This is a genomic window from Vibrio sp. 1069, assembly GCF_033340555.1.
Map to the genome: position 1 here is coordinate 1 of NZ_JAWOWP010000022.1, position 54,088 is coordinate 54,088.

A 54,088-nucleotide genomic window follows, 5' to 3' on the forward strand; every position below is an offset into this window, starting at 1 on the left:
GTAATGTTTGAATTGACTGTGCTGAATCTTTCGATTCAATGGTCACTTCGTTTCATTGAAACCTAATTTGATACCGAGGTATCGAATTGGATTATCATCAACGAGTGCCCACACAGATTGATAGGTTCTTGTTTTTAAAGAGCTTTTCTAACATTTTCAGCAACTTAGTTGCTCGCCGTTAGGGGTGCGTATCTTACTTCACACCGTGAGAGAGTCAAGCATTTTTTTCAAATTTCTTTTCTCTCAATTCCGACTCGCTGTGTGACTTTCGTCTCACTCCGTGTCGGTGGATGCGCAGTATAGGGAGTTGAGAAATTAGTACAAGCGTTTTTTGCAAAAAAACTTTCAACAGGTCATTAGTTAGCCAAAAGCGTGATATTTGCATATTTCTTCGTCACATTTGAGACATATCACAGCAATTGGTTGGAAAAACACCAACCATATACGTAAGATTCATGTGTCTATTCTGTTAATGGACAATCGATCTCTTTATCACTATGTGTAGTAATTAAAATGACGTCTAAAAAAAATCTGATTTTATGTGTTGGGCTGGCCGTCGTTGGGGGAATCGTCTTCTCTCAAGTCACCATCCCACCAGCCTTGAGTTTTCTCATTGGTGTTATCGCTACTGCTTTTTTATTTTCATTTTCTAGCCAGACACCTTCTATTCAATCAACGGACTCGGATCCATCGACTAAAACTCTGTATGTCGGCAACCTTCCTTATAAGGCCAATGAGAGTCACGTTCGCGATTTGTTTGCTGAATATGGACAGGTCTATGCAGTACGCTTAATGAAAGATAAGCGCACTGGAAAAAGAAGAGGGTTTGGTTTTGTCGTGATGGCTGCGGCAGATGCCAAGCCAGCTATCGCTAAACTTAATGAAAAGGAATATATGGAAAGAACGCTAAAAGTTAGAATTGCGAACGATCCTAAACACCCGGATGGTGGTAAACCAGAACAGGATTAAAACCTAGCTTCTTTAAACAAATGTTCAGTGCATCTTCCTGCCAAGGAGTTGCACTGGCATAAATCGACTTACTTCCCTCTTCCGTATCCTCAATTTCATCACTTAATAGTAATGCTTTTACTCGACGTGCAATGGCTGCACCCGAATCAATTAAAGTAACGTCCCCACCCAAAGCTTGATGAATTTCCTCTTTGATTAAAGGGAAGTGAGTACAACCGAGCACCGCAACGTCTACTTTATCGCGAAGCGGAAGCAGGATTTTTGTCAGTTCGTCTAGAGAAACGCTGTTGCCTCGCAACTTCTCTTCGGCCATATCCACCAAGCGAGTTGATCCCAACAGCTCAACTGGTTTGCCTTGCGCAAAGTCTCGTATTAACTCGTGAGTATATTGGCGTGTTACTGTCGCCGGAGTGGCGATCAGCCCTACCCCTTTTGATGCTAAAAGCGATGCGGGTTTAATCGCAGGGACAACACCAACAACGGGAATCGATAAATTTTCGCGTAAGGAAGGAAGCACTATGGTGCTCGCCGTGTTGCAAGCAATGACGACAATGTCGACTTGGTGTTCTTCGACTAAAGAAGAGACAAGTTGGTTAACTCGTGAAACGAGTACAGCCTGATCGAGTTCACCATAAGGGTAAGCCTGATTATCGAATAAGTATAAGTAGTCTAGCTGGGGCAATAGGCGATGTATCTCTTGGAATACAGAAAGACCACCAACACCAGAGTCAAAAACTAGGACTTTTTTCTTACTTGCTACTCGCACGAGTCTTACCTAAAGAACAGAAACGTTGCGATCATACTGCGTAGATTTGTTTTGGCAATGCTTTAGCATGGTATCTTTGATGGCTGAATCTATCTCCAGATTCTACATCTCGCTTCGTCAACTCGATATGTCCTTGAAAAGATGGCGAAGACGTGACCAATGTGTGAAATTCACCATTTTCCCCACAGGGATCAATTTGACTTGGTAATGACTCTATTAGGGCTTTGTCATACCAGCGACCACACCATTCTGGAGGGAGAACTCTTCCGTCGATGGTGATTAACATAGTTTGAATACCACGCTCTATGATTTCCATCGCTAGTTTTTCGCTGCTCTCCCCTAATAGAGGAAAGACGCATTCCCAGCCAACAGGTTCAATATAGCTGCGTCGGTAATCGGCAATGCCATTACAAAACATATCACCAAATGCGACAGCTTCTATGTTCAGACCACTACTTTGTAATGCATTAACGATGGTCGATTGATAAATGTCGTTACTTGGAAAGATTTCAGGTAGCTCGATAGTAATGAGCGGAAGCGCAAGTAAGTCTGCTTGCATTTGTACGACTTCAAGCGGAGTTGCTTGGAAAGGGACTTCTTTCCCTACGTAAGTCGTGTACAAACCGACAACTTGATAATTTGGATTCTCGTTAAGGCGCTCAAGCGTTAATGTCGAATCTTTACCACTGGACCAACTGATCACCACTCGCTTGGGTTTCTTCATTCGATTTTCCACCACAAAATATTAAAAACCGCCCGAAGGCGGTTTGTGCTCATTCACGATTAGAATTCGTAGCCAACGTTGATATAGTACGCTCGCTCTGCAGCGGGGTAACCTTTTGCCATCTCATACTCTTCATCAAGTAGATTATCGATACGAGCGCTAATAGAGGTCGACTCATTCGGATAGTAAGTCACTGCCGTATCAACCAACGAGTAAGAAGAAAGCGTGATATCTTGTGAAGGCCAAGTGCTGTAATCCACATCTGGACGCTTACCGACGTACTGATAGCTAACCGACCAGTCCACTTTATCGAAGCTCACTAAAGCATTCCACTTATACATTTCTTTAGCGCGGCGCTGCAACTGATGCCCTTTATCGTCTTCAGCATCTTTGTAATCTGCACTCAACTGGTGCTGCACAATCCCTGTATCAAACTCAGCAACAAGCTCCACACCTTGGATATGTGTTTCACCATCGACATTCAAATATTTGTACGTGGTTGGATGGTAATCGATAAGATTCGTGATTTTATAGTCATAACCCGTGACGGACCAAAAAACGCCTTGGACATCACCGCTGAATGCTAGCTCCCAAGCATCTGACTCTTCCGGCTTCAGATCTTTCTCACCGTATGTCGGGTCATACTGCTGATATAGGTTTGGAGCCTTAAACGCAGTACCAAAAGAGGCTTTAACCCCAAACTCTGGTACAAACTGGTAACCAGCCGCTAAACTGTAAGTGAACTCACTACCGTATTCTTCATTATCATCAAGGCGAGCACTGCCCTCGAGCATTGCTTTATCAATACTAGTGGTTGCCATACCAAACAGAGCGCCATTGGTACGATCAAACGTTTTATTCGCACTCTTGTCTTTATAAGACTCGTTGCGCCAATCAATACCACCAGCCAACGTCGTATTGTTGTTTAGCAAGTAACTGTTGGTCCACTGGACATTTTGCTGCTCAAGTTCATCTTCAGTACCTGAGTGTTTGCCTTTTGCTTGCTCATAGTTCCAAGACTTCTGTTTCTGTGCTGTTACTTGTAGTTCTGACATCACATTATCAGACTGATACTTACCGCCCAGAGTGACAGAAAGATCGTCTTTTTCTGCTTCGTAGTAACCGCGACTACCGTAGCTGCTGTCATATTGATAAACATTTTCGTAAGCACGTAGGTTACCAAATGCAGACCACTGGTCATTGAAGTTATGCACGTAACCTAGCAGACCATTCTTTGTATCAAAGCCATGGCGATCACCGTCATTAACTCCCGGTACAGGACGAACGTTATAACCATCATCACTTTCACTACCAAGCGCGATATTTAGCTGGCCGCTCTCTGTGACTTTAATACCAGATGCCATACTCAATTCTTGATAATCTAAACTACCTAAACCCGCACTTAACTTCGTTCCTTCTTCGTCAGCACGCGCAATGGTGATGATATTGATCACGCCACCAATCGCTTCTGAGCCGTAAAGTGACGCACGCGCACCACGCACGTACTCAATACGTTGAACGTAAGTAAGTGGGATTTGGTTAAAGTCCACAGCGCCCTTCGCTGCTCGTGCAAAACGTACGCCATCAACCAGTACTAAAACTTGGTCGGAACTGGTTCCACGAACAAATAAAGACGCTAACTGACCACGACCACCATTTTGTGAAACTTGAATTCCGGTAAGGCGACGCAATACATCTGGTAGGGTTTTCGCTTGAATGCGATCGATGTCTTGTCGAGTAACTACTTCGACATCTGCCAACGTACGGCTTTCGGCTTGCTCAAAACGGTTTGCCGTAACAACGATGGTTTCGTCAGTGGAGGTTTCCTGGGCCTGTAGATAAGAGACAGGTGAAAGCAGCGATGCCAAAGTGATCGCCAGTGCGGATTTTCTCATTGTATTGTCCTAAATCGCGTAATTCCTTCCGAGCCCTGTCGTCATGACAGTCCAGTGCTGTGGCTCAGTTGTTGGCAGGTATTCGGACTCAAGAGCACGGGTGTACCGCCTACTTGCTCGACTTCCCACATAAACTAATGCAGTGTCTGATGAGCGTTCGTTCTCTTTTACCGCTGCGCGTCAGTTCTGGATTTACACCAGATTCCCATTTCAGCCATCTAGATTGCTAGATAGCACCAACTTGAGGCAAATATTATTCAGCTATTGATTATTTGTCCAGCCAATATTGCCCTTAGAAGTTGTAACGTTTTGATTGATTTTGCTTTCTACTCTGCCTGTACGCACTATCTTTAAATCAATTCCAGTACAAAACTGGACATCCTATTGAGATTGAATAAAATCTGCGCTCTTAAATTGAATGCACCATAAAAGGTAAGATCATGGCTACTCTTGATGTAAACCCACAACGCTACCAAGAACAACTGGCAGAAAAAGTCGAACGTCTCACGGATATGTTCGCGCCATACAACATGCCAGAACTGGAAGTGTTTGAATCACCAGAGCAGCACTACCGCATGCGTGCTGAGTTCCGTGTTTGGCATGAAGGCGAAGATCTTTACTACATCATGTTCAACCAAGAAACTCGTGAGAAATACCGTGTTGACCAATTTCCTGCTGCAAGCCGTCTGATCAACGACCTGATGCCGCTATTGGTTGAAGCGATGAAAGACAACGACTCACTACGTCGTAAACTGTTCCAGGTGGATTTCCTATCGACACTAAGTGGTGAGATTCTGGTTTCACTCCTTTACCATCGCCAACTTGATGAAGAGTGGATTGAAAACGCGAAAGCCCTTAAACAGCGTTTAAATGATGAAGGCTTCAATCTAAACATCATTGGTCGTGCTCGTAAGATGAAGATTGTCCTAGACCGCGACTACGTGATCGAGAAGCTCGATGTAAATGGTCAAAGCTACATCTACCAACAAGTAGAGAACAGCTTCACTCAGCCGAACGGCAAAGTCGCAGAGAAGATGTTGGAATGGGCTGTCGACTGTACCCAAGAAAGCACTGGTGACCTACTAGAACTTTACTGTGGTAACGGTAACTTCTCGCTGGCGTTGGCACAGAATTTCGACCGCGTACTGGCAACTGAGCTAGCGAAGCCATCTGTGGTATCTGCACAGTACAACATCGCTGCCAATAAGATTGATAACGTACAAATCTTACGTCTATCAGCAGAGGAATTTACTCAAGCGATCGAAGGTAAGCGTGAATTCCGTCGTCTACAAGATGCAGGTGTGGATCTGAAGAGCTACAACTGCAACACGATTTTTGTCGATCCACCACGTGCTGGGATGGATGTCGATACTTGTAAAATGGTGCAAGGTTACGAGCGCATCATGTACATCTCTTGTAACCCTGAAACTCTAAAAGAGAACTTGGACATTCTATGCGAAACACACAACGTGACGCGTTTTGCTCTGTTTGACCAATTCCCTTATACCCACCATATGGAAGCGGGCGTGCTATTGGAACGCAAAATGTAACCCACGGCGTCAAATACAAAAAAAGCGAGCTCAATGGCTCGCTTTTTTTATTTGATTCGTTTGCTTATTCCGCAGAAGTCTTCTTACTGACAAAACCTAGCTTCTTACCAATCCATGCGAGTAAGATCATTGAAACCATGATCGCAAAGAAGTTTGAGCCTGCTTCTGGGTATTGCGCTTTAATAAACGCAGAGTGACCAAACGCACCTACGAAGAAGCACGCCAAGCCAACTAATGGGATATCTTCTGATACCGGATTATTTAGGTACTCTTGGTAAAGAGCTTGTACAGCCAGTACGAGTGCAATCAATGGGAAGATTGAAAAAGACACTTCACTCATGGTCAACCATGACAACAAAGCATCACCACACATACCTGCAACCAGTGCCAAAATCAGCGTTTTCTTTTCAGATTTATTTCCATTCGACATTATTCTATCCCGCCTTTTAATCGGTTACGTTCACGTTCTTTGCGATACCAATAGGCCCCTTTGGCTATCATTCGCAATTGCATGATCAATCGCTCGGCGAGTTCATCGCGCTCACGTCGATCTAAATCTAAAGCTTCAGCCCCCGAACTGAAAACCAAAGTCACAGACGCTTCTGCTTGAGTATACGCCTCTTCTCTGGTCACGCCGGTGCTCATTAAATACTCGGTTAATTCTGCCGCAAAATGCTGGATTTCTCGAGCAACAGCGGTACGAAATTCAGCAGAAGTGCCGGAGCGCTCACGCAACAACAAACGAAAAACGTTCGGACTACTTTCAATGAATTCCATAAAGGTTTCGACCGAGGTACGAATTACGCTACCTTCTTTCACAATACGTTGACGCGCCTGACGCATCAGTTGACGTAGTAGCAAACCGCCTTCATCGACCATGGTTAAGCCTAGCTCATCCATATCTTTGAAGTGACGGTAAAAAGAAGTCGGTGCAATCCCTGCCTCTCGGGCGACTTCTCGCAAGCTAAGGCTGGAAAAGCTGCGATCCGCACTTAACTGACTAAATGCCGCATCGATCAATGATCGACGTGTCTTCTCTTTTTGCTGTGCGCGGATTCCCATCGATTTCATTCTTAACTTGCTCTTTTTCTGTAGGGTACAAGAGCCTCAATATAACGCAATTTGCTCCTACGGAGAAAGATATGTTGCTTCGCTCGCTCTGAGCGCCGAGAACGTTACTATTGGCATGCATCTAATTGCAATGTTCTCGATGCAATTTATAGACATACAACATACCAAATCACCCTTTTGGTCGATTCTGCGTGATCACTTCCACTCTCTAACAGGCATTACGTGTACCAATAGAGTAAATGAGTTAAAATCGCGCTAAAGCAATGTTAAGCAAATATAACAAGGAAGGCATCATGGCGCATGTTAATCACTATGACGTGATCGTAATCGGTAGTGGCCCTGGCGGAGAAGGGGCTGCAATGGGATTAACCAAAGCGGGACTGAATGTTGCCATTGTCGAGAAAGAAAGCAGTGTCGGCGGCGGTTGTACTCACTGGGGTACCATTCCATCAAAAGCACTGCGTCATGCCGTTAGCCGCATCATCGAATTTAATAGCAACCCGCTATTTTGTCGAAACAACACCAGCGTTCATGCAACATTTTCTGACATTTTAGGTCATGCTAAATCGGTCATTGATAAGCAAACTCGACTTCGTCAGGGCTTTTATGACCGTAACTCATGCACACTTTTGTTCGGAACCGCGCGATTTATCGATAACTACTCAATTGCAGTGATGCAAAGCGACGGTACAGAAGAAATCTATTCTGCGGATAAGTTTGTCATCGCGACGGGTTCTCGCCCGTATCAGCCTAACGACGTAGATTTCTTGCATGAGCGCATCTACGACAGTGATTCCATTTTGAGCCTGAAACACGACCCTCGCCATATCATCATTTACGGTGCGGGCGTTATCGGTTGTGAATACGCTTCTATCTTCCGCGGCCTTGGAGTGAAAACCGACCTTATCAATACCCGCGACCGCTTGTTGGAGTTTTTGGATAACGAAGTGTCAGATGCGCTGTCTTACCACTTCTGGAACAGCGGTGTAGTAATTCGTAATGATGAGACCTATGAAAAAATCGAAGGCACAGAAGATGGCGTGATTATTCACCTACAATCTGGCAAGAAGATGAAGGCGGACTGCTTGTTGTATGCGAATGGTCGAACAGGTAACACCGATAAGTTGAATTTGGGTGCTGTGGGTCTGGAAGCGGACTCTCGCGGACAACTAAAAGTAAACCGTAACTACCAAACCGATATTGAGCACATTTACGCTGTAGGCGATGTCATCGGTTACCCTAGCCTTGCAAGCGCCGCTTATGACCAAGGGCGATTTGTCGCACAAGCCATTACGAAAGGTCAGGCAGAAAACTATCTGATTGATGATATTCCAACGGGTATCTACACCATCCCAGAGATTAGCTCTGTGGGTAAAACCGAGCAAGAGCTAACAGCTGCGAAAGTACCGTATGAAGTAGGACGCTCTTCGTTCAAGCATCTAGCTCGTGCACAGATCGCAGGGAAAGACATCGGTAGCTTGAAGATATTGTTCCATCGTGAAACCAAAGAAATTTTAGGGATTCACTGTTTTGGCGAACGTGCCGCGGAAATTATCCACATCGGTCAAGCCATTATGGAGCAAAAAGGCTCAGCGAATACCATCGAGTATTTCGTCAATACCACCTTCAACTATCCAACAATGGCCGAAGCGTATCGTGTCGCTGCGTTGAATGGTTTGAACCGCTTGTTCTAATCTATGCTTCTTGATAGCAGACAGAAAAACAGCAGGCTTGGACCTGCTGTTTTTATATCAACATTGTGCGAGGAAGGTATCCTTGTGCCATTGGTAGAGAAAGATAACCCCTAAACCAATACCCCGCATCAACATAAAGCTCGTCATTGCAAACCACAGCGCGTGATTTTCCCACTCGGCGAACAAGTAAAAGACAACAAAGAAACTGCTGGTCGCGACAAACATACTATTGCGCATGTCTTTGCCTTTGGTTGCACCGACAAAAATGCCATCCAATAGAAAGCACCACATCGACGCAAGTGGCATCACCACCAGCCAAGGTAGATACACCGCTGCTTGCTGTTGGACCGTCTCAATTGAAGTGATCATGGCGATCAACTCCGATCCCGCCAAACCAAAGAGCGCGGTCAGTCCTAAGCAAATAACCAAACTCCAAAAGAAAGTGCCGACAAGCGATGCACTCAATTGTTGCCTATCTTTGGCACCAATCGCCTTCCCGACCATGGCCTCCATCGCATAAGCAAAGCCATCCATGCCATACGAGATAATCATCAGGAAGCTCATCAGAACCGCATTTGCAGCGACAACCTCATCACCCAAGCTCGCGCCTTGGAACGTCATAAAGCTAAAAGCCGCTTGCAGACACAAAGAGCGTAAGAAAATATCGCGATTCAATTTCACGAATCGCCCTAAACCGTGTTGAGTGCTGGCTAGCAACTTTTGAGGTGATGGTAATTGCCTCTCTCGCCAGGTTTTCCAGACACACATGAGACCAAAACCCATGCCAGAGTAGTCAGCAATCACCGATGCCAGCGCAGCGCCTTCTACTTTCCACCCCAAACCAATCACAAACAACAAATCGAGGGCAATATTAGTCACGTTGGTGATGATCACCATCCACATTGGTGCTTTGGAATTTTGCGTTCCGAGCAGCCACCCCAACAACACAAAGTTCATTAGCGCAGCGGGGGCACTCCACACACGGATAGAGAAATATTGCATACCGTAGTGTTTTACCTCTGCGCTGGCGTCACTCCAACCAAAGATCAAATCAGCTATCGGGGTATGGGCAATAAGGAAGACTAACGCAAACAGCAGCGCCATAAGTGAGCCTTGCATAAACACCAAGGCAAGTTGCTTTCGGTCTTCACCGCCATAGGACTGCGCCGCCAACCCAGTAGTCGACATACGCAAAAAACCAAGCAGCCAAAACGTCACGCTGATCATGGTGCTGCCCAACGCAACACCACCCAAATACCAAGCGTGGTCTAGATGACCAATCACCGCAGCATCGACCAAACCGAGCAATGGAACAGTAATATTCGACAGCACCATAGGTATAGCTAAAGCTAAGACTTGGCGATGAACTTTTGGGTTAGATAAAGGAGAGAAGATTGAATTTGTCACAGGCACCTCATCAGTAAGATCGACGAGTGTACCTGAGCGCTTAACGACTAGCCAATTACCACTTGATATGAACGAGTACTGGCGTGAGGCGATGCTTCAACATTGGAATCTTATTAAGCCAACGCTGCCAAGCTTTCCAACGAGAACAGAATCTATCGAATGGCGAGAAAGCTTTCACCCACTGTGCCCATGGTAACCATTGCAATATCTGTGCTGCAGGCGCTTCAAAGCCATGAGCATAACGATCAGAGCCAAGCTTTTGTCCCCACTTGGTTTCCGTTAAATCTCCTGCCAGCACCATACACAGTTCAGCAGAAACAAAATGTCGACCTAAGGTTTGAATAAATTTCGCGACTTGACGCTCTGTGCAATCGAGCAGTGCCATTTCACATAAAATGAGTACCGGTGCTTGCTCTGGAATGACTAACGTCTCTAGCCACGACATTTCATCCACACTGCCACAGCGATGTTCATAACGTTCATTTTTGTGGAACAAACGCTGACGCCATACCAAATTTTCCGTCACATCCAGCTCTATCCAATGGCAGCGTCCATTATCCAAACGATAAAAGCGGGTATCCAACCCCGCTCCGACATTGATTATCCAAGCATCGGGATACTGCTGTAAGAAGTGACTAACCTGCTGGTCACAAAGCTGAGTCAGCGTCACGTGCAGCAATTGCTTCTGCGCAATATCACCACTCAAACAATCCGGCGCCATCTTACAGCTCAAACACGCTTTAGCAGCTATCGGATCGTACACCAAGCCATTGTCGACCATGCTTTCACGGCTACGCAATAACAGTGGCTTTAATAAATGGTTAGGAACTTGATGTTTAGACTGAGACATGGGCATTTCCTGCGCCAGAGAGAAAACATAGACATTAATAAAGATGATAATGAATATCAATTACATTATCAAGCTTATAAATTGGTCAAAACAAACAAGGTCAAGATGATGAGCAAGCTTTTGGAGGAAGTAGAAAAAGAGAAAAGACAAAACAGCCCAGATGAACTGGGCTGCTTAAACACACTTACATCCAATCGGTATTGCGAATAATACCAACGGCTAAGCCTTCAATCGTAAGGTGCTGAGACGTTAAGTCCACTTGGATTGGGGCAAACTCTTCATTCTCAGCATGCAGTAATATGGTTGAACCTTTGCGCTCCAAACGCTTCACAGTCACATCATCATCAACACGCGCAACGACAACTTGACCGTCTCTCACATCTTGGGTTTTATGCACCGCGAGCAAATCGCCATCCATAATCCCGATGTCTTTCATACTCTCGCCATTTACACGAAGTAAGAAATCCGCTTGCGGTTTGAACATCGCAGGATCGACTTGGTAGTGCGCCTCTACGTGCTCTTGAGCCAGAATTGGCTCACCCGCTGCAACTTGACCAATCAATGGCAAACCCTGCTCATCATTGGCTGCGTCTTCAAGCAGGATACGAATCCCACGAGAAGCGCCTGGAATAATTTCAATTGCTTGCTTACGAGCAAGCGCTTTTAGGTGTTCCTCTGCGGCATTCGCAGAGCGGAAGCCAAGCTCACGCGCAATCTCTGCACGAGTTGGTGGCATTCCGGTGTCATCGATTTTACTTTTAATCAAATCGAAGACTTGTTGTTGGCGTGGCGTTAACGGCTTCATGTCTCACCTGTCTTTTTATACAGTTAACTGTGAGTATATCCAGTAAATGCTCAAATGAAAACCCAATTGGTTGTTTTTTAATTTATTTGTGGAGAGCTTTCAGCTTACCGATTAAGTTCATTCTTTATTCGTTTAAAACACCGACTTTTCAGTTAATCAAGTCAAAGCAATAACTTAGGGGTTCGACTAATTTACAGCCAATAAAATTAAAAGGTTTGACCAGTTTCTGGTATCCTTGCAGCGCTTAAATTTTATCGCCTAGGCTTATTTCTATTGCCGTACTCATCTCTTTTTATAGAGAAGACATGCAAAGCGGAAACTGAAATAAGGTTAGGCCTGTTTGAATACCTATTGAGGCTGTGAACTTTATGTCTTCTGGACAATCATTTTCACGTTCATTACTAAAACTACCTTTATCGGTACTGGTAAAGGGCACCACAATCCCGTCGAACCCGATTGAAGATCTGAACATCGACCTAACTAAACCGATTGTATATGCCCTGCCGTTCCGCTCGAACGTGGATTTGCTGACACTGCAAAAACAAGCCATGAGCCTTGGTCTACCCGACCCGCTCAGCCCGCTGGAAATCAATGGCAAAACGCTGAACCGTTTCGTCTTTATCGCTGCGCGTCCAACTGTGATGAACAACGATAATGATGTCCCAACCGATTCTGTTTCTCTGTTCACTGACTTACTGGAACTGCACAAGCTGGATAGTGAGTTGGATGTTCAAATGATCCCTGCAACCGTGCTTTGGGGTCGTAAGCCAGGTAAAGAAGAGAACCAAAAGCCTTACCTTCAACCGATGAATGGTCCGCAAAAAGCCAAAGCAGTAATGGCGGCGGGACGCGACTGCTTAGTTCGCTTTAGTCCCGTGGTATCTCTGCGTTATATGGCAGACTCTCACGGTACCGACAGCGCAATTGCGCACAAACTGGCTCGCGTGGCGCGTATCCACTTCTCACGCCAGAAACTGGCTGCTTCAGGCCCAAACCTGCCACAACGCCAAGTGTTGTTTGCTCGTTTACTAAAATCTCCAGCTATTGAACTGGCGATTGCTGACGAAGCCAAGAGCAAAAACATCTCGATTGATAAGGCACGTAAAGAAGCCCACGACATCATGGATGAAATCGCTGCCGACTTCTCCTATAGTCTGGTGAAAAACGGCGACCGCATCCTGAGTTGGTTATGGACAAGACTATACCAAGGTTTGCACATCAATAACGCCTCGACTGTGCGTCGTTTAGCGCAAGACGGCCACGAAATTGTGTACGTTCCGTGTCACCGTAGTCACATGGACTACCTGCTGTTGTCTTATGTTTTATACCATGAAGGCATGGTGCCTCCGCACATTGCGGCAGGCATTAACTTGAACTTCTTCCCGGCCGGTCCGCTTTTCCGTCGTGGTGGGGCGTTCTTTATTCGTCGTAGTTTTAAAGGCAACAAACTGTACTCAACCATTTTCCGTGAGTATCTAGCTGAGCTGTTTGCCAAAGGCTATTCAGTCGAGTACTTCAGTGAGGGTGGTCGTTCACGTACAGGTCGCTTACTGCAAGCGAAAACGGGTATGCTGGCTATGACTATCCAAGCAATGCTACGTGGTTTAAACCGCCCAGTAACGCTAGTGCCGGTCTACATCGGCTACGAGCACGTAATGGAAGTGGGCACTTACGCGAAAGAGCTGCGTGGCAAACGCAAAGAGAAAGAAAACGCAGGGCTTGTACTGCGTACTCTGCGTAAACTGCGTAACTTTGGTTTGGGCTATGTGAACTTCGGTGAGCCAATTCAGCTCAACCAATACTTGAACGAGCATGCTCCTGAGTGGACGAAAGACATCGACAGCATGGGTGGTAACAAACCACAATGGATGAATCCTGTGGTGAACGACCTCGCTAATAAGATGATGACGCACATCAATGATGCGGCGGCAGCAAACGCGTTGACCTTGTGTGCAACCGCACTGCTTGCTTCTCGTCAACGTGCACTTTCTCGTGACTCGCTGATCAATCAGATCGAGTGTTACTTAAAGCTACTCAAAAATAATCCGTACTCAAGCACCTCCACTATCCCTACCGAAAGTGCTGAGGAGTTGGTCGATCATGCAATTTCGCTTGATAAGTTCGTGATTGAAACCGATAGCATGGGTGACATCATTTCGCTGGACCGTAGCCAATCGATCCTGATGACTTACTATCGCAACAACATCATTCACTTGTTCGCTCTGCCGTCATTAATTGCCCAAATGCTCATTCGTCAGCGCAACCTTTCGGTAGCCAAGATTCAAGCGAATGTCGCGCAAATCTACCCATTCTTGAAGAAAGAGTTGTTCTTAAGTTACCAAGAAGACGAGTTAGATGAATTGGTCGTTAAAACACTGCATGAATTTGCCGAGCAGAAAATGATTAGTCTTGATGGTGATAAGCTGGAAATCAATCAATCGAACAACCAGCCTTTGGTTCTGCTAGGTCGTACGATAACTGAAACGCTGCAACGCTACTCTATCGCGATGAACTTGCTTGTTGCTTACCCTGAACTGGGTAAATCGGACCTAGAGCAGAAGAGCCAAGATATTGCTCAGCGCCTAGGGCGTTTACACGGTATTAATGCGCCAGAATTCTTCGATAAAGGTGTGTTTACCGCCATGTTCAATACGCTCAAACAGCAAAAATACCTTGATAACGATGGTAACTGTGACACGAAGAAAACGCAGCAATTTGCACGACTACTGTTCACTCTGCTTTATCCAGAAGTGAAACTGACGATCGAAGAGAGTATTCACCAACTTCGGTCGTAACCGTTTTACCTTCTTCCAATAAGAAAAAAGGCATCCAATCGGATGCCTTTTTCTATTTCTTCGCTTACCAAAATGCGACCAGTAAACCTATCGCTATCACCATGCCAACATAATTGTTGTTAAGGAAAGCCTTAAAGCACAACTCACGCTCACGGTGACGAATTAAGTGCTGCTGATAAACAAACAATGACGCTGCAATCAAAAGGGTCCAGTAGTAACTTTGTCCCAATTGGTAGAACTGCCCTAACCAAACCAACATCGCGAGTGTAATCAGTTGCAACACGCCAATAATAAGCTTGTCATGACGACCAAACAGAATTGCCGTCGATTTAATGCCAATCTTTAGATCATCATCTCGGTCTACCATCGCATATTGAGTGTCGTACGCAATGGTCCACAAAGCGTTAATGAGGAACAAAAACCAAACAATCAATGGTAATTCCCCAGTTTGTGCAGCCCACGCCATTGGAATCGCCCAGCTAAAAGCCAAGCCTAAAAATAGCTGTGGAATATGAGTGTAACGCTTCATAAATGGATAGATGAACGCCAACACAATGCCAGCGAAGGATAGCTGAATCGTCAGCGGGTTCATGGTCAGCACTAACAAAAACGAGCTGATACCCAAAACCAAAAATAATCCAATCGCTTCTTTTGCTGTCACTTTCCCTGATGGCAGTGGACGTTGCTTAGTACGCTTTACATGGCCGTCGACTTTGCGATCTGCAAAATCATTAATCACGCACCCCGCACTACGCATTAGGAATACCCCCAATACAAACACGATGAATACATCCCAACTTGGCATCCCTTGGGCTGAGATAATTAGCGCCCAAATCGTTGGCCACATCAGTAACAGTGAACCAATCGGGCGATCCATGCGCATCAGTTGCCAATATGCTTTGGCTTTTTCTGCGGACATTTACACTGTCTCCTTAGCGTAAACTGGTGAATTAGATAAGAATAACTCGGCGACTAGCATCGGTTTGTGATTCATCCACAACCTTGAGCGTCGCGCTAACAAACGTCCTTCTGGTACGGCTACCCATCCCATTTGTAAAGAGTCTCGCTCAACGTTATCTGCGCTGAACACTGTTAATCCTAATGGGATATCCCCTTGTTGAGCCAAATCATACTGCTGATCAACTAAGGTTGAACGAGGAATCAATGTCCGCCCAATAACCCAGTTATTATTGTCACCGCACAAAATGACCTCTCTCAGTAAGCAATCTTGTTCGGACAATAACTGGCTTTCGTCCTGTTTTAATGTCGCTGCAGTGACGATCTGATTTTGTAGCAATTCTACCGTTAACGCTTGGCAGTGCTGTTTTAAACGACGTGACAAAGACCCTTGCTCTTCAAGCCAATGCTTGGCAAATTCATTTGGAAATTCGAATTCTTCGGGGTTTTGCCACTCTACTTCCAATAAAGAAGCAAGATAGAGTGATGTTGGCTGATTCATACTAGTATTCAATTGGAGGCTTTATGCGTACAATAAAGCAACAACTTACCGTCCATAGTAATGTATGTAACCGTAAGTTCCGTTATTTGTTATAGACGGCCCATTGTATCAAGACTGAAGCGATTCGAATATCGCGATCCAGAGAAAGAAAAGTTAGAAATATGTACAAACGTTATATAGCCCAAATTATTTTTGCGTTAACCATACTATTCGCCGCACCAAGTTGGGCTGAAACGGAAGAAGCTGGACCTAAGTTGGCATACTTTACCCTAGAGCCTGATCTCACTACTAACTTTTACACCAAAGGCAAAAAGTTAGGTTATGTGCAAGTGCGCATCGACATCATGGTAATGAGTCAACAAGATTTATCAGTTGTTGAGCATCACCAACCTTTGATTCGCGATGCAGTGATTGAATTACTGGGTAAGCAAACAGAAGATACGATTAAGTCCCTGTCTGGCCGAGAAGATCTGCGCAAAACCTTAGTGACGACCCTCAACGAAACACTTTTGCCTGAAACAGGTAAAACCATCATTGCCGATTTGTTGTTTACAAAATACCTTTATCAATAAACCCAAATCCGTTTTGAACATAAAAAAAGACCGCCCTTGAGCGGTCTTTTCATTTCATCTGCTTTAGGCTTGCTGTTGGTATTTCATCTTGCCTGAATCAAACAGCGCAATCGCCATCCCCGACAGTAGCCCAACTAAGTGAGCGGTGTTTGCAATCGCCATAAATGGCTGCACAAAACCAAGAACTAACCATACCAACATAAAGACGATAATTGGCTTGGGTAGCGTAAGGCCTAAATGTGGCAAGCGGTAACCCAATATCCACAAATAACCAAGCAGTGCATAGACCACGCCAGACAAGCCGCCGAAGTTAGCCCCTTCAACATAGAACTGGCCAGCCCCTGAAAGCGCTGCCGACACCACAAAGAGTTGCAATAGCTTACCGGAACCGAGACGACGTTCGATGTCGCCACCCAACTGCCACCACCATAGTAAGTTAAACACGATGTGAGTTACTGAAAAGTGCAGTAACGCATGACTTAGCCATCGCCACACTTGCCATTGTTGCCCCTCAAAAGCCGGGAAGTGCAACAACTTAAACACGCCATTGCCAAAGCCAAACATTTGTAACAAGTAGGTGATGATACAGACTGTCATGATCAGCAAAGTCATGGGGCCAGCTTTCGCTTTGACCATGCTCATGATACTCGGGCTGGAATAATGAAATGTGCTCTTACGAGTATCGGCAACGTCCCACGAGGCGGCGCTGTATTTTGAATCAGACGGGTTAGCAAGGAACAGCTTAAGTTCGGCTTCCGCTTCTATTTCATGCTGGCTATCAGTCAGCCACAGCGCAAATTGCCCATCCCCTTCTGGCATCATTTCGATGTCAATTTGGCGAGAGGCCATATAATCAATAAAGGCTTGCGCCATACGTGGATTATTTAACGTTACCAATCTCTTCATTAACTTCTCACTATCGGTAGTTCTGCTCGATGCCAGGCTTCAAAGCCACCATCTACACTGTACACCTGTTCAAAGCCTTGGTTAACCAAATATTGCGCCGCACCTTGGCTACTAATACCGTGGTAACACATCACTAGAATAGGTTGTTCGAACTCCACTTCATCCATAAACGCAACGATCGTATCGTTAGTTAAGTGATACGCGGACTCGGCATGTGCAACGGCAAACGATTGAGGGTCACGGATATCTACAAGCTTCGCATCACCCTGCTCGAGCAGCGCTTGCGCACCTTGTACATCGATATGCTTAAACTGATCCATTTACTTTCTCATTGTCTTATTAATATACCCAAGCAACCTCGAACCTAACGTACTAATCAGCACCCGTGGTACAGCATAAAATCCATATTTGAAGCTGCTTGGGTATACTGCCGCTATTGTAACCTATCCAACGGCAAACTTAGACACATGGATAATCAGGGTTTTCAAAAGTGTACACATTCCAACCATTTGTGGATAAAGCTGTGAATTGCGTTGATAAAGTGTATTTGGATCTTTTGATCCACAATATGTAGTGATGATCCTGATCTAACTGTGTGTATATCTATAACTATCCCCAGATGGAAAAGTGCTTGAATCCCTTATTTTGTCCGGGTTTCGAACAGTTGATAAATAATTACTTCACAGAGTTATACACAGGTAGCACATAAAATCCGGATCGCAAACGCTATCGATTTTCGATCGACAATAAAAAAGCCGAGATCACATGATCTCGGCTTTCTATGAAAATCTTACTTTCAATTAGCAGTGGAAATTAAAATTCACCCACAGCCAATTTTAGTTTCTTCATTGCATTTTTTTCTAGCTGGCGAATACGCTCGGCAGAAACACCGAACTCATCAGCTAAGTCTTGCAATGTTGCTTTCTCATCATCTAACCAACGAGAACGCACGATGCGCTGACTACGCTCATCCAAACTCGCTAATGCATGACCCAAGCGATTGTTGGTATGCATTTCCCAGTTGGCGGCTTCAATGTTGTCGGCCACATCAGACGATTTGTCTTCTAGGTATAGCATCGGCGCTGTGTAAGCGTTTGAGCTGTCGTCTTCATCAGTTGGCATATCAAAGGTTGAATCCACCGCCGCTAAGCGTGATTCCATCTCGCGAACTTCAGAAGGCTCAACACCTAACTCGCGCGCAACGGTTTCCACTTCACCGTTGTTAAACCAACCCAAGCGCTTTTTCGACTTACGCAGGTTGAAGAACAATTTACGTTGCGCTTTAGTGGTCGCAATTTTCACGATACGCCAGTTACGTAGCACGTATTCGTGGATCTCTGCTTTGATCCAGTGGACAGCAAAAGAAACCAAGCGAACCCCTACTTCTGGGTTAAAACGCTTAACGGCTTTCATTAGACCGATGTTACCCTCTTGCACAAGATCCGCCATTGGCAAACCGTAGCCAGAGTAACCACGAGCAACGTGAACAACGAATCGTAGGTGCGAAAGAATTAGACCTTTTGCAGCCTCAATCTCACCTTTATAGTGTAATCGTTCTGCCAGCTCACGCTCTTCGTCTGCAGTCAGCATTGGGTAGCTGTTTACTGAGCGAATATAGCTATCAAGGCTATCTTGCGTGACTAGAGCCATCGGATACGCTTCTTTTGTCATTCAATTCCTCATCAATCTCTGATCTGGAGCATTACATTGCAATTTAGCTTCGATATCTTGAACTCAAAATGAACAAGTTTCAAGAAGGGGAAGCAATTATCCATAAACATTTGGTCTAAGCAAGGGTTCAAAATTAGCTAGTGCTAATGAAATCCAAGTAATAAGACCGCCATCACTTAAACTGGTTCAATTTCTTTTAAATGTCGTTGCGCAGAAAAGCGCGCCGCAATACATCCCAAAAGACTCCCAATGATGATTAGTAACAAAGATTCATCCCAACTTAGACCAATCAGGCGGAACTGGCTATCGTACAACGCAGCAAGGTCTTCCACCGCACTATTCATGACAATGGTCACTAAAGCCGTTACCAACCACGCAATAGTGGCACCTAACACGCCAAACCACATACCTGTGTACAAGTAAGGGCGCAGAATGAAACTGTCCGTCGCACCGATCAGTTTCATGGTTTGAATCTCTTCTTTATTCGCCAGCACATTAAATCGCAATGTATTGCCAACGATTAAAAATACCGCACCGAGCATCAGCACTGTCAGGGTAATGACAATAATACTCGCGAGAGTTTTGATGGCATCAAGACGCGCTAGCCAGTCTTCGTCAAGTCTCACGTCGGTCACATCTTGTTGCTCTCGAACGTCTTTGGCTAATGACTGAATATCACTTTTTAGCTCCGAATCTGGCGTAATCACCAACACACCAGGTAGCGCATAGCCACTTAAGAGGCTGATAGCTTGGTCGAACCCTGCATATTGGCTTAAATCAGATAGACCTTGTTGCGGTGAAATATACTCTACCTCTTTTACCAAAGGCCAAGTTTCAATTTGATCTTTGAGAACCATCACTCGCGCATCCGGCATACCTTCAACTAAGTAAGCACTAACTTGTGAAGGAGAAGCGACATCTTCCGCTGCCCCCGCAACGTTTTTCCCCAATAGATACAAACAAGCTGGCATGGCAAGTGCCATGGAGATGACCGCTAGAGTCAGAATGTTGCCTAGTGGTCGTTGCCATAAGGCGCTAAAAGAGGATTTAGCTTGTTTTGCGTGGACAGAGAAAAAACCATCGGTATTCGCACGCTTGGCACTGCGGCCTTTCCCCTTCTTTTGGGAGTGCTTGTTACCTGCCATAGTCTTCTACCTCACTTAGGAAGCCTTGGTTCAATTCAAAATGACGATACTGTGGGCGAGTGTTTACTAACCCCACATCGTGCGTGGCAAGTAGGATAGTCACGCCCGCACGGTTAAATTCTTCGAATAGACGCAACACACGGTTGGATAATTCTGGGTCAAGGTTACCCGTAGGCTCATCAGCCACCAGCAACGTTGGTCGATTAACCACAGCACGGGCAATACCGACGCGCTGTTGCTCACCACCAGAAAGTTGACTAGGTAGACAACGAGCTTTATCGAGTAAGCCCGTTTTATCTAACGCCGCAGAAACACGGCGTTTGATTTCGTTTTCAGAAATCGATTCGATACGCATTGGCAGAGCGACATTGTCGTACACACTGCGATCCATCAATAGGCGATGATCTTGAAAAACAATCCCAATATTGCGGCGCAAAAAAGGGATGTCTTTGCCTGGAATACGCGTGATGTCGTGGCCATTAAAATGGATTTTGCCATCGGTTGGTCGCTCTATCGCGCAGATCAATTTCAGCAAGGTACTTTTACCAGCCCCGGAATGTCCACCTAAAAACGCCATTTCACCGCGCCTCAGGTGAAAATCGACTTTTTGCAGTGCTTGTCGACCACCTCGGTAAGCTTTGCTTACTTGCTGAAATTTGATCACCGTTGATTTCCTCTAACTCTTTTTATTCTTCACGACTAAACAGTGCGTCAATAAACTCTTGAGTTTCAAATGGACGCAAGTCTTCGATACCTTCACCCACACCAATGTAACGAATTGGAATACCGAACTGATCAGCAATAGCGAAAATTACGCCGCCCTTGGCTGTACCATCCAGCTTAGTCAAAGTAATCCCGGTTAGAGGGGCAACATCACTGAAAAGTTTCGCTTGGCTAATGGCATTTTGTCCTGTACCTGCGTCAAGCGTTAGCATGATCTCATGTGGTGCAGAGTCATCAATTTTCTTCATCACACGTACAATCTTACGCAGCTCTTCCATTAGGTTCGCTTTGTTCTGTAGACGACCTGCTGTATCAGCAATCACCACATCCACACCACGTGCTTTTGCCGCTTCAATCGCATCATAGATAACAGAGGCACTGTCTGCGCCAGTATGTTGAGCAATCACAGGAACATTATTACGTTCACCCCATACTTGTAGCTGCTCAACCGCTGCGGCACGGAAAGTATCTCCCGCTGCAAGCATCACTTTTTTGCCTTGAGTTTGGAACTGCTTCGCTAGCTTACCGATGGTCGTGGTTTTACCCACGCCATTTACACCCACCATCAAGATGACGTAAGGCGTTTTGTTGCTATCGATTTCTAGTGGCTGTTCGACTTTAGAAAGAATCTCAGCCATTTCTTCTTTCAACAAACCATAAAGGGCTTCGCCGTCTTTCAGATCGCCACGTGTGGCTTTTTCTGTCAGGTTGTTGATAATTTTTGTTGTGGTATTCATGCCCACATCAGCAATAAGCAGTTGCTCTTCTAGCTCTTCAAATAAGTCTTCATCGATTTTCTTACCGCTGAACAGACCGAAGAAGCCAGCACCAATATTTGCTTTTGTTCGGCTTAGGCTGCGTTTAAGACGAGCAAAAAAGCTTTCTGTTGGCTTTTCTTGTTCTTGAACACGAGGCGCGGCCGATACGACTTCTGGCTCCTCTGCTTCTGCTTCTGCTTCTGCTTCTGCTGGGGCAGCCTCTGATTGTTTCTCTTCTTCTTCAAGTTCTGGCGTTGCTTCCGCTTGCTCAGCAACCGCTTCGGTTTGCTGCTCTTCAGAAGGCGCTTCCACTGCTTCTTCTTTTACTGTTTCTTCAGTTTTTGGTTTTGGGCTTTGTTCTTCGTCACCAAAACCTAGCCACGAAAGTAATCCGCGCTTCTTTTTTTCCGTCATCTGGGGCTATCCTAGATTGTTCTTTTATCTATTAATGACTCTTTTTTGACAAGATTATTATCTGTCTAAAAAAGGCTAATGACAAAGTTCTGAAAACTTTCCGATTAGGTAATTCTAATCTTATTAGTGTTACACTCTGTCATCTTGAATATTCTGGGCTGTATCCAAGCTCCAAGCTCATTGCTTGGGCGATTAGATATAGTATCACTTTATTAGCGGTCAAAAAATCTATGGTAAGACGTCGCCAGCAAAACTCATCACAAAAAAAGCCAACAACGGGCTTTGTTCGCATTATTAGTGGCTTATGGAGAGGCAGAAAACTTCCTGTACACGATGCTGAAGGCTTACGCCCCACGACCGATCGCGTCAAAGAAACGCTGTTTAACTGGTTAGCTCAAGATGTACCACAGGCAAAATGTCTCGACTTGTTTGCTGGCTCTGGCGGCTTGGGATTTGAGTCAGCTTCGCGCCAAGCAGAGCAAGTGACCATGGTTGAGCTAAACCCACAAGCTTTCCAACAGTTACAAAAGAATGTTGCCTCTCTTAACGCGAACAACATCCAAGTGGTAAATACCGACGCACTGAGTTTTTTGAAGCAACCGGGTTCTGCTCACCATGTGGTGTTTATTGACCCACCGTTTCGCAAAGGTCTATTGGATGAGACCGTGGCTCTGCTAGAACAAAATGGCTGGCTCGCGGAAGATGCGATGATTTATATTGAAACAGAAAAAGAACTCAATATTGCCGACTTACCAGAAAACTGGCAATTACATCGAGAAAAAACAGCAGGCCAAGTGAGCTATCGTCTGTACGAACGTACCTCCGCATAACGCCTCGATTTAAAAGGATACTTAAATGAAAGCACTAATTATGCTGGCCAAAGCGGCTATCGCCTTTGTTTGGTTAGTATTAATCCTAAATATTTTTATGCCCTTCCCCGGCAATGCCGCGATTGCGCTTTACATCATGACCGCTTTTTTGTTCATCATGCACGGTTTACAAATGGCCATCTTCATTGGTGCATTTGGCGACAAAATAAAAATGAGCAGTTGGGAAAAATATTCAATCCTGATTTTTGGTATTTTTGCCCTACTCGATATTCGTCGTAAACACATGATGTAATCGCTCAGATACGAAAAAGCCGCTCTTGTGAGCGGCTTTTTTCTGCGTTTCGTTCGTCACCCAATGTAACTTTTTACACCATCTAAGAACATTTGAGTGGAGATCATCACCAGTAACAAGCCCATTAAGCGTTCTACCGCCTTCAAGCCACGTTCACCCAACAAGCGATTAAAGAAGCCATAAAACATCAGTATAAAAAATGTTGCGCCCCACGCAATTACGACTGATGCTGACATTTCCAACATTTTCTCTGGATGTTGCGAAGACAGTAAAAGCAAGGCTGCAATCACTGAAGGGCCCGCGATCATAGGAATGGCCATCGGAACAATAAAGGGCTCCTCGCCTGCTGCCAGTCCAGTGATGCTGCCAGCACTCGGGAAAATCATCTTAATCGCAATAATGAAGAGAATAATGCCACCTGAAATGCTGAGCGTTTCTGGCTGGACATGCAAAAAACTTAAGATGCTTTGTCCTGCAAACAGAAACAGCATCAAGATCAGTAAGGCAAACAGTAGTTCACGAATCAATACCTTACGACGACGCTTGGGATCGATATGTTTGAGAATAGACAACACAATCGGCAAGTTACCGAGGGGGTCCATGATTAGAAACAGCATGGTCGCTGCAGAAAGAATGTCCATATTCTGGCCTCACCTAAAAAATGGCGGCCAGTGTATAGCAAACTGACAACATGAGTATATGACTGAGGGCGAAAACACCATAGTCACCCTCGATCTTAGCCGCCGTTTAGTGATTGCAAACTCGCGCCATATTGACCACAAACTTACCTTCAAGCTCACGAATTTTGTCGCGCTTGAGCAAAAATGCTAGTAATGCATCTAAGTCTAGATCATTCAGTTTACAGGTGTGAAAGCGAACGCTAGCACCAAAGTGCTGTGTGAGGGCTTCGCGATCCATTGGTGTTTCTCTAAGTAGGTTTAGCAGCTCGTGAGCATGGATTTCACTCATTATTGACTCCAGTTATTAAGAACAATGCGTTCAGTTTACTGAAATCCTCAAGAGCTGCTTTGACTTAAATTAGTAAATGATTGAGGCAACAATGAGGGCATGAGCAAAAAAGTAACTGCCACTCACCCACAAATAGGCGTGTTTCATCGGTTTTCGATAACCGTGTATCGCGTATGCCAGCGCCGAATAGATCAGAACTAAGGTTCCGCTAAAACCGATAGCATTGGCGTAACTCGGCACTTGTAACCAAACTTCACCGGCTGCCCAAGCAAGTTGAACCAGCATCATCCCCATGATCACAACGGGGAATACCAGAGAGTCGAGTTGAGGTAGCAACAAAAAGAACGCCACGATACTCGCTGCAAGCAGCAGGGCCAACAGCCACCAGACAATCTCACCATTAAGCTGCACCCAAAATGACTTGCTGTAGCATACCTGGGCAACCAGATAAGCCGTAAAATAGATTAGCTTACGAGTTTTAAACGAGTGCAGCGTATCTGCCACCATAGACACAATAAGCCCACCCGCAATCCAGTAGGTATATGTTGCGGATGCACCTTGAGTTAACACCAACACAAGAAGAAGTAGCAGAGTAAAGATTTTAAACACGAGGGATTGTGTCGGGTTAGCTTGCTTTGCTCCCAACACGGAATACACACCTGATAGCCCTATCGCCAGCCAACTCCACATGCAGTATACACCTTTTACTTAAACTCGCCGCTAGTCTAGGTAGACCAGTTTTGATGTAAAGACACAATCTACGAAAGTTGGATCTCGCTAGCGATTCGAAACATTTTGTAACCCTCAGCCTACGTAATAATAAAGCCGATGAGCCTGAATGATGCCACTAAACATTGGGGCCAAGCTTTGCTCATCAGCCGAACCCATCAAATCACACGACACAATAACCAACGCTTTCTAAAACTATTTAACTGAAAAACAGATAAGTGCTCCAGGTAAGCCGCCATTTCACAAACTGACGATTAAACCACCAGGATGTATGTAATGCAGGCAACAAGAATAAATAACAGACACAAAATAGAAAATAGTCTTAGTAGCGCTCTAAGAGAGGAGAAACCACTGATGACTAGGGGTAAAAACTAAGAAAACCGACCTTAATTCAGTAAAAAAAACATCAGACAAGAAAAGTAAGTCAATGATAAATAAAACCATAATTTCAATAACAGATAAAAGTGCGGACTTCATAAACCATAAAATCACTAAACACTTTTGAAGCCCATATTTTCTCATAAGGTAAGAAAATCTCACTCCATGCTTTCGATTTGACGATGTAACCTCATAGCACATTTTTTAATTTTCTCAATTTTTGAGAAATACAGACAAAATAAAGACCCAACATACCACTCGAAACAAAAAACAATTACAAAGCCAACATCACAAACCATTTAACATTATAAAATCATACACTTAAAACAAAAAAGGATAGAAATAAAACAATGTGAACACTTTAAACACAGCACAAAAAACATAGTTTCATTAGTCAGAATCATGTAAAACCAGACAAGTTAAGTGTGGTTTTTGAAAAGATTAACGAGCATATGTTGATCAAACCCCAAAAACAGTGCTATATTAAATTCATCGAGTTCATCAAAGATTAAGGGGTAGTGTTATGATTTCATCTTCTCAAAAACAAGGGCTGGTTATGATTGCAGTGGTTGTGGGTTTAATGACACTGCCAATGATGTACTAACCCAATGATTTAAAATAAAAAAGGACGCAAATGCGTCCTTTTTTATTTATCTGTATAGCTCTACTGAATGTGCTTAGACAAAATATCCCAGTGCATATAGTAGAAACCAAGAGCGGCCAGCGTAATCAACGTCATTAGCAAAATTGCTGTACGCCAAATAAAGCGAGAGCTTCTTGGTGTCAGCTCTTTTTCACAAGCATCACATGCCGCCATAAAGCCTTTACGATCATCCAGCTTGTAATCGTCTTCGTGCACCACTTTGTTACGCACGGTTGCGATGAATCGAAGCTTTGCTATCACGTCATGCGGTAAACGTTCTTCACAACTATTAATAAGTTGGTGCAACCCTTTCCCTTCTGCATGGTACTGAGTACGCAAAAGTTTTTCGATCGTTCGGGTACGCATGACTACTTTTTCAATATCTGACATCGTAACCCTCCTTACCAGACCCTTCCTATGTTCATTATTTTTATTCTTCTATAAATTTAGAGCTTTTTCGAGCCGTTAAGTGCAATTTTACTTTCAATTTGTGCCCTTGAGCTCATATAGCCTAACAAGTGAAAGCCGCTTCGTTCAGCTTTAGTGACTTCGCTTGCAGATGAAGCGACGATTTCATCGTGCATCATTAAGATAAATCGTGAAGTGCGCCGAATAATCTCCATATCCCTTTCATTAGATTATGAATAAGCTATCTCAACTCATCGTTTCGTCAGCGAGTTCTGTAGAATGGGACCCGATAAAACATTGGAGGTTAATATGCCAATCTCACTTATTGTCGCCCTATTCGCCCTTATTGCCTTGGGCGCGTGGGTGTTTTTCCGTTTTTATAGTAAGCACTATGTGGGCGAAGACGCTCCAGAGCAAAGCGCGCAGGTAACGGTTTTAGATAAACAAGCGATAGACATACCAAACGCACCACCAGGTCAAGACGATCAAGAGTATTGGATTTGCGTTCAACGTGGTTCTATCGGTCCAAAGCGTGAATTCCAAATTGGAGTGCATTACTACCATGCACTCAACCCTGGAGATAAGGGAACACTGACCTATCGCGGCAACAAGTTCCTTCACTTCGCTATCAAACGTTAAGGCAGTAACCAACGAGTCTTGGCAGAACGAGAAAAGAGATAGCTCATCGCCAAGGCTCCAGCTCCACTTAGAACGATCCAGACTGGAATCACCCACGCAGGATGTCCTGTGTACCAACCGAACTCTTTCATCGGCCATAAGAAAATAGGGTGAAGTAAGTAAATCCCTAAGCTGTGCTGACTGATCACACTAACCACTTTTTGTACTTTTGGTGATAAGCCTTCACCAAAGTAACGCCCGATCATAAAAATCATCGAAGCCGCTAGAATCACATTCAGTGTTTTATAAGAGAGCCAGCGCCCAACCGTATACTTCTCCGCCTCTAAGCTATTTGTCACAACCATCGTAAAGGTCACTGCCAACGCCACGAGTCCTAGCCCAACAAATAAGGTCACCATAGAGCGATTCAAAGGTACCTTTTGAAATAAAACATACCCCAGTGGAAGGTAACCCATATAAAGCCACATCTGATTACTCCAAGGGCCATCAATCTTGAACAAGAACAGAGTGCTGGTGAAAAGCCAAAATGCGAGATAGGTATACAAGACGTTGTCATCCACGTTGCGTACCATCCATTGAAACAGCGGAATCACAAAATACAGTGGTATAAAGTAATAGAAAAAGCCGAGATGGTAATACGTTGCGTGGAATGGGCTATTGCTTAATACCTCTTTTACGGTTTCAAAATCAAAGCCTTGAGAAGTCCAACCTGAAAGGTATGCATAAAACATCGACCAAATAAGAAATGGAACTAAAACTTTGCCCAAACGCCTTTTGATATAATACTTACCGTCAAATGGTCGAGTGTCACTGAGCATTAGCGCTCCGGTGATCAAAATAAAAACTGGCACTGCCCAGCGGGTTACGCTATTCACGCCTACCGCTGTCAGCCATTGGTCAAATGGAATCACTCCTAACTCATTTCGATACGGTGCCAAAACGTGAATGGCGATCACTGCTACCGCTGCGAAGCAGCGCAATAAATCAAAAAACAGAACCCTTTCTCTCATACCTTTCCCTACTTTGAGTCGCTTATCGTTTATAGCATAGGGTAAATCTCAACCAGTGAAATAGTTAACAATCTGTTTTTGCTTATTTTTAACTCAACAATGACCTACAACGGGGATTTCATCACCACTCTAATCACTTAACGAGAACCAAAAACCAAGCATCAGTATTCACTCTCGATGCCAAACCGACACAATCTGATTACAGCAAACGGCGCATAAGAAACAAAAATGGCTCCGATTTGGAGCCATTTATACCATCTACAGATAGCGATACTGGGGATAGTTACGCAGTAGCAACATCAGCTTTTGGCAACTTAATTGAAATCAGCGTCGTCAGTGCCAAGAAAGCAAAAGAAACCCATAAGCACGCTGCAAGACCAGCCTCTTGGTAGATCCAACCCGATAATACCGTGCCAATCAAGCGTCCCATCGCATTGGCCATGTAGTAAAAACCAACATCCAACGAGACGCCATCGCCTTTAGCGTAGCTCACTATCAAGTACGAGTGCAGCGAAGAGTTAATGGCAAACACAGCGCCAAAAATCATCAAACCTACCACAATCACCAATTCAGGCTGCCAACCGATTTGCACACCATAAGCAATACCAGCCGTAATTAACGCTAGGACTCCTGCCCACACCAATGCTGCACTACCATCAGGCACACGACCTTGCGCTTTGCCAGTAATACGCGGCGCAAAGCCTTGCACAAACCCATAAGCAATGACCCACGTAGCGAGAAAGCTACCAACCCACAAGTGATCCCAGCCAAACACGCTACCAAGATAAATAGGCAGAGCAACGACAAACCACACATCACGAGCACCAAACAAGAACATGCGTGCTGCGGATAAAATGTTTATCGATTCAGACTTGGAGAATATTTGGCGAAACTTAGGTTTACTCTTTGCTTTACCCATGTCCGCTTCTAGCCAGATCATGCTGCAAACAAACACTAATGTAAGTACACCCGCCATAATAAACATCGAGTTTTGAAAACCCACCCAAGACAGCAGCAAGCCACCAACAAAAAAGCCCGCTCCTTTGAGTGCATTCTTCGAGCCAGTCAAAATCGCTACCCATTTGTAGAGCGCACCTTGCTGTTCGTCTGGTACTAGCGTTTTAATCGCGCTCTTAGCACTCATTTTGTTCAGATCTTTGGCAATCCCCGACAGAGCTTGCGCTGCCATCACCCAAGGAATGGTCAGCCATGCATTTGGTACTGCGAGCATCAGCAACGCAAACACTTGCATCGCTAAACCAATGTTCATGGTTTTATTTAGGCCTAACCTTGCGCCCAACCAACCACCAACCAGGTTTGTCACCACACCAAAAAATTCATAGAAAAGAAACAGTGAGGCAATAGCTAACGTGGAATAACCTAAGTCATGAAAATAGAGCACCACCAGCATACGCAGTGCGCCATCGGTCACCGTAAAGTTCCAATAGTTAAACGTCACTAACATGTACTGACGAATACTTTTGCTTAATTGAGAAATCATATTGACCTCATATGTACAGCGATAGAAGCATTTAGATCATCATGTTCTAAATACTTCCTAACCTGTACAGCAACATTGACCAATACAATGTTGCTGTGATTTTCAAAAAATGCCCCAACATCAATAAAAAGCAAAATACACCTTAAAAACAATGCATTAGTTAATATTAATGGCTTTTTTTGTAAACAGTCGTATCCTGAAGAAGCTCGAATTTAGCTTTTGGATCATAATGAACCAAAAGCTATTTAAGCTGATCAAGCGTCTTGAGCCACGCGTTCGATGTACTCAACTTGCACAGGTTTTGTAAATGCACCAGGGCGCAATGCCTGCACTTCTCGCACGATATCTTCTAACTGCCATTCCTTTTCTAGGAGTAGGTGAGCAGCGAACAAACCTGTGCGCCCCGAACCACCCATGCAATGCATCGCAACTTTGCCACCTTGAGCAAGAATCGCGTGCAGTTCCGGACTGGCTTGTTGCCACTTCGTCGCAAATTCTTCATTTGGTGCGCAGTCGTCTTCAATCTCGATCTGGAACCATTTCATACCCAGTTGCTGAGTGGCTTCACCCAATGCAGAGACATTCTTCGCGGCTAATTCACTATCATCTAATGCAGTAACGACCGCTTGAACACCCTGCTCTTTCAACTGTTCTAACGACGCATGCAAATCGACACCTTTCGTTCCTGGGCACGGTGTTAAGATTAAAGCACCGGAGTCCAAATCTAATTGCCATGTAGGATGAGACATTGTGGCCCCCTTTTTAAGCCAAACCAACGTTACGAACCAGCTCTGCTGTGCGCGTTGCATAACCCATTTCGTTATCGTACCAAGCGTAAATCTTAACCATACGAGAACCCACAACCATGGTTGATTGCGCATCAACGATGGTTGAACGTTGGTCGCCTTTATAATCGATAGAAACTAAAGGACGCTCTTCGAAGCCAAGGATGCCTTTCAAATCACCTTCAGATGCTTCTTTTAACAGTGCATTCACTTCTTCTGCTGTGGTATCACGCTTCACATCAAAAATGATGTCTGTTAACGATGCGTTTGCTAGAGGTACGCGAACCGCATGACCATTAATTTTGTCTTTTAATTCTGGGAAAATTTCGACAATCGCCTTCGCGCTACCCGTCGTAGTCGGGATAAGGCTCATGCCGCATGCTCTTGCACGGCGTAGATCTTTGTGTGGCGCATCTAAAATAGTTTGCGTATTCGTCAGGTCGTGAATGGTCGTAAAAGAAGATTGTTCGATACCCAATTTCTCATGAATGACTTTAACTACAGGTGCGATACAGTTAGTCGTACACGAAGCTGCTGTCACGATACGATGTTTTTCAGGGTCGAAAATATGGTCGTTCACGCCCACCACAATGTTCGCAATACCTTCTTCTTTCACAGGTGCGCTTACCACGACACGTTTCACGCCTTGCTCTAGGTATTTATTTAGGAATGATGTTTTGCGATGTACGCCTGTCGCTTCAATCACAACATCACAATCAGACCAGTTCACCGCATCGATATCGCGTTGTTGAGTCGTGGCGACACGCTTGCCGTTGATGACGAGCTCACTGCCTTCGACCTGAACTCCATGATGCCAACGACCTTGCACTGAATCGAATTCTAATAAGTGACCAAGCGTAGCTGCGTCACCTGCGACATCGTTGATTAACACAAACTCCAATTCTGGCCAATCAAATGCCGCTCGCAGCGCTAAGCGACCAATTCGGCCAAAGCCATTAATTCCTACTTTAATTGTCATAGTTTTACCCTCTAATCTTCTACCTTGAATCTCTATTCGCTGTTAACAGCAAGCCTCACGACTTTTATCGTGTAAGCGTGTGATGTCGTCTTGGTATTCCTGCTTCAAACAGTTTGATGCCACTAAGTCTTCAATTAACTTTCGCATCCAACCTGGTAATTGCTGTGATAACTCGTAATACACCCATTGCCCTTGGCGTTTATCCACCAAGATGCCACTGGATCGTAACTGAGCAAGATGACGAGAAACTTTCGGCTGGCTCTCTTGTAGAGCAAACGCCAAATCGCCAACGCAAGTTTCACCTTCACGGGCCACGAGCATTAAACAACGTACGCGTGTTTCATCGGATAACAGCTTAAAAAACTGATGTGGAAGCATAATGAACATACCTATATATGGATATGCGTATATGTTTATTTAATTAAGATATATCGTCAAGAGGAAACCGTCCATCGTCATAAAAGTTTCACATCTAACGAACAGCTTGATTGTAAAGAGAGAGATTCAAAGAGATAAAAGATAAGACAAGAAATTATGCAGTCGCGATGCTTTGACTCCAGCGAGCCGCTTCACCTAAGGAGAGCTTCACTTCCTCTAAAGGCAACCCCAATTGCATCGTGATTTTTTCAACCCCTGACCAATCGGCACGCTCGTAGCACTCTTCGAGGGAAATAAGTGCACCATAAACCCCTTTGCGATGTAATAGCGCTTGTTGTACTGAATGACTAAGCGGTAACTGCCTAACTAAAGATTCCACCGAAAGATCCAGCAACGCATCTAGAATCGACAGCAAACCAACCATGAAACCTTGTTCGTTGAGATGAGAGAATGGCTGATAGCGCGACATCAATTGGCAAAATTGAGCTCGTTGCAATGAAAGGTGATACAGCTCTCGAGGCTTGTTACTGGAGATATACGATGCCACAACCAAAGAGACAAACTGCTTAAGGTTATCCTGGCCAAGATAAATCAATGCCTGACGAAAAGAGCTGATTTCGACAGCCAAATTCGGCGCTTGCGTATTTACAAAACGCAATAATTTATACGAAAGCGCGACATCTTGCGTAATGATGGACTCGATACGAGTAAAGTCAGGCTCAGGAGCACAAACTTCACGAAACAGTTGCAATGCCAACACTTGCTCAGGACTGACGTATTTAGTCTGCGAGACGAGTGGCTTGCTAAAAAAATAACCTTGGAAAAATTTAAAGCCAGCCGCTTTCGCTTGCTCAAACTCTTCTGCGGTTTCAACACGTTCTGCTAAAAAGTGGTATTTGACGCGTTTGGCAAGGTGTGTTTTGACCAGTTCACAGGCCTTTTCAAGCCCCATCGCCATAATGTCGAGCTTCACAATATGCACATATGGCAAAAAACGGCGCCATTCTGGTGTTAGGGTGAAGTCATCCAAAGCGATCAAGTAACCTTCTCGATAAAACTCACGAATCGCATCAAGAAGCTCATCCGTAGGTTGGCACGTTTCCAACACTTCGATGACAATTTTGTTTTTCGGCAAACTGCGCGGCAAACGTCGCACCAAGCTTTGATGAGGAAAGTTAATAAAGCATCTAGAAGAGGCAATCACTGGGTTAGTACCCAGCGATAGGAAGTTTTCGACAATCAGTCGGTATGTCGCTCGATTTGAATCAATATGTGAAGGGTATGCGTTACTCTCCCCGTCTCGAAACAACAATTCATAACCCAGCGTCTGTCTTTTTCGGTTAAAGATCGGCTGGCGAGCGACATACGTTGTATTCATGCTAAAGAAGGACCTATAAATGGCTTATGACTTTGCAGCTGCTAATAATGCACCACAACCCATGAACATTGAACCGAATACTTTGTTTATTTTTCCCATGATTTTATCGGAGCGAATAAAGCGTCCCATTTGTGCTGCCAAGCTCGTGTAACCCAACATTACACACGCATCAATCACGACCGTAGTGACGCCAAGCACCAACAGTTGCGTGATTTGGTCTTTTGCCGGGTCAATAAACTGCGGGAACAACGCCACCAGAAAAACAATCGATTTAGGGTTGGTGAGGTTAATTAACACTGCCTTGTACAACAGCGCCGTGCCTGACATCTCGTTGTGGTTTTCAGCTGCGACTAAGCTTGATGTATCGCGCCATTTCTGAATCCCCAACCAAACCAGATAAGCGGCACCAACCCATTTAATGACAGAAAATGCGGTTGCTGACTGCGCGACAAGCGCACCAATACCCGCCCCCACCAGCGCGATGTGGATAACTAAACCAATTTGTAAGCCAATAATGGCACCCAGTGATTTACGGGTACCGTAACTCAAACCATTACTGATTGAGTTCACCGTGCCAGAGCCCGGAGCCAAACTAAAAACGATTGCTGTTACTACATAAGCTAACCAGACATGGGTATCCATTGCATTTCCTCACTAATTCTTCGATGATACATCGCGTAAACAACGTATCTTCAGGTAATCAACTAATGGCGACTAACCATTCACCTTTGACTTATACTCAAGAGACATTATTTGAGCAAGCAATTGGTGGTCCGATCGCAGCACTTTGGCAAACTCGCCAAGAGGGCTTTGTTAAAGGGACTGAGAAAAAGAACATTTACTGGTGCAAGCTAACCAACCCAGAGCATAAAAAAGCCGTGCTCATCGTAAATGGACGCATTGAGTCTTCCTGGAAATACCAAGAGCTGTTTTACGATCTCTACCGCCAAGGTTTCGATGTCTATTCCTTTGACCACCGCGGTCAAGGTTTATCAGATCGTTTATTATCTGACTCAGATATGGGTCACGTCTATGACTTTACTGATTATATTGATGATATGGACATCGTCGTAAAAAAACACGACCTTAGCGAATATCAACAATGCTTCATCATCGCGCACTCTATGGGCGGCGCGATCGCCACACGTTACCTGCAAACTCACCCAGAACACCCTTTTACTGGTTTGATTCTAAGTGCGCCCATGTTTGGCATTAACCTGCCATGGTACCTATCACCAATAGCGATTCCGGTCACACAAATTATGTCAGCGGTATCGACTTTGCCACGCTATGCACCAGGACATCAGGCCTACTTCCCTAAGCCCTTTGAAGATAACCCACTTAGCCAAAGTTACGGCCGCTACCAATGGTTCCGAAACCTATATACGGAAAAACCGGAACTGCAAGTCGGTGGGCCAAGCACTCGCTGGGTTTGGCAAGGGCTCATGGCCGCTAAGCAGTGCTTTTTATTAACTCGCCAAGTCAAAATACCAGTCATCCTAATCCAAGCCGGAAACGATCGGATTGTTAGCAATCTCGCGCAAAAGCGTTTTATTGATAAATTGCGGAAAACCAACCCGCACGCGGAGCTGCTTTCTATCGAAGGCGCACAGCATGAAATCTTGTTCGAGACCGACAAGTATCGTAATCAAGCTCTCGATGCGATTTTCCGCTTTATGAATGACCCTAAATCGCCATCAAACGAACAAGCACAATAAGAACTCTAGGCGACCATTTCACGACTAAGATTAAAGAGGAAATGTCTACACATCGATTTACCCTCTTTTTCATCCTCATTTTGGCGTACACTGCTTGAACTTGGCTACTTTGACACAGTGTTTAACCGCATAGTGCTACGGGCCCAAGTTCCCCCGCATTCGGAGCAGTACGATCTAGTCAGTCTGCTGTACTCCGTTTGCAATTCACCTGTTCCACACTATCCAAACCGTTTACGAGGACTTCATGAGCACATCGCTACCTTGCAAAGAGATCACCAAAATCGTTGCCTCTGATCTGGATGGCACGTTACTCGCACCTAACCATCAGCTCAGTGCTTACTCAAAAGAGACGCTAAAAGCGCTGCATGAAAAGGGTTATACCTTTGTCTTTGCAACCGGCCGTCACCACGTAGACGTTGCGAGCATCCGTCGCCAAGTTGGCATTCCAGCTTATATGATCACGTCGAATGGTGCCCGAGTGCATGACCAGGAAGATCAGCTAATGTACAGCGAGAATGTCCCTGCGGAACTGGTACAAGGCGTGATCGACACGATCAAACATGATCAAGAAATACTTATTCACATGTATCAAAATGATAGCTGGTTGATGAACAAGGATGATGAAACGTTACGTGACTTCCACGATGAATTCACTTACGTCTTATTTGATGAAGACCACGCCCCAACTGACGGTATTGCGAAAGTTTTCTTCACGCATCCAGGAGAAGACCACGAACGTTTGGTCGTATTTGAAAACAAACTACGTGAGCAGTTTGGTGATAAGCTGAACATCGCATTTTCAACGCCTTGGTGTTTGGAAGTAATGAGCGCTGGCGTGTCTAAAGGTCATGCTCTTGAAGCGGTAGCGAAAAAACTCGACCTCACGTTAGAAAACTGCGTAGCATTTGGTGATGGCATGAATGACGTAGAAATGCTGTCGATGGCAGGTAAAGGGCTAGTTATGGGTACATCACACGAAAAAGTGATGAAAGCTCTACCAAATAATGAAGTAATTGGCAGCAATGCAGAAGATGCGGTTGCACACTACCTACAAGAACACTTGCTGTAAGCTTCAATACTCCAAATAATGAAGGGCTGCACATTCGCAGCCCTTCTCTTTTATCGCTGACTTGGCAGCTTCTCTTTGCCAAGAATCGCGTCCCATTCTTCTTCTGTCACGGGCATAATCGACAAGCGATTTCCACGTTTCACCAACGGCATGTTCTCAAGTTCTGGCATCGCTTTCATCACCGACAACGGAATCACTCGCGCCGTTTTACGTACAAACTCGACATCCACCATAATCCAACGCGGGTTGTCTGGGTCTGACTTTGGATCGTAATAATCGCTTTCGGGATCGAATTGGAAATGATCGGGATAGGCTTCTCTCACAACTTTAGCAATACCTGCCACGCCAACATGTTTACAAGAAGAGTGGTAAATCAGGACTAAATCGCCCACCTTCACTTGGTCACGCATCATATTGCGCGCCTGATAATTACGAACTCCCTCCCAACATGAAACCTTTTGGGTTCGAAGCGTGTCAATAGAAAAGGTATCTGGTTCAGTTTTAAATAACCAATATGCCATAATGCCATCCGATGCCGATTGAGTAACAATAATGAGGAAGATATAACATGAAGGCTTTGAAAAACCCAGTGGCGCTTGCCACCCTGCTGGTTCTGCAAGCATGTAGTTCACAGCCGCCACAATCTGGTGCTGCTGACCCAACCTCTCCACCAGCAACCTTAGATAAGCCTGAAACCATTCAACCTCAAACTTTTATGCTGCGCGGAAAAGTGATCGTCGGTCACGAGAGCCAATACATCATGCCTTGTGGCAGCGACAAGCAATATTGGTTGCAACTATCACCACAGCAAATGCAACGAGCAATTCAGTTAAATAACGAGCCTTACCAGACTATGTATGGCGAGGTTATCGGCCACCTCAACCCACCGGGCATCGATGGGTTTTCTGCTGATTTCGATGCTAACTTTGTCGTGGAACAAGTGAACTTCCTCACAACGGAAAACCCAAACCGTTGTCAGCAACCAAACAAACCAACTCGCGTGTTTGGTAATGAGCCTTCTTGGTCGGCAAGCTTTGAGGCTAATGGACTAACATTCCAGCAAATCGGCAAACAAACCACAAAATTAGCGATTAACAGCAGTCAGCTTCAACCTCGCCAGCGCACTTATCAACTGCAAGGTGGTGAGCTTCGCTTAACAGAAAACCTCTGCTCAGACACAATGAGCGATTCTTTGTATGGCTGGAAAGCAACACTAAAACATGATGGCGAGACGTATCAAGGTTGTGGTATGACTGCAAACGTCGATGCAACGCTTGGCTGGGCTAATACCTATGTCGCGACCTCAACCCAATCACAAGGCTTTGAAGTACAAATGACCTTAAACCCAGACCACAGCGCCACAACAAAATACCGTTACGCCAATGGACAAGCACCATTAATCGAGCGTGGTTACTGGCAACAGTTAAGTCCGTCTCAGGTTCAAGTTGTCATGACGCATCATCAACAGCAAAGGCTAATGTCAGAGCGACTGTTTACTCGAGAAGGCAATCAGCTCAAAGCGACCAAAGAAAAAGTCGGTAACTTGGTATACCCAATCGCCGATGGTGGTTTAGTCCTTTATCCTGCCACCGTTCGTGATGAAGGCATCATGCAACCAGCCGAAAAACGCACCAACAACCCCATCGGTAGTGCTGACGTCCCTTCTAGTGCAGAGTTTGATTCAAAAGTAGATGCCGCGGTGCGCAACTACTTCTTTATCCATCAAACCACCCCCAACAATAACCAATACCGTTGGCTAACTTACGACCTCAACAGCGATGGTAACGAAGAGCTATTGGTACAGTTGGATTGGTGTGGTTCCGGTGGCTGTACATTGCTGATATTTGAACATCACGAAAAGGAATGGCGATTTAATAGCCGCATTACACTAGTGCAAAGCCCGATTATGCTCGGCCAACAAACCTCTCATGGTTGGCGAGATCTGATTTTTAATGTCAGCGGTGGCGGAGCTAAAGCGGCTCAACACGTGATGCAATACACTGGGGTTAGCTACCCACTCAACCCAAGCATGGCGCCAACGGCAACGCCGAACCAAGTCAGTGGTGTGCGTCTGTTCTCTGATGGGATAAGCCCGGTGCGCGAAGGAGTTCGTCTGTAATGTCACAACCGTGTCCAACCTGCGGTTTTCAATTCAATTGTATGTGCTCGCTAATGCCGAAACTTAACAGTGAGCACAACATCCTGCTGTTAATGCATCCGAATGAACTGAAGCGTGATACTAATACCGGCCAGCTACTAGAGCAGTGCCAACTCAACATTGAGCGAGTAATCTGGGATCGCAAACAGCCACCAGCAGAATTGCTCACTCTATTAGCTGATCCGTCGCGGTATCCGGTGTTGCTCTTCCCCTGTGAAGAAAGTATCACACTCGAACATGTGGTACTCCAAAGCCAGCAACAAACCAAAACTCCGCTGTTTATTATTTTAGATGCCACCTGGCAAGAGGCGCGCAAGATGATCAATAAGAGCCGTTGGTTAGAAGGTATCCCTACTATGGGATTGTCTGCGTCGGCGGACTCACAATATCAGCTGCGACGCAACCAACAACAAGGTAATTTGTGTACGTTTGAAGTCGCTGCACATTTGCTCGGGCAACTTGGAGAACAAAACAACCAACAACAAATGCAGCGCTTTTTTGCCCATTACCTCGCTCTGTTCCAAGCTGAAAAGAGTGGACACGCTCTTAAGCGTTAACCATTAAGCTCAGTAGAAGAACCAAACAAAAAACGCAGCCTACGCTGCGTTTTTTACGACAAGAAGTTTCACGTGAAACATCATTAAAACAGTCGAGTCGGCTCGCCAAGATAGTAACCCTGCAAATAATCCACCCCCATGTCTTGTGCAATGGTACACACCTCCTGATTGTGGACGAACTCCGCCACCGTCTCCGCGTTAAACACCTGGCACAAACGCACCAACTGGGAAGCGATCTTGCGCTGTTTTAAGTCTTTATCAATATCACGAATCAAGCTGCCATCGAGCTTTATGACTTCTGGCTCCAACTTTAGGATTTCATCGATATTCGAATAACCGGACCCAAAGTCATCAACAATGATACGCGCCCCTAAGCTTCTAAAATGACTGCACACTTCTATCATTCGGCCGTAGTCTTTGATCTGCTCAGATTCCAGCACTTCTAAACCAATTCGCCTTGGGTCATTTAGCTGGCTAATTTCATGCTCTAAAAGCATTAAAGTTTTATCACTGAGCAAATCTTGCGGCGATAAGTTTATAGAAAAGTCACCTTGCTTATCTCGCATATAATGCAACGTAGAATGAATCATGTGCCGACTTAGTCGAGTGTAAAGATGCGTATCAGAGATAATTGGCAGAAAACGCCCTGGCGCAATCACCGTTCCATCGGCTTCCAGAATACGAACCAAACATTCTTGGCTTGCCAATTTGTGGCTACCAGCATGCACAATGGGTTGGCTATAAGTGATGATGTTCTGTTTGAGAATGGCTCTACTGACGCAACTTAGCCATCCAAGTTGCTCTTTACGCACATCCTCACTGACTTCAATATCTTTCGCATTACAGATATGAGTATTACTGCGTACACCGGAGCGTCTCGCTTCGATGCCTTTGAGTAAGAGCTCATCCACTGAAGCGGATGGAAAATCTCGGCGACTCACTAAGCCGCCGCATAGCGAGATAGAAAGATAATCTATTTCACGTAGGCCAATTGGCTCAAAATTAGTTTGTTCTACCGCGTCAGCAAAACGCGTAAAGTGCTGTTTGATGGTCTCGCTGCTTTGATCAGCTTTAAATATGAACGCCCATTCACCAACCCCAATACTATAAAGCTGCAAAGCCGTTGGCATGCCGAAACGCTTTCGTAGTCGATTCGTAAAGTGCATTGAGAGATCTTTGAGTAATTGATCTCCCACTCGGTAGCCGTATTTTTCGTTAATATGACTAAAGTTAAGTAGCTTTAGAGTCAACAAATGCTCATCCAAATCGATGTTACTCAGCCGCTCTTGCAATGCGACCCGGTTTTGTAACCCCGTGCGACTGTCGCGTCGATAGCTTTCTTGTAACTTGCGCGTTTGGCGATCGAGTTGATATCCCATATGCGCGTTCATATGGTTGAGATCGCCGATCGCATTTCGAATCAAGCTAAACAACGGTGAAATAGAGGAGCTAACGGGCGACTTAGGCAAGTTCAATGTTTGCACTTCGTCTCCCTCTCGCATCGCTAAATACGTCAGGCTGTGATGAAGAATTTCGGGCTGACCAATACCACCATGCAGTTCCCCCATACAGTAACTACCAAACGTCGTCGCAATATCTTTAAAGGCTTGGACTTCGTCGCTGCTGTCAATAAAGTCTAACCGTGACGCGCAGTTAAAAATCATCACGACTTCAGGTTGGTGCATGGCTAACTCAACCACACCATGCCGCACTTGCTCGAGCGTTAACGAGGGATGGTTATAGCAAAATTGCACTTCGTCACCAAGACACCAGGGCCTGTCGAAGCTCATACTGCCATCAGCGTGTAGCTCCGTTACCGTACAAACTTCCTTTCGCCCTAAGCTTTCTCGATACAAAGGAAAGCTGAGCAGTTGACTCAGCGTCACGTCATGGCCATCCGCCAAGTAACGCTTGTATACTTCCAGCGCTTTCTTCTCACCTAAACAATACAAGCGCGTTCCTTTTGCATGAGTGACTTTGTGTGGCATGCCAATCGGGTTCCATTCCGAATACGCATTAGTCCATAGCTTCAAAGTATCACTGTGCAAAGCTACGGCAACCACAGCGTTATCGTAAACTCGGTTTTGATATAGCACCCAGCAGCCATCGTCAATACTCTGCGCCAACCCTCCAGAAATCACTACTTCTTCACTGGCGAAGGTTTGAAACAAGGGATAGTCACGTCGTTCAATTTGCACAGCAAAGCTGAGGATCACCTGTGAATTATGCTGCATTAGAAGAGAGCGCTTGAGCTCCCCGCCATCAATGTCAGGGGAGTAAGAGTATGTTTGTACCGCAGAAGTCAGCGTGGTTTGCTCAAATTCAATCACACTCACTAGGCAACCAGAGGTAAATATCTCCCCTTCCAGAATTACATTACGCGTACTATGCCCCATAACATGAGCATTCGGCAGCGACGACAAAACGGCGTCTGCAAGTGTGGTCGTAAATTCGCGCGATTGCGTCGACAATATTTGTACTAAATATTGTTTATCTGAGGAAGTCGGAAAAGTGACTAAAAAGTCATTCAGTTGACTGACATCGTGAACCAGTTTTGAAAAAGCTCGCATGGACCTACCACTGCCGTAACACTATCTTCACCACGACGTGTGGCGTTACTATTTTTATTTAATAGAGAATAATTTACGTGGCTTTGAGCTGCTTTTCTAGACACAAAATGAGATTAGAATGGATTAATGCGAAAGCAATTAAAAAAGTGTGAGTAACGGCTGCAAACTATTGATTTCAATATCAGGTAAAGTACGTGTTTTTGAATGGTTAATGACATTTTTATTCATATCATTAAACCAACAGGCTGCAAAACCAGCCAACTTTGCACCATGCACATCCGTGGTTAGATGATCACCGACATGCAGAATATTCTCCGCAGGAATATCCAAGAATCGCTTCGCTTTAGTAAACATATCGGTTGCGGGTTTCGCCAATCCATCTGGTCCTGCTTTAAGTACCTGTTGGAAATAAGGCGTAAGACCGATGCGGTCTAAATCCACATTACCGTTGGTGATTGCCACCAACGGGATGTGCTGCGCGAGTTCCTCCAGTACATCGAGGCTTTGCTGCGGCACTTCAAAACGGTTACGCCAGTCCAACGCAACGTCTACTGCGGCTTTCGCGGCGGCATGTGCTGCGTCTTCGTCGTAGCCTACTTGGGAGAAGGCTTGCTGAAGTTGCACTAAACGCCATAAAGTGACATCGCTCTTCAGCTCGGGTTGTTGCTGCACAACTCGCTGTTTGAGAGCAAACCAATCCGCTTTGTTCATATGAGCAACCGCTGGATGATGGTGCTTGAGCCAAGATAGCAACTCACGCTCCATGCGAACGATCACAGGATAGTTGTCATAGAGGGTATCATCTAGGTCAAAGGTCATTGCCTTAATAGGCTCGATACGGCGATAAAATTTCATACTTCGGCTCACTCCCCGTTCTTTTTGCGTGCGCGTGGGTGGGCTTGGTCGTAGGCTTGCGCCAAATGTTGGAAATCCAAGTGCGTGTAGATTTGGGTCGTCGAAATGTTCTCGTGCCCTAAAAGCTCCTGCACCGCACGTAAGTTATTGCTTGATTCGAGCATATGTGTCGCAAATGAGTGACGCAATTTATGCGGACTAATATGGCTTGCGACAGACTGTTTCTGCCCCCATTCAGCCATGCGCTTTTGCACGCTACGATGCGAAATACGCGTTCCGAGCTTAGATACAAACAAGGCGGGCTCACCTGGAGCGGCTAAATCACCACGAACGCGTAGCCACTTCCCAACCCACTCGGTTGCCATCCCAGAGAACGGCACTTTACGTTCTTTATCGCCTTTACCAATAACACGAAGCTCACCACTACGCAGTTGTACGTCACGTACATCCACACCCACCAGTTCAGCCAAACGTAAGCCGGCGCCATACATCAGCTCCATCATGGCGCGATCGCGCACAGCCAACGGGTCGTCCTCGTTGACTTCAAGTAATTGGCTCACTTCGTCAACATCGAGGTTTTTGGGCAACGGGCGTTTTTTGCGAGGTGCTGAAACCCCTTTGGCTGGGTTAGCCGACATCTCGCCACGCAGAATAAGGAAATCGAAAAAGCTACGCAGCGATGAGAGTCGCGTTGCCAAACTGCTGGCTTTCATGCCTTCTCGCATGCCCTTACCTGCTAATTGGCGCACCCAACCAGCATCCACTTGAGACCAATCTTTGAGCCCCATTTCAGCTAAGTGCTGCGCCATAGTTTCTAGCTGCTGTTTGTAATTGCGCTGAGTATGTAGGCTAAGCCCCTTTTCGCTTCGTAAGAATTCATAGAAGCGCTCAAGAGGCTTTTGCAGACTATTTGGCAGAGGAGTGTTGGGAGTTGTCGTCATCGTAACTTTGCCATACCAGTGTTTGAGCGAGATGTGCCACTACTAATGATAGGTGACGCAAAAACAAGGTATCCATATCTGGCTGAAAATGGCCGCCATCTTCACTAGAAAAAGCAAGCACGCCCAGAGTTTGCTGTTTCACGAGCGGCAGTACCACATAGGACCCCATTTCCGGCACTTCCATGTTGCCAAACAAAGCTTCACGATCCACTTTGCGAAGACGTCCTAAGTACGCATCTTTGCCATTTAAGTGAGTGGCCGCAAAGCGTTGATAACTTTCCTTACTCAATTGAATCGATGCGTCGCATTGACTAAACAATCGAACAAACGCACGTAAGCCCAATGCTTTGGCTTTCTCTTCGATAGAATGAATGACTTGTTTAAAGTCACCACACTTTAGAATCTGCCCCTGCAAATCCATAAATTCGTAAAAGGTGCGATCATTGTTCGCCGCAAGCGACATTAGTGTAGTGATCTCTTCCTCTAACTCTTCAATGCGCTGACGTTGGCGATTCATTTGGATGTGTACCAAAGATACCGCGCCTAAGTCTGAGTGTGGGAAAGATAAACGATCCACAAGCTCCGGACGTTGCACAAAAAAGTCTGGATGATCTTTGAGGTACTCGGCCACTACTTCAGCCGTTAAGGCATCTGCTTCTACTTGAGACAAACCGTTTCCTTTTTCTTCAACTAGCAAGACAATTGACCATCAAATACATGCGTTGTAGGTCCGGTCATAAACAACGGCTTGCCAGGGCCTTGCCATGCAATTCGCAATTCACCACCAGGTAGAGAAACCTTAACGTTTTCATCCAACAAGCCCTGCAGAATCCCAACCGCGACTGCCGCGCATGCACCACTACCACAAGCTTGTGTCTCTCCTGCGCCTCGCTCGTAAACTCGAAGACGAATATGGTCACGACTCATCACCTGCATAAAGCCAGCGTTGACGCGCTCTGGGAAACGCTCATGCGACTCAAGCAGCGGACCGAGAGTTTCCACTTCTGCCGTATCCACATCGTCGACCACGGTCACTACGTGCGGGTTACCCATGCTCACAGCACCACAAAACAAGGTATTGTCGCCTGCTCGCATGATGTAAGTTTTCTCTTTTTGCTTCGCTTTGAAAGGAATTTTGTTCGGTTCAAACTCTGGCACGCCCATGTTGACCGTCACTTCCCCATCATCTTCGATGTTGAGAATCATCTTTCCTTTCTTGGTGCTCACGCTGATGCTGTATTTATTGGTCAGCCCCTTCAAGCGAACAAAGCGGGCAAAACAGCGTGCACCGTTACCACACTGTTCAACTTCACTACCATCGGCATTAAAAATCCGATAATGGAAGTCGGTTTCAGGGTCGTAAGGGGCCTCTACCACAAGCAATTGGTCAAAACCAACGCCAGTATGACGATCCGCCAAGCGGCGGATCAGGTCTTGCGAGAAAAACACGTTCTGGGTGATACAGTCGACGACCATGAAGTCGTTGCCCAAACCGTGCATTTTGGAAAAGTGGAAATGCATTTGTTGTGTGTTACTCCGGTAGAATCTGTTCCAGCTGCCACAAACTGGTCAGCTCCTCACGCTGGCGAACTAAGTGGCTTTGTTTACCGTCCACCATCACTTCTGCTGCTCGGGTACGAGTATTGTAGTTCGAAGACATCACAAAACCATAGGCACCTGCTGAACGAACCGCGAGTAGATCACCTTCTTGCAAAACGAGTGCGCGATCTTTACCCAAGAAGTCGCCGGTTTCACAAATAGGACCAACCAAGTCGTAAGTCTGAGCTTCACCCTTTCGCGGTGAAACTGGCACAATATCTTGCCATGCTTGGTATAGCGCAGGACGCATCAAGTCGTTCATTGCAGCGTCGATAATCGCAAAGTTTTTATGCTCAGTATGTTTTAAAAACTCAACACGCGTTAGCAAGATACCTGCGTTCGCAGCAATTGCACGGCCTGGCTCAAAGATCAGCTCCAAGTCTTGGTGATTTTCAAGACGACCAAGTAACGCTTTGGCGTAATCAGAAGGCTGAGGTGGTAATTCATCACGATAGACCACACCCAAACCACCGCCGACATCAAGGTGACGAATGTTAATGCCTTGCGCTTTTAAATCATCAATCAGGGCTAATAAACGGTCTGTCGCGTCGATAAATGGGTCTATATTGGTCAGCTGAGAACCAATGTGGCAGTCGATGCCTTGCACATTCAAGTTCGGCAGGCTTTGCGCGAATTTATAAACATCTGGCGCACGATCAAACGCAATGCCGAATTTATTGTCGCGAAGACCGGTCGAAATGTAAGGGTGTGTTTTCGCGTCGACATCTGGATTGATACGAAGAGAAATTGGCGCAATCACACCAAGCTCACCCGCAACCTTGTTCAAACGTTCTAGCTCTGGCTCAGATTCAACGTTGAAACATTTGATACCTAGCTCAAGAGCGCGCTTCATCTCTGCCGGTGTTTTACCAACACCAGAGAAAACGACTTTTTTCGGATCACCGCCTGCGGCAATCACACGCTCAAGTTCACCACCCGACACGATATCAAAACCCGATCCCAAACGCGCTAGCGTGTTCAATACGCCTAAGTTTGAGTTGGCTTTCACCGCGTAGCAAACCAGGTGAGGATGCTGACCCACAGCACTATCAAACGCCTTCCAATGGCGCTCTAGCGTGGCTCGAGAATATACGTAAAGAGGAGTGCCATATTGCTCTGCAAGAGCTTGAAGTGGGACGTCTTCGGCCCAAAGCTGGCCATCATCCTGATAGTTGAAGTAATCCAAAATTCGCTTCCCTTATTTTATTCGACTGCTGAACCCTAATTTCACCCTAAGGTGCGGTTATTTATTGTGATTGCTCATTCTGTTGAGTGTCATCTGGAATGTATAGTGAGCCAGACTGACCACACCCCGCTAAGGTCGCGGCAACCATCACAAACAACACAGTAACTAATTTTTTCATTTCGCATATCGTGATTATTGAATCAATGCCCCCTATAATCGCACCACACTCAGGAAAAGCAATAGGATAGACGGATGAACGATACTGAATTTCATCAACTGGTGGATGCGCAGATGCAAATCATCGAAGAATCCATCGATGATTCAGGCGCAGACATTGATTACGAAGTCACTGGCAACGTAATGACATTGGAATTTGAAGACCGCAGCCAAATCATCATTAATCGCCAAGAGCCGATGCATGAGATCTGGCTAGCGTCCAAATCTGGTGGTTTCCACTTCAAACTTATTGAAGGTAAATGGACCTGCTCAAAAACGGGTATGGAGCTATTTGAAATGGTGAAGCAAGAATGTGAAAAGCACGCGGGCGAAGCCATTGATTGGGCATAATTCTGGTCAATCGTCACCAAAACAAAAAGAGCACCGAAGTGCTCTTTTTGTTTATTGATACGGGTTTAATTACGCGTTCACAGTTTTGGTCGGGCGACTCGGTGAACAACCGTCATTACGGTAAGGAATGATATACGCATTCCCCTCTTCAGGGTGAATAATTTGATAGTACTGAGGCAGGTTAAAGTTAATAAACTTAGACGCGACGCGACTATCGTCTTTTACCGACGTGTAGAAGCTGTTTACAGACGAAATCATTTCATCTTTAGAGCCGCTAAATTGGTGATACACTTCCACTTGATTTGACTCATCCAACACATAAATATTGAAGCCATCTTCGTTATCTTCAAAGAAGAACTGCACCAGACCTTCACTGGCAAACCCATCCACCGCTTCCGGCATTTGATATTCTTGCTCACGATCGAGCATTAACAGCGGCGAGCCTTTGAGTTTGTTAGTAGAAATGCTGCGGTAGAAATCGATGGAATTTTCTAGCTTCTGCACCGACACACCACGACGTTCAAAGAACAACCCATAAGTCTGGTTACCAAGACGCATCGCTTTAAAGCGGCGACGTTTCTCTTGTTCTACTGGTTTCAAGCGTAAGTCGATACATTCAGCTAAAAGCTGGTAAACCATATTACGCATCACACCACGCATGTTCTTCGCATAGCAGAACACATCCACTGATTCTGGTGGCAACGCATCTTGGTGCATTTTGCCCAAAATGGTTTTCAGTGCATCCAGCATCGCCGTTTCCCCTTTGAAATGCAGCGTACGCACTTCATGCCAAGAGTTACGGTAAACAAGGTCAACACTGCCGACTAAATTTTTATGTTCTGGACCAAAGCTAAAAATATCGGTGTTCTTAACATCCACTTTCAACGAACGACCAGAAAGTTCAGACGTCGGATCATTTTCAAAGTTGATGAACATCGCAAGCTGGCTTATTTCACAAGGACTCGCTAGCGCCTGCATAGATGGACGACGCTTACGCAACGCAAAAGTATTTCGTAAGTCACTCACCATTTGGTAAAACTTATCAATATCTAGCTGCGCTTCACGTACCACGGCATGTAAACGAGTCGATTCAGTGATCAAGCCATTGAAGAATGCCCAAGCAACCAACTTACTCAAGTATTCATGATGCTCTAGATATGGTTGCCCCAAAATGCGGTGCGCAATAAGCGGTTGTTTATAGAGGTACCAACCAGACTTGTTCACTCCCCCTTTTTTCACTTCGATAAAGCTCAAGTCAGGCTCGTGCAGATCAGGTGAAATCTGTGGGTTTAGTAACGTTACTTTGCCCGGCAATACTTCAAAAGCAGCGTAGAGTTTACGGGCCAAAATACTGATGTCTTGCGGACTGATAGCAGAAGTGATGTCGTTACGACGCGCAAATTGAATCAAGTTACGGTAGCTTTGCATCAACGCATCCAGCAATGCATGATGTACCACCTTCACTTGTTCAACCTTCCAATTACGGCGGTCATCGAGCTCTGCAACGACACTTGCATCCCAATTCCATTTTGCAATCATATCGCTCAGCGCTTCACGGCGCCAAGCTACTGAGCCAACATTCGGCTCACGAGATAATTTTTCATGGGTTTTGAGATAGAAACAGCGACGCACCAAATCCAAACGTGTATCGTCTTGAATTCGCTCTAAGTAACGGGTTACTTTTTCCAACATTAAGTAGTACGCATCCATGCCATAGAGATCAGGCTCATGGGCAAAGAAACGACGTTTAGTGTCGATGCTTAACAATTGAGTATGCGGGTATTCCCACGAGTAAGCTTCTAGCAAGATGGCTTTTAATACCGATTTGTAGGGAGAGTCGATGCTTTTGTATAACTGCCACAAGTTCGAACCGAAGTATTCTTCAGCAGGAATGCAGTTCAATTTACCAAAGTCGATCCATTCACTACAATCGATGTAACCATCACTGCACAATTGAGAAACGTACTCGTCGTAACACTCTTCCATTTCTGGCGGCACGATTTGCCATAACAAACGCTGTCCGGCAATACGCACCGCACTACGATAGAATTCATCTAACAAAAGTAAGTGCTGAGATGAACCACAGTTATCACCTGTCATCTCCTCAGAATGATTGCTTCTAAAGCGCTCTTTATCCATTAAGAAAAAGTTCGCTTCCACGCCTTTGCTTTGTGCCCAATCCGTGATGAGTAGGCATTTATTGGTCAATAACTCGCGTTCGTCACAATCCATCTCTGGTGAAATACACACCCAAATATCCAAATCACTGGAAGTACTTTGACCAATCGAGGAGGTACTGCCCATGGTGTACAAACCCAATATAGCGGGCTTTTCTACCGTCTTGAGCGGCTGACCAATGGCAAGTTGAATATCATCTATGAATTGTTGCTGAATGCTATTTAGTTCAAGCCCATGCACACCAAACGGGACATCGGCATCATAATAGCCAGGAATTACAGGATGGTTGTAGTTCAACAAGGCAGGAATCAAGTGGAAGACTTGCTGGCTTTGCGAATCCATAAGCGCCAACGCGCGATCAACTCGCTGCTGATTCAAATTATCTAGTCGCTGGATGATTTTTTGGGTGTAAGCCTGCAAGGGGAATTCCTTGGTTGAACAATCACGAAAATCTGCTGACGTTTTAAACCAAAACGGCTTAAAAACGTGATCAATTTAACACTTTTATTGGTGCGGGTAAAGCTTCACGCCCGTGTATCACTCCGGATACAAAACCATACTTTAGTCACAAAATTAATCGCGCGGTAGTGTCGCTCTTATTACCTATTACTAATAATAGTCCTTAGTCTAATTGAGAATCCAGTCACACTATTTTCATAACGTCATGTAATTCCATTCATAGCCTTCAGAGATAACGAACTAACAGTAAGCATTTCTTGATGAGAATGGTAGGATAAACCCAAATCCAAACAGCATTGAGAAGATCATGACACAATCCACACCGATTCGCATTGCAACTCGAAAAAGCCCTCTTGCTTTATGGCAAGCTTACTTTGTTAAAGACGCCCTTCAAGCCGCTCACCCAGGCTTGGAAGTCGAGTTAGTAACCATGGTGACCAAAGGTGACGTGATTTTAGATACACCACTAGCAAAAGTTGGCGGCAAAGGCTTGTTCGTAAAAGAGCTTGAAATCGCGATGCTAGAAGGACGTGCAGACCTCGCCGTTCACTCAATGAAAGACGTACCCGTCGATTTCCCAGAAGGCCTTGGCCTCGTGACCATTTGTGAGCGTGAAGATCCTCGTGATGCCTTCGTCTCTAATACCTATAGCCACATTGATGAGCTCCCTCAAGGTGCCGTGGTTGGTACTTGCAGTTTGCGCCGTCAATGCCAACTGAAAGAATATCGTCCGGACATCATCATCAAAGAGCTTCGCGGTAATGTGGGCACTCGCCTTGGTAAGTTAGATGCGGGTGAGTATGATGCAATCATTCTTGCTGCGGCTGGCCTTAAACGATTGAAGCTTGAAGAGCGCATTCGTAGCTTTATCGAACCAGAGCAATCACTACCAGCGGTAGGCCAAGGTGCTGTCGGTATTGAGTGCCGCCTTGACGATGAAAGACTGCTTAAGCTGCTTGAGCCACTTAACCACCAAGACACCGTAGACCGCGTTTTGTGTGAGCGCGCAATGAATCTGACCCTAGAAGGCGGCTGTCAGGTACCTATCGGCAGCTATGCCCTACTAGACGGCGACAACATTTGGCTACGCGCATTAGTTGGCGAACCAGATGGCAGCGAAATTGTTCGTGGTGAAATTCGTGGCCATCGTAAAGATGGCGAAGCATTAGGAGTGCAGCTAGCCAATGAGCTGCTAGATAACGGCGCTCGTGAAATCCTAACTAAGCTGTACGCAGATCACGAATAACCATGGCAGTGTTGGTCACTCGGCCGGGAGAGCAAGGCAGCGCGCTTTGCTCTCTGCTCGAAAGGCACGGCATTTCCGCATATCACCATCCTCTGATCGACATTGTCGCCGATCTCACGGACACGCACCTCTCTAAACATCTACATCAAGCTCAAATTGTTATCGCTGTTAGTCGACATGCAGTGCAATGTGCACAGCAAATCTTAGCCAGCAACGGGATGTCATGGCCGAAACAAGCTATTTACCTTGCCGTTGGTCAAAAAACAGCACACTATTTAAGCAAATGTACCCAACAGAAAGTACACTATCCCCAAGTCAGTGATAGTGAACACTTATTGCGACTGCCAGAGCTCAACAATGTGGCACAACAACAAGTTCTTATCCTTCGTGGTAACGGCGGAAGAGAGCTGATCAAAGATGCATTGGTGAGGCGTGGCGCAAAAGTTCACTATAGTGAGACTTACAAGAGAGAATTCATCCCATTCGATCCAGTAAGCTGTATCTCACTATGGAAAAACCTACAAATTAACCAGATTATTGTCACCAGTGGTGAACAACTGGATTATTTGTGCAGCCAATTGACGTCGGAGCAATTGACTTGGCTTAATCAACAAGAGTTGTATATCCCCAGTCAGCGTATCGCTGACATCGCAATTCAAAGGGGGTTCACTCGCGTGAGATGCACGGGAAGCGCATCCAACCAAGAATTACTGGCGGCTCTCCAGCCCTAGCTACACAGGATATAGGCATGACAAGTAAAAATAACGACCAAAAAAATAACGATAAAAACCTTTCCGAAGAAACCTCATCGGCACCGCTAGTCGAAAAAACCACATCGCAGCAGGATGCGGACCTTAAAAAAGAGCAACCACAAGCGGCCGAGCCCCCAAAAACAGCAGAGCCAACCAAAGTCGAGTTTGAAGAAAAACAAGGTAAACGTGGTGTCAAACTAGGTACGGTCGCTATCATCTTATCGATTATTTTTGGCGGTGGCCTCGCGTACAAGCTGCATCAACAGCAAGCCGATTACCAAGCGCAGATCGCCCAACTAAAAAGTCAGCTAGAAAGCACTCAAGCTTCCATGAAACAAGAACTCAGCCGGGTACAAGAAGAAACCATCGAGAAAGCAACAACCGTGACACACAAAGCGGAAGTGGTACTTGGACAGCAACAGAAGAGCATTGAAAGCTTACAGCTCGCCGTTGCCGATGTGAAAGGTCGTCGACCAAACGACTGGCTATTAGCGGAAGCCGATTACCTTGTCAAATTAGCTGGTCGTAAATTGTTCTTAGAGCACGATGTAGAAAGCGCGACTCAACTGATGGAAAGTGCAGACCAACGCATTGCAGCACTGAATGACCCTAGCCTCGTCAAACTACGTAAAGCAATGGCGAACGATATCACCAAACTTCGCACGATCCCGCTAATTGACCGTGATGGATTGGTACTACGCTTAACTGCCCTACAACAGCAAGTAGACAAGCTCCCTCTCGCCAATGCACTGCTACCTGAAGCTGAAGCCGTAGAAAACACTGAAGTGTCTGAAGATATCGCAAACTGGCAAGATAACTTAATGACCTCTTTGAAGGACTTTTCAGAAAACTTCATTACCTTCCGCACGCGCGATGGTAACGTCATTCCACTGCTTTCTCCTGAGCAACACTTTTACCTGAAAGAAAACATCAAAGCCAAATTGGAAACGGCAATAAAAGCGGTGTACCAAGAGCAAGGTGAAATTTATACCACGTCTCTAAAAACAGCAGACAAGTGGGCATTAGCTTTCTTCAACCAAGACGATAATTCTGTTAAAGAGTTCAACAAAACGGTTAACCTACTAAGTCAGCAAAATATTCAAGTGGAATACCCAACAAAACTGCAAAGTCAGTCTCAACTATCAGATGTCATCCGTGAACGCCTACGTCGTGAAGTCACAACGATGACAGGCATGGAGGATAAGTAATGTTTCGTCTTATTTTCCTATTTGTTGTACTAGGCGCAGGACTATTTGTTGGCACCCAGTTTTCTGGTCAGCAAGGCTATGTACTCATCTCCATTGCCGAGAAAACGATCGAGATGAGCGTAACGACATTAGTGGTTTTCGTTATCGCTGCACTCGCAGGTCTTTTTCTGCTTGAGTACCTGATTAAGAAGTTAGTTTATGCTAGTTCTACAACATGGAACTACTTCAGTGTTCGCAAAATGCGCCATTCCCGCCGATACACCAATGAAGGCATTATTAAACTTCTAGAAGGTGACTGGAAAGGTGCTGAGAAGAAAGTAACTCGCTGGGCAAATCATCACGATATGCCGCTGCTTTGCTACTTGGTTGCGTCTGAAGCCGCACAAGGCCAAGGTGATAAAGCAAAACGAGATCACTATCTAGCGCTAGCGAGCCAACAAGAGAACGCCCATCTCGCAGTAGAACTGACTCGAGCGAAACAATTTATCCGCGACAACGAGTTCGAGTCCGCTTTCGATACCTTGCAATCGTTAAAAAGTCAGTATGCGAGTAACTCTATTGTATTGAACTTGCTGAAAACAACGTACATGCAGCTAAAGTTGTGGCAACCTCTTATTGACCTCTTGCCACAACTAACCAAAGCAAAACTCATCACGGAAGAAGAACATGCAGAGCTGATTCAAAAGGCGCAGTGCGGCTTACTCCATGAAGTAGCGCAACAACAAGGTAGCGAAGGGCTAATCTCCCATTGGAATAGTCTCTCACGTAAAGTGAAACAAGACACAAACCTCGTTGCCTGTTTTGCTCGAGAACTCATCACACGAAAAGCTGATGCAGAAGCCTTTACCGTGCTAAAAGAAGCATTAAAAAAACAACCTGCCCCAGAGCTTTATCAACTTCTGCCAGATCTAAACCTGCCAGATACCCACCCTGTCGTGGTCTTCTTAGAGGGAGTAGTGAAGAAAGAACCGGATAACGCCGCTGCCCATAGCGCATTAGCGCACTTCTATTTCCGTCAAGAGAAGTGGCAAGAAGCCCAGGATCACTTTGAGATCGCCTTAAAGCTTCGCTCTGACGTCTCTGACTATGCATTCCTAGCAGACACACTAGAGAAGCAAAATCTAACCAAAGCTGCTCACGAAGTCTCTCGTAAAGCTCTCACGCTCGTACAGAATGACTAACTTAAGATGACCTAACCAAGCCGACAGCTTACCTGTCGGCTTTTTTATTGCCTGCTATTAACCCTTCAGTCCTTACATCAATATGTTTATCAAATTCATTGGTTCCCAAGTAATTTCCAACTTCCTAGCAACTCACTATCGTTTCACTTTCACTCTTCTCTTTTGACTACTCTGATCCTGTCATTCCAGCAGAATCCAAAAACAATTTTAAAAGATGCAGGAATACGTAACTTTAGCCTGTTGATGTATGGTTTTAAGACGTAGCTAGATTTAGGCAATAGAGCACACGCATCGCTAGACTGAGCAAAACAAAAAGATACATCAGTGAAACAGTGGCTATTTTAGTATGCTTATTTGTTCGGTCTATCCGGTAAAAGGGGCTAGAGAAGCAATGGTAGTGCTTTAAGAGAACGATAAGGCAATAGATGGTTCAACACCTTAACAAAGCATCTCCAACAACCTTATCGGGACAGCATGCAGTGATGAGGATGAACAGCTTTAGAGGCAACTGCACTTCTTAGCAAAAATCAAAACGTCACAACCAATACCGATCCCAATATTACTTTGTCGAAAAGTAGATCGCATATGGAATTGATTTTTGGCAAGCATAGATAGAGTAATAAAGATGTGCGGAAATGAAAAAAGCCTCGCTATTTCTAGCGAGGCTTCTTAATAGTGGCGGAGAGATAGGGATTTGAACCCTAGATACGCTATTAACGTATGCCGGTTTTCAAGACCGGTGCTTTCAACC

Annotated in this window: 53 protein-coding genes and 1 riboswitch; of the genes, 17 read left to right on the forward strand and 36 right to left on the reverse strand. The window is 45.3% G+C overall.

What is annotated here, in order from left to right; genetic code table 11:
* Positions 1-513 precede the first annotated feature (513 nt).
* Positions 514-969, forward strand: a complete 456-nt coding sequence (locus R7040_RS21695; protein WP_064354401.1) for an RNA-binding protein — start codon at positions 514-516, stop codon at positions 967-969.
* Here R7040_RS21695 and murI read toward each other — a convergent pair.
* From murI to btuB, 3 genes are read right to left on the reverse strand one after another with little or no spacing between them, the layout of a single operon-like run.
* Positions 932-1,735, reverse strand: a complete 804-nt coding sequence (murI, locus tag R7040_RS21700) for a glutamate racemase (protein ID WP_064354402.1) — start codon at positions 1,733-1,735, stop codon at positions 932-934. The genes R7040_RS21695 and murI overlap by 38 nt on opposite strands.
* 31 nt (positions 1,736-1,766) lie before the next feature.
* Positions 1,767-2,459, reverse strand: a complete 693-nt coding sequence (locus tag R7040_RS21705) for an ATPase (RefSeq protein WP_005378675.1) — start codon at positions 2,457-2,459, stop codon at positions 1,767-1,769.
* A 59-nt stretch (positions 2,460-2,518) separates the two neighbouring features.
* Positions 2,519-4,354: a TonB-dependent vitamin B12 receptor gene (btuB, locus tag R7040_RS21710; protein WP_318097034.1), complete on the reverse strand. Its 1,836-nt coding sequence runs from the start codon at positions 4,352-4,354 to the stop codon at positions 2,519-2,521.
* 55 nt (positions 4,355-4,409) lie between these two features.
* Positions 4,410-4,610: riboswitch (cobalamin riboswitch) on the reverse strand.
* A gap of 184 nt (positions 4,611-4,794) precedes the next feature.
* Between btuB and trmA the strand changes: the two genes are divergently transcribed.
* Positions 4,795-5,904, forward strand: coding sequence for a tRNA (uridine(54)-C5)-methyltransferase TrmA (gene trmA / locus R7040_RS21715; RefSeq protein ID WP_047104456.1), 1,110 nt, complete (start codon positions 4,795-4,797; stop codon positions 5,902-5,904).
* A gap of 64 nt (positions 5,905-5,968) precedes the next feature.
* Here the strand turns inward: trmA and R7040_RS21720 are convergent, their stop codons facing one another.
* Both R7040_RS21720 and fabR read right to left on the reverse strand, forming a co-directional pair.
* Entirely contained in the window at positions 5,969-6,334 is a 366-nt protein-coding gene (locus tag R7040_RS21720; RefSeq protein ID WP_005378634.1) for a YijD family membrane protein, read from the reverse strand.
* The gene (gene fabR / locus R7040_RS21725; RefSeq protein ID WP_005378632.1) at positions 6,334-6,975 is read right to left on the reverse strand and encodes an HTH-type transcriptional repressor FabR; all 642 of its coding nucleotides are present in this window, start codon (positions 6,973-6,975) and stop codon (positions 6,334-6,336) included. Before fabR ends, R7040_RS21720 begins: the two co-directional genes overlap by 1 nt.
* 263 nt (positions 6,976-7,238) lie before the next feature.
* Between fabR and sthA the strand changes: the two genes are divergently transcribed.
* Positions 7,239-8,669: a Si-specific NAD(P)(+) transhydrogenase gene (gene sthA, locus R7040_RS21730; RefSeq protein WP_005389689.1), complete on the forward strand. Its 1,431-nt coding sequence runs from the start codon at positions 7,239-7,241 to the stop codon at positions 8,667-8,669.
* Positions 8,670-8,726: 57 nt separating this feature from the next.
* Here the strand turns inward: sthA and dinF are convergent, their stop codons facing one another.
* From dinF to lexA, 3 genes are all read right to left on the reverse strand, one after another.
* On the reverse strand, positions 8,727-10,076 hold the full coding sequence (gene dinF / locus R7040_RS21735) for an MATE family efflux transporter DinF (protein ID WP_017636071.1): 1,350 nt from the start codon (positions 10,074-10,076) through the stop codon (positions 8,727-8,729).
* 55 nt (positions 10,077-10,131) lie between these two features.
* Positions 10,132-10,926: a class I SAM-dependent methyltransferase gene (locus R7040_RS21740; protein WP_017636072.1), complete on the reverse strand. Its 795-nt coding sequence runs from the start codon at positions 10,924-10,926 to the stop codon at positions 10,132-10,134.
* A gap of 184 nt (positions 10,927-11,110) precedes the next feature.
* Complete coding sequence (lexA, locus tag R7040_RS21745; RefSeq protein ID WP_005378682.1) at positions 11,111-11,731, reverse strand: transcriptional repressor LexA; 621 nt, start codon at positions 11,729-11,731, stop codon at positions 11,111-11,113.
* A 368-nt stretch (positions 11,732-12,099) separates the two neighbouring features.
* On the opposite strand from lexA, the gene plsB reads away from it, so the two are divergent.
* On the forward strand, positions 12,100-14,526 hold the full coding sequence (gene plsB, locus R7040_RS21750) for a glycerol-3-phosphate 1-O-acyltransferase PlsB (RefSeq protein WP_193838023.1): 2,427 nt from the start codon (positions 12,100-12,102) through the stop codon (positions 14,524-14,526).
* Positions 14,527-14,590: 64 nt separating this feature from the next.
* Here the strand turns inward: plsB and ubiA are convergent, their stop codons facing one another.
* Positions 14,591-15,445, reverse strand: coding sequence for a 4-hydroxybenzoate octaprenyltransferase (gene ubiA, locus R7040_RS21755; RefSeq protein WP_005378684.1), 855 nt, complete (start codon positions 15,443-15,445; stop codon positions 14,591-14,593).
* A complete protein-coding gene (locus R7040_RS21760; protein WP_005378686.1) occupies positions 15,446-15,985 on the reverse strand; it encodes a chorismate lyase in 540 nt (179 codons plus the stop codon). It lies immediately after the preceding gene.
* A gap of 161 nt (positions 15,986-16,146) precedes the next feature.
* Here R7040_RS21760 and R7040_RS21765 point away from each other — a divergent pair, with 161 nt between their 5' ends.
* Complete coding sequence (locus R7040_RS21765; protein ID WP_005378687.1) at positions 16,147-16,557, forward strand: flagellar basal body-associated protein FliL; 411 nt, start codon at positions 16,147-16,149, stop codon at positions 16,555-16,557.
* 63 nt (positions 16,558-16,620) lie between these two features.
* Here R7040_RS21765 and glpG read toward each other — a convergent pair whose 3' ends face one another.
* From glpG to ftsY, 6 genes are all read right to left on the reverse strand, one after another.
* Entirely contained in the window at positions 16,621-17,463 is an 843-nt protein-coding gene (glpG, locus tag R7040_RS21770; RefSeq protein ID WP_193838024.1) for a rhomboid family intramembrane serine protease GlpG, read from the reverse strand.
* Positions 17,463-17,783: a thiosulfate sulfurtransferase GlpE gene (gene glpE, locus R7040_RS21775; RefSeq protein WP_005378691.1), complete on the reverse strand. Its 321-nt coding sequence runs from the start codon at positions 17,781-17,783 to the stop codon at positions 17,463-17,465. The genes glpG and glpE overlap by 1 nt, the downstream gene beginning before the upstream one ends.
* Before the next feature lie 493 nt (positions 17,784-18,276).
* Positions 18,277-19,134: an RNA polymerase sigma factor RpoH gene (gene rpoH, locus R7040_RS21780; protein WP_005378693.1), complete on the reverse strand. Its 858-nt coding sequence runs from the start codon at positions 19,132-19,134 to the stop codon at positions 18,277-18,279.
* A 176-nt stretch (positions 19,135-19,310) separates the two neighbouring features.
* The gene (gene ftsX / locus R7040_RS21785; protein ID WP_005378695.1) at positions 19,311-20,279 is read right to left on the reverse strand and encodes a permease-like cell division protein FtsX; all 969 of its coding nucleotides are present in this window, start codon (positions 20,277-20,279) and stop codon (positions 19,311-19,313) included.
* Entirely contained in the window at positions 20,269-20,943 is a 675-nt protein-coding gene (gene ftsE / locus R7040_RS21790; protein ID WP_005378697.1) for a cell division ATP-binding protein FtsE, read from the reverse strand. The genes ftsX and ftsE overlap by 11 nt, the downstream gene beginning before the upstream one ends.
* 22 nt (positions 20,944-20,965) lie before the next feature.
* Positions 20,966-22,174, reverse strand: coding sequence for a signal recognition particle-docking protein FtsY (gene ftsY / locus R7040_RS21795; protein ID WP_065645992.1), 1,209 nt, complete (start codon positions 22,172-22,174; stop codon positions 20,966-20,968).
* A gap of 230 nt (positions 22,175-22,404) precedes the next feature.
* On the opposite strand from ftsY, the gene rsmD reads away from it, so the two are divergent.
* Positions 22,405-23,004 carry a 16S rRNA (guanine(966)-N(2))-methyltransferase RsmD gene (rsmD, locus tag R7040_RS21800; protein WP_005378702.1) on the forward strand — a complete coding sequence of 200 codons (600 nt, stop codon included), beginning with the start codon at positions 22,405-22,407 and terminating at the stop codon, positions 23,002-23,004.
* Between the two features lie 25 nt (positions 23,005-23,029).
* Entirely contained in the window at positions 23,030-23,296 is a 267-nt protein-coding gene (locus R7040_RS21805) for a DUF1145 domain-containing protein (protein ID WP_005378704.1), read from the forward strand.
* Positions 23,297-23,352: 56 nt separating this feature from the next.
* Here R7040_RS21805 and R7040_RS21810 read toward each other — a convergent pair whose 3' ends face one another.
* The 4 genes from R7040_RS21810 to R7040_RS21825 all read right to left on the reverse strand — a co-directional run bounded on the left by R7040_RS21810 (position 23,353) and on the right by R7040_RS21825 (position 26,405).
* Positions 23,353-23,937 (reverse strand): YhgN family NAAT transporter, encoded by a 585-nt coding sequence (locus tag R7040_RS21810; protein ID WP_005389671.1) that lies wholly within the window; start codon positions 23,935-23,937, stop codon positions 23,353-23,355.
* Between the two features lie 106 nt (positions 23,938-24,043).
* Complete coding sequence (locus R7040_RS21815; protein WP_005378711.1) at positions 24,044-24,265, reverse strand: YecH family metal-binding protein; 222 nt, start codon at positions 24,263-24,265, stop codon at positions 24,044-24,046.
* A gap of 69 nt (positions 24,266-24,334) precedes the next feature.
* The gene (locus tag R7040_RS21820) at positions 24,335-24,955 is read right to left on the reverse strand and encodes a lysoplasmalogenase (protein ID WP_005389670.1); all 621 of its coding nucleotides are present in this window, start codon (positions 24,953-24,955) and stop codon (positions 24,335-24,337) included.
* A 1,081-nt stretch (positions 24,956-26,036) separates the two neighbouring features.
* Positions 26,037-26,405, reverse strand: coding sequence for a hypothetical protein (locus R7040_RS21825; protein ID WP_005378717.1), 369 nt, complete (start codon positions 26,403-26,405; stop codon positions 26,037-26,039).
* Positions 26,406-26,732: 327 nt separating this feature from the next.
* Here R7040_RS21825 and R7040_RS21830 point away from each other — a divergent pair, with 327 nt between their 5' ends.
* Entirely contained in the window at positions 26,733-27,062 is a 330-nt protein-coding gene (locus R7040_RS21830; protein WP_258626418.1) for a DUF2500 domain-containing protein, read from the forward strand.
* On the opposite strand, the gene R7040_RS21835 is transcribed toward R7040_RS21830, so the two are convergent.
* From R7040_RS21835 to rhtB, 7 genes are all read right to left on the reverse strand, one after another.
* The gene (locus tag R7040_RS21835) at positions 27,059-28,072 is read right to left on the reverse strand and encodes an acyltransferase (protein ID WP_017636080.1); all 1,014 of its coding nucleotides are present in this window, start codon (positions 28,070-28,072) and stop codon (positions 27,059-27,061) included. The genes R7040_RS21830 and R7040_RS21835 overlap by 4 nt on opposite strands.
* Before the next feature lie 283 nt (positions 28,073-28,355).
* On the reverse strand, positions 28,356-29,573 hold the full coding sequence (gene arsJ, locus R7040_RS21840) for an organoarsenical effux MFS transporter ArsJ (protein WP_017636081.1): 1,218 nt from the start codon (positions 29,571-29,573) through the stop codon (positions 28,356-28,358).
* A 254-nt stretch (positions 29,574-29,827) separates the two neighbouring features.
* Entirely contained in the window at positions 29,828-30,322 is a 495-nt protein-coding gene (locus R7040_RS21845; protein ID WP_005383629.1) for a cyclin-dependent kinase inhibitor 3 family protein, read from the reverse strand.
* Between the two features lie 13 nt (positions 30,323-30,335).
* Positions 30,336-31,337 (reverse strand): ArsJ-associated glyceraldehyde-3-phosphate dehydrogenase, encoded by a 1,002-nt coding sequence (locus R7040_RS21850; protein ID WP_005383630.1) that lies wholly within the window; start codon positions 31,335-31,337, stop codon positions 30,336-30,338.
* Between the two features lie 42 nt (positions 31,338-31,379).
* On the reverse strand, positions 31,380-31,715 hold the full coding sequence (locus R7040_RS21855) for a metalloregulator ArsR/SmtB family transcription factor (RefSeq protein ID WP_005378730.1): 336 nt from the start codon (positions 31,713-31,715) through the stop codon (positions 31,380-31,382).
* A 154-nt stretch (positions 31,716-31,869) separates the two neighbouring features.
* Complete coding sequence (locus R7040_RS21860) at positions 31,870-33,093, reverse strand: EAL and HDOD domain-containing protein (RefSeq protein ID WP_005378731.1); 1,224 nt, start codon at positions 33,091-33,093, stop codon at positions 31,870-31,872.
* Positions 33,094-33,117: 24 nt separating this feature from the next.
* Positions 33,118-33,735 (reverse strand): homoserine/homoserine lactone efflux protein, encoded by a 618-nt coding sequence (rhtB, locus tag R7040_RS21865; RefSeq protein ID WP_005378732.1) that lies wholly within the window; start codon positions 33,733-33,735, stop codon positions 33,118-33,120.
* Positions 33,736-33,800: 65 nt separating this feature from the next.
* On the opposite strand from rhtB, the gene R7040_RS21870 reads away from it, so the two are divergent.
* Both R7040_RS21870 and R7040_RS21875 read left to right on the forward strand, forming a co-directional pair.
* Positions 33,801-34,811, forward strand: coding sequence for an alpha/beta fold hydrolase (locus R7040_RS21870; protein ID WP_005378733.1), 1,011 nt, complete (start codon positions 33,801-33,803; stop codon positions 34,809-34,811).
* A 244-nt stretch (positions 34,812-35,055) separates the two neighbouring features.
* Positions 35,056-35,880, forward strand: a complete 825-nt coding sequence (locus R7040_RS21875; protein WP_017636084.1) for a Cof-type HAD-IIB family hydrolase — start codon at positions 35,056-35,058, stop codon at positions 35,878-35,880.
* A gap of 50 nt (positions 35,881-35,930) precedes the next feature.
* On the opposite strand, the gene R7040_RS21880 is transcribed toward R7040_RS21875, so the two are convergent.
* Complete coding sequence (locus R7040_RS21880; RefSeq protein ID WP_005378735.1) at positions 35,931-36,401, reverse strand: EVE domain-containing protein; 471 nt, start codon at positions 36,399-36,401, stop codon at positions 35,931-35,933.
* 47 nt (positions 36,402-36,448) lie between these two features.
* On the opposite strand from R7040_RS21880, the gene R7040_RS21885 reads away from it, so the two are divergent.
* Together R7040_RS21885 and R7040_RS21890 are read left to right on the forward strand one after the other, a co-directional pair.
* Complete coding sequence (locus R7040_RS21885) at positions 36,449-37,999, forward strand: COG3650 family protein (protein ID WP_033907271.1); 1,551 nt, start codon at positions 36,449-36,451, stop codon at positions 37,997-37,999.
* Positions 37,999-38,595: a tRNA-uridine aminocarboxypropyltransferase gene (locus R7040_RS21890; RefSeq protein WP_033907272.1), complete on the forward strand. Its 597-nt coding sequence runs from the start codon at positions 37,999-38,001 to the stop codon at positions 38,593-38,595. Before R7040_RS21885 ends, R7040_RS21890 begins: the two co-directional genes overlap by 1 nt.
* Positions 38,596-38,678: 83 nt before the next feature.
* Here the strand turns inward: R7040_RS21890 and R7040_RS21895 are convergent, their stop codons facing one another.
* The 7 genes from R7040_RS21895 to lptM form a co-directional block, all read right to left on the reverse strand.
* Entirely contained in the window at positions 38,679-41,165 is a 2,487-nt protein-coding gene (locus R7040_RS21895; RefSeq protein WP_104979846.1) for an EAL domain-containing protein, read from the reverse strand.
* Between the two features lie 138 nt (positions 41,166-41,303).
* Positions 41,304-42,020: a 5-amino-6-(5-phospho-D-ribitylamino)uracil phosphatase YigB gene (gene yigB, locus R7040_RS21900; protein WP_053350826.1), complete on the reverse strand. Its 717-nt coding sequence runs from the start codon at positions 42,018-42,020 to the stop codon at positions 41,304-41,306.
* A gap of 8 nt (positions 42,021-42,028) precedes the next feature.
* The gene (gene xerC, locus R7040_RS21905) at positions 42,029-42,961 is read right to left on the reverse strand and encodes a tyrosine recombinase XerC (protein ID WP_005378742.1); all 933 of its coding nucleotides are present in this window, start codon (positions 42,959-42,961) and stop codon (positions 42,029-42,031) included.
* Positions 42,927-43,658: a DUF484 family protein gene (locus R7040_RS21910; protein WP_081248199.1), complete on the reverse strand. Its 732-nt coding sequence runs from the start codon at positions 43,656-43,658 to the stop codon at positions 42,927-42,929. The genes xerC and R7040_RS21910 overlap by 35 nt, the downstream gene beginning before the upstream one ends.
* Positions 43,652-44,482 (reverse strand): diaminopimelate epimerase, encoded by an 831-nt coding sequence (gene dapF, locus R7040_RS21915; RefSeq protein ID WP_005378744.1) that lies wholly within the window; start codon positions 44,480-44,482, stop codon positions 43,652-43,654. The genes R7040_RS21910 and dapF overlap by 7 nt, the downstream gene beginning before the upstream one ends.
* Before the next feature lie 10 nt (positions 44,483-44,492).
* Positions 44,493-45,746, reverse strand: coding sequence for a diaminopimelate decarboxylase (gene lysA / locus R7040_RS21920; RefSeq protein WP_005378745.1), 1,254 nt, complete (start codon positions 45,744-45,746; stop codon positions 44,493-44,495).
* A 61-nt stretch (positions 45,747-45,807) separates the two neighbouring features.
* On the reverse strand, positions 45,808-45,924 hold the full coding sequence (lptM, locus tag R7040_RS30630; protein WP_005378746.1) for an LPS translocon maturation chaperone LptM: 117 nt from the start codon (positions 45,922-45,924) through the stop codon (positions 45,808-45,810).
* A 74-nt stretch (positions 45,925-45,998) separates the two neighbouring features.
* Between lptM and cyaY the strand changes: the two genes are divergently transcribed.
* A complete protein-coding gene (cyaY, locus tag R7040_RS21930; protein WP_005383391.1) occupies positions 45,999-46,313 on the forward strand; it encodes an iron donor protein CyaY in 315 nt (104 codons plus the stop codon).
* Between the two features lie 69 nt (positions 46,314-46,382).
* Here the strand turns inward: cyaY and R7040_RS21935 are convergent, their stop codons facing one another.
* Entirely contained in the window at positions 46,383-48,911 is a 2,529-nt protein-coding gene (locus tag R7040_RS21935; protein ID WP_053350817.1) for a class I adenylate cyclase, read from the reverse strand.
* 346 nt (positions 48,912-49,257) lie between these two features.
* Here R7040_RS21935 and hemC point away from each other — a divergent pair, with 346 nt between their 5' ends.
* Genes hemC through R7040_RS21955 form a run of 4 tightly spaced genes read left to right on the forward strand, consistent with a single transcriptional unit; the run spans position 49,258 to position 53,337 of the window.
* Positions 49,258-50,196, forward strand: coding sequence for a hydroxymethylbilane synthase (hemC, locus tag R7040_RS21940; protein ID WP_005383388.1), 939 nt, complete (start codon positions 49,258-49,260; stop codon positions 50,194-50,196).
* A gap of 2 nt (positions 50,197-50,198) precedes the next feature.
* Positions 50,199-50,927, forward strand: coding sequence for a uroporphyrinogen-III synthase (locus tag R7040_RS21945; protein ID WP_053350816.1), 729 nt, complete (start codon positions 50,199-50,201; stop codon positions 50,925-50,927).
* 17 nt (positions 50,928-50,944) lie between these two features.
* Entirely contained in the window at positions 50,945-52,156 is a 1,212-nt protein-coding gene (locus tag R7040_RS21950) for a uroporphyrinogen-III C-methyltransferase (RefSeq protein ID WP_005378751.1), read from the forward strand.
* The gene (locus tag R7040_RS21955; RefSeq protein ID WP_136977226.1) at positions 52,156-53,337 is read left to right on the forward strand and encodes a heme biosynthesis protein HemY; all 1,182 of its coding nucleotides are present in this window, start codon (positions 52,156-52,158) and stop codon (positions 53,335-53,337) included. The genes R7040_RS21950 and R7040_RS21955 overlap by 1 nt, the downstream gene beginning before the upstream one ends.
* Positions 53,338-54,088: the final 751 nt, after the last annotated feature.

Bases quoted from the DNA above. Each gene is read 5' to 3' on its own strand.
- R7040_RS21695 (WP_064354401.1), top strand. From the start codon at position 514: ATGACGTCTAAAAAAAATCTGATTTTATGTGTTGGGCTGGCCGTCGTT.
- R7040_RS21705 (WP_005378675.1), bottom strand. From the start codon at position 2,459: ATGAAGAAACCCAAGCGAGTGGTGATCAGTTGGTCCAGTGGTAAAGAT.
- btuB (WP_318097034.1), bottom strand. From the start codon at position 4,354: ATGAGAAAATCCGCACTGGCGATCACTTTGGCATCGCTGCTTTCACCT.
- trmA (WP_047104456.1), top strand. From the start codon at position 4,795: ATGGCTACTCTTGATGTAAACCCACAACGCTACCAAGAACAACTGGCA.
- R7040_RS21720 (WP_005378634.1), bottom strand. From the start codon at position 6,334: ATGTCGAATGGAAATAAATCTGAAAAGAAAACGCTGATTTTGGCACTG.
- fabR (WP_005378632.1), bottom strand. From the start codon at position 6,975: ATGAAATCGATGGGAATCCGCGCACAGCAAAAAGAGAAGACACGTCGA.
- sthA (WP_005389689.1), top strand. From the start codon at position 7,239: ATGTTAAGCAAATATAACAAGGAAGGCATCATGGCGCATGTTAATCAC.
- R7040_RS21740 (WP_017636072.1), bottom strand. From the start codon at position 10,926: ATGTCTCAGTCTAAACATCAAGTTCCTAACCATTTATTAAAGCCACTG.
- lexA (WP_005378682.1), bottom strand. From the start codon at position 11,731: ATGAAGCCGTTAACGCCACGCCAACAACAAGTCTTCGATTTGATTAAA.
- plsB (WP_193838023.1), top strand. From the start codon at position 12,100: ATGTCTTCTGGACAATCATTTTCACGTTCATTACTAAAACTACCTTTA.
- ubiA (WP_005378684.1), bottom strand. From the start codon at position 15,445: ATGTCCGCAGAAAAAGCCAAAGCATATTGGCAACTGATGCGCATGGAT.
- R7040_RS21760 (WP_005378686.1), bottom strand. From the start codon at position 15,985: ATGAATCAGCCAACATCACTCTATCTTGCTTCTTTATTGGAAGTAGAG.
- R7040_RS21765 (WP_005378687.1), top strand. From the start codon at position 16,147: ATGTACAAACGTTATATAGCCCAAATTATTTTTGCGTTAACCATACTA.
- glpG (WP_193838024.1), bottom strand. From the start codon at position 17,463: ATGAAGAGATTGGTAACGTTAAATAATCCACGTATGGCGCAAGCCTTT.
- glpE (WP_005378691.1), bottom strand. From the start codon at position 17,783: ATGGATCAGTTTAAGCATATCGATGTACAAGGTGCGCAAGCGCTGCTC.
- rpoH (WP_005378693.1), bottom strand. From the start codon at position 19,134: ATGACAAAAGAAGCGTATCCGATGGCTCTAGTCACGCAAGATAGCCTT.
- ftsX (WP_005378695.1), bottom strand. From the start codon at position 20,279: ATGGCAGGTAACAAGCACTCCCAAAAGAAGGGGAAAGGCCGCAGTGCC.
- ftsY (WP_065645992.1), bottom strand. From the start codon at position 22,174: ATGACGGAAAAAAAGAAGCGCGGATTACTTTCGTGGCTAGGTTTTGGT.
- rsmD (WP_005378702.1), top strand. From the start codon at position 22,405: ATGGTAAGACGTCGCCAGCAAAACTCATCACAAAAAAAGCCAACAACG.
- R7040_RS21805 (WP_005378704.1), top strand. From the start codon at position 23,030: ATGAAAGCACTAATTATGCTGGCCAAAGCGGCTATCGCCTTTGTTTGG.
- R7040_RS21810 (WP_005389671.1), bottom strand. From the start codon at position 23,937: ATGGACATTCTTTCTGCAGCGACCATGCTGTTTCTAATCATGGACCCC.
- R7040_RS21815 (WP_005378711.1), bottom strand. From the start codon at position 24,265: ATGAGTGAAATCCATGCTCACGAGCTGCTAAACCTACTTAGAGAAACA.
- R7040_RS21820 (WP_005389670.1), bottom strand. From the start codon at position 24,955: ATGTGGAGTTGGCTGGCGATAGGGCTATCAGGTGTGTATTCCGTGTTG.
- R7040_RS21825 (WP_005378717.1), bottom strand. From the start codon at position 26,405: ATGTCAGATATTGAAAAAGTAGTCATGCGTACCCGAACGATCGAAAAA.
- R7040_RS21830 (WP_258626418.1), top strand. From the start codon at position 26,733: ATGCCAATCTCACTTATTGTCGCCCTATTCGCCCTTATTGCCTTGGGC.
- R7040_RS21835 (WP_017636080.1), bottom strand. From the start codon at position 28,072: ATGAGAGAAAGGGTTCTGTTTTTTGATTTATTGCGCTGCTTCGCAGCG.
- arsJ (WP_017636081.1), bottom strand. From the start codon at position 29,573: ATGATTTCTCAATTAAGCAAAAGTATTCGTCAGTACATGTTAGTGACG.
- R7040_RS21845 (WP_005383629.1), bottom strand. From the start codon at position 30,322: ATGTCTCATCCTACATGGCAATTAGATTTGGACTCCGGTGCTTTAATC.
- R7040_RS21850 (WP_005383630.1), bottom strand. From the start codon at position 31,337: ATGACAATTAAAGTAGGAATTAATGGCTTTGGCCGAATTGGTCGCTTA.
- R7040_RS21855 (WP_005378730.1), bottom strand. From the start codon at position 31,715: ATGCTTCCACATCAGTTTTTTAAGCTGTTATCCGATGAAACACGCGTA.
- R7040_RS21860 (WP_005378731.1), bottom strand. From the start codon at position 33,093: ATGAATACAACGTATGTCGCTCGCCAGCCGATCTTTAACCGAAAAAGA.
- rhtB (WP_005378732.1), bottom strand. From the start codon at position 33,735: ATGGATACCCATGTCTGGTTAGCTTATGTAGTAACAGCAATCGTTTTT.
- R7040_RS21870 (WP_005378733.1), top strand. From the start codon at position 33,801: ATGGCGACTAACCATTCACCTTTGACTTATACTCAAGAGACATTATTT.
- R7040_RS21875 (WP_017636084.1), top strand. From the start codon at position 35,056: ATGAGCACATCGCTACCTTGCAAAGAGATCACCAAAATCGTTGCCTCT.
- R7040_RS21880 (WP_005378735.1), bottom strand. From the start codon at position 36,401: ATGGCATATTGGTTATTTAAAACTGAACCAGATACCTTTTCTATTGAC.
- R7040_RS21885 (WP_033907271.1), top strand. From the start codon at position 36,449: ATGAAGGCTTTGAAAAACCCAGTGGCGCTTGCCACCCTGCTGGTTCTG.
- R7040_RS21890 (WP_033907272.1), top strand. From the start codon at position 37,999: ATGTCACAACCGTGTCCAACCTGCGGTTTTCAATTCAATTGTATGTGC.
- R7040_RS21895 (WP_104979846.1), bottom strand. From the start codon at position 41,165: ATGCGAGCTTTTTCAAAACTGGTTCACGATGTCAGTCAACTGAATGAC.
- yigB (WP_053350826.1), bottom strand. From the start codon at position 42,020: ATGAAATTTTATCGCCGTATCGAGCCTATTAAGGCAATGACCTTTGAC.
- xerC (WP_005378742.1), bottom strand. From the start codon at position 42,961: ATGACGACAACTCCCAACACTCCTCTGCCAAATAGTCTGCAAAAGCCT.
- dapF (WP_005378744.1), bottom strand. From the start codon at position 44,482: ATGCATTTCCACTTTTCCAAAATGCACGGTTTGGGCAACGACTTCATG.
- lptM (WP_005378746.1), bottom strand. From the start codon at position 45,924: ATGAAAAAATTAGTTACTGTGTTGTTTGTGATGGTTGCCGCGACCTTA.
- cyaY (WP_005383391.1), top strand. From the start codon at position 45,999: ATGAACGATACTGAATTTCATCAACTGGTGGATGCGCAGATGCAAATC.
- hemC (WP_005383388.1), top strand. From the start codon at position 49,258: ATGACACAATCCACACCGATTCGCATTGCAACTCGAAAAAGCCCTCTT.
- R7040_RS21945 (WP_053350816.1), top strand. From the start codon at position 50,199: ATGGCAGTGTTGGTCACTCGGCCGGGAGAGCAAGGCAGCGCGCTTTGC.
- R7040_RS21950 (WP_005378751.1), top strand. From the start codon at position 50,945: ATGACAAGTAAAAATAACGACCAAAAAAATAACGATAAAAACCTTTCC.
- R7040_RS21955 (WP_136977226.1), top strand. From the start codon at position 52,156: ATGTTTCGTCTTATTTTCCTATTTGTTGTACTAGGCGCAGGACTATTT.